At 33.7% G+C, this 57,671-nt stretch carries 52 protein-coding genes and 5 tRNA genes (1 of these 57 running past the window's edge); 48 read left to right on the top strand and 9 right to left on the bottom strand.

The annotated features are described in order from the left end of the window. Positions 1 to 1,945, top strand: partial view of an ATP-grasp domain-containing protein gene (locus HPY79_02855; protein ID NSW44751.1) — the 3' portion only. Its footprint begins 296 nt before the window's first position; the window shows 1,945 of its 2,241 coding nt (coding positions 297-2,241); its start codon lies off the left edge, out of view; its stop codon occupies positions 1,943 to 1,945. Here HPY79_02855 and lptB read toward each other — a convergent pair. From lptB to HPY79_02840, 3 genes are all read right to left on the bottom strand, one after another. Further along, on the bottom strand, positions 1,911 to 2,684 hold the full coding sequence (lptB, locus tag HPY79_02850) for an LPS export ABC transporter ATP-binding protein (protein ID NSW44750.1): 774 nt from the start codon (positions 2,682 to 2,684) through the stop codon (positions 1,911 to 1,913). The genes HPY79_02855 and lptB overlap by 35 nt on opposite strands. A 170-nt stretch (positions 2,685 to 2,854) precedes the next feature. After that, on the bottom strand, positions 2,855 to 3,622 hold the full coding sequence (locus tag HPY79_02845) for a hypothetical protein (GenBank protein NSW44749.1): 768 nt from the start codon (positions 3,620 to 3,622) through the stop codon (positions 2,855 to 2,857). Beyond that, positions 3,612 to 5,144: a GH3 auxin-responsive promoter family protein gene (locus HPY79_02840; GenBank protein ID NSW44748.1), complete on the bottom strand. Its 1,533-nt coding sequence runs from the start codon at positions 5,142 to 5,144 to the stop codon at positions 3,612 to 3,614. The genes HPY79_02845 and HPY79_02840 overlap by 11 nt, the downstream gene beginning before the upstream one ends. A 32-nt stretch (positions 5,145 to 5,176) precedes the next feature. Between HPY79_02840 and HPY79_02835 the strand changes: the two genes are divergently transcribed. The 6 genes from HPY79_02835 to HPY79_02810 all read left to right on the top strand — a co-directional run bounded on the left by HPY79_02835 (position 5,177) and on the right by HPY79_02810 (position 8,013). Beyond that, the gene (locus tag HPY79_02835; GenBank protein ID NSW44747.1) at positions 5,177 to 5,680 is read left to right on the top strand and encodes a CvpA family protein; all 504 of its coding nucleotides are present in this window, start codon (positions 5,177 to 5,179) and stop codon (positions 5,678 to 5,680) included. Between the two features lie 8 nt (positions 5,681 to 5,688). Continuing rightward, on the top strand, positions 5,689 to 6,126 hold the full coding sequence (locus HPY79_02830; GenBank protein ID NSW44746.1) for a DedA family protein: 438 nt from the start codon (positions 5,689 to 5,691) through the stop codon (positions 6,124 to 6,126). 100 nt (positions 6,127 to 6,226) lie between these two features. After that, on the top strand, positions 6,227 to 6,817 hold the full coding sequence (locus HPY79_02825; protein ID NSW44745.1) for an NTP transferase domain-containing protein: 591 nt from the start codon (positions 6,227 to 6,229) through the stop codon (positions 6,815 to 6,817). A 49-nt stretch (positions 6,818 to 6,866) separates the two neighbouring features. Next, on the top strand, positions 6,867 to 7,337 hold the full coding sequence (locus HPY79_02820) for a hypothetical protein (protein NSW44744.1): 471 nt from the start codon (positions 6,867 to 6,869) through the stop codon (positions 7,335 to 7,337). 14 nt (positions 7,338 to 7,351) lie between these two features. Further along, complete coding sequence (locus HPY79_02815; protein NSW44743.1) at positions 7,352 to 7,780, top strand: hypothetical protein; 429 nt, start codon at positions 7,352 to 7,354, stop codon at positions 7,778 to 7,780. Positions 7,781 to 7,797: 17 nt separating this feature from the next. Beyond that, complete coding sequence (locus HPY79_02810) at positions 7,798 to 8,013, top strand: 30S ribosomal protein THX (protein NSW44742.1); 216 nt, start codon at positions 7,798 to 7,800, stop codon at positions 8,011 to 8,013. A gap of 4 nt (positions 8,014 to 8,017) precedes the next feature. Here HPY79_02810 and HPY79_02805 read toward each other — a convergent pair whose 3' ends face one another. The 5 genes from HPY79_02805 to HPY79_02785 all read right to left on the bottom strand — a co-directional run bounded on the left by HPY79_02805 (position 8,018) and on the right by HPY79_02785 (position 14,483). Continuing rightward, positions 8,018 to 9,949, bottom strand: a complete 1,932-nt coding sequence (locus tag HPY79_02805; protein ID NSW44741.1) for an OmpA family protein — start codon at positions 9,947 to 9,949, stop codon at positions 8,018 to 8,020. Positions 9,950 to 9,953: 4 nt separating this feature from the next. Next, positions 9,954 to 10,568, bottom strand: coding sequence for a 7-carboxy-7-deazaguanine synthase QueE (locus tag HPY79_02800; protein ID NSW44740.1), 615 nt, complete (start codon positions 10,566 to 10,568; stop codon positions 9,954 to 9,956). Continuing rightward, a complete protein-coding gene (locus HPY79_02795; protein ID NSW44739.1) occupies positions 10,555 to 11,862 on the bottom strand; it encodes a UDP-N-acetylmuramoyl-tripeptide--D-alanyl-D-alanine ligase in 1,308 nt (435 codons plus the stop codon). The genes HPY79_02800 and HPY79_02795 overlap by 14 nt, the downstream gene beginning before the upstream one ends. A gap of 65 nt (positions 11,863 to 11,927) precedes the next feature. Continuing rightward, a complete protein-coding gene (locus tag HPY79_02790; GenBank protein ID NSW44738.1) occupies positions 11,928 to 13,469 on the bottom strand; it encodes an SUMF1/EgtB/PvdO family nonheme iron enzyme in 1,542 nt (513 codons plus the stop codon). Between the two features lie 27 nt (positions 13,470 to 13,496). Beyond that, complete coding sequence (locus tag HPY79_02785; GenBank protein ID NSW44737.1) at positions 13,497 to 14,483, bottom strand: PorP/SprF family type IX secretion system membrane protein; 987 nt, start codon at positions 14,481 to 14,483, stop codon at positions 13,497 to 13,499. A gap of 137 nt (positions 14,484 to 14,620) precedes the next feature. Between HPY79_02785 and porU the strand changes: the two genes are divergently transcribed. Further along, the gene (gene porU / locus HPY79_02780) at positions 14,621 to 18,406 is read left to right on the top strand and encodes a type IX secretion system sortase PorU (protein ID NSW44736.1); all 3,786 of its coding nucleotides are present in this window, start codon (positions 14,621 to 14,623) and stop codon (positions 18,404 to 18,406) included. Position 18,407: 1 nt separating this feature from the next. Here porU and HPY79_02775 read toward each other — a convergent pair whose 3' ends face one another. Continuing rightward, the gene (locus tag HPY79_02775) at positions 18,408 to 21,377 is read right to left on the bottom strand and encodes a serine hydrolase (GenBank protein NSW44735.1); all 2,970 of its coding nucleotides are present in this window, start codon (positions 21,375 to 21,377) and stop codon (positions 18,408 to 18,410) included. Between the two features lie 225 nt (positions 21,378 to 21,602). Here HPY79_02775 and HPY79_02770 point away from each other — a divergent pair, with 225 nt between their 5' ends. From HPY79_02770 to HPY79_02575, 40 genes are all read left to right on the top strand, one after another. Continuing rightward, positions 21,603 to 22,751 (top strand): T9SS type A sorting domain-containing protein, encoded by a 1,149-nt coding sequence (locus HPY79_02770; GenBank protein NSW44734.1) that lies wholly within the window; start codon positions 21,603 to 21,605, stop codon positions 22,749 to 22,751. Between the two features lie 60 nt (positions 22,752 to 22,811). Further along, positions 22,812 to 23,396, top strand: coding sequence for a TetR/AcrR family transcriptional regulator (locus tag HPY79_02765; GenBank protein NSW44733.1), 585 nt, complete (start codon positions 22,812 to 22,814; stop codon positions 23,394 to 23,396). 556 nt (positions 23,397 to 23,952) lie between these two features. After that, complete coding sequence (locus HPY79_02760; protein NSW44732.1) at positions 23,953 to 24,471, top strand: hypothetical protein; 519 nt, start codon at positions 23,953 to 23,955, stop codon at positions 24,469 to 24,471. Between the two features lie 3 nt (positions 24,472 to 24,474). Then, positions 24,475 to 25,236, top strand: a complete 762-nt coding sequence (locus HPY79_02755) for a glycosyltransferase family 2 protein (protein NSW44731.1) — start codon at positions 24,475 to 24,477, stop codon at positions 25,234 to 25,236. Continuing rightward, on the top strand, positions 25,236 to 26,195 hold the full coding sequence (locus HPY79_02750; GenBank protein NSW44730.1) for a class I SAM-dependent methyltransferase: 960 nt from the start codon (positions 25,236 to 25,238) through the stop codon (positions 26,193 to 26,195). The genes HPY79_02755 and HPY79_02750 overlap by 1 nt, the downstream gene beginning before the upstream one ends. Positions 26,196 to 26,198: 3 nt before the next feature. Beyond that, positions 26,199 to 27,422, top strand: a complete 1,224-nt coding sequence (gene hydF / locus HPY79_02745; protein ID NSW44729.1) for a [FeFe] hydrogenase H-cluster maturation GTPase HydF — start codon at positions 26,199 to 26,201, stop codon at positions 27,420 to 27,422. Positions 27,423 to 27,477: 55 nt separating this feature from the next. Continuing rightward, positions 27,478 to 28,455 carry a response regulator gene (locus HPY79_02740; protein ID NSW44728.1) on the top strand — a complete coding sequence of 326 codons (978 nt, stop codon included), beginning with the start codon at positions 27,478 to 27,480 and terminating at the stop codon, positions 28,453 to 28,455. Then, complete coding sequence (locus tag HPY79_02735) at positions 28,391 to 28,909, top strand: hypothetical protein (GenBank protein ID NSW44727.1); 519 nt, start codon at positions 28,391 to 28,393, stop codon at positions 28,907 to 28,909. The genes HPY79_02740 and HPY79_02735 overlap by 65 nt, the downstream gene beginning before the upstream one ends. Next, positions 28,906 to 29,967: a hypothetical protein gene (locus HPY79_02730; GenBank protein NSW44726.1), complete on the top strand. Its 1,062-nt coding sequence runs from the start codon at positions 28,906 to 28,908 to the stop codon at positions 29,965 to 29,967. The genes HPY79_02735 and HPY79_02730 overlap by 4 nt, the downstream gene beginning before the upstream one ends. A gap of 73 nt (positions 29,968 to 30,040) precedes the next feature. After that, the gene (locus tag HPY79_02725; GenBank protein ID NSW44725.1) at positions 30,041 to 30,865 is read left to right on the top strand and encodes a peptidylprolyl isomerase; all 825 of its coding nucleotides are present in this window, start codon (positions 30,041 to 30,043) and stop codon (positions 30,863 to 30,865) included. Between the two features lie 81 nt (positions 30,866 to 30,946). After that, complete coding sequence (pheS, locus tag HPY79_02720; GenBank protein NSW44724.1) at positions 30,947 to 31,966, top strand: phenylalanine--tRNA ligase subunit alpha; 1,020 nt, start codon at positions 30,947 to 30,949, stop codon at positions 31,964 to 31,966. 7 nt (positions 31,967 to 31,973) lie between these two features. Next, the gene (locus tag HPY79_02715; protein NSW44723.1) at positions 31,974 to 33,524 is read left to right on the top strand and encodes a glycine--tRNA ligase; all 1,551 of its coding nucleotides are present in this window, start codon (positions 31,974 to 31,976) and stop codon (positions 33,522 to 33,524) included. After that, positions 33,517 to 34,389 (top strand): hypothetical protein, encoded by an 873-nt coding sequence (locus tag HPY79_02710; protein NSW44722.1) that lies wholly within the window; start codon positions 33,517 to 33,519, stop codon positions 34,387 to 34,389. The genes HPY79_02715 and HPY79_02710 overlap by 8 nt, the downstream gene beginning before the upstream one ends. Continuing rightward, positions 34,386 to 35,417 (top strand): UDP-N-acetylglucosamine 4,6-dehydratase (inverting), encoded by a 1,032-nt coding sequence (pseB, locus tag HPY79_02705; GenBank protein NSW44721.1) that lies wholly within the window; start codon positions 34,386 to 34,388, stop codon positions 35,415 to 35,417. Before HPY79_02710 ends, pseB begins: the two co-directional genes overlap by 4 nt. Positions 35,418 to 35,504: 87 nt before the next feature. Then, positions 35,505 to 36,671: a UDP-4-amino-4,6-dideoxy-N-acetyl-beta-L-altrosamine transaminase gene (pseC, locus tag HPY79_02700; protein NSW44720.1), complete on the top strand. Its 1,167-nt coding sequence runs from the start codon at positions 35,505 to 35,507 to the stop codon at positions 36,669 to 36,671. A 72-nt stretch (positions 36,672 to 36,743) separates the two neighbouring features. Further along, positions 36,744 to 36,941 (top strand): 30S ribosomal protein S21, encoded by a 198-nt coding sequence (locus HPY79_02695; GenBank protein ID NSW44719.1) that lies wholly within the window; start codon positions 36,744 to 36,746, stop codon positions 36,939 to 36,941. 105 nt (positions 36,942 to 37,046) lie between these two features. Then, on the top strand, positions 37,047 to 37,916 hold the full coding sequence (locus HPY79_02690) for a tyrosine-type recombinase/integrase (protein NSW44718.1): 870 nt from the start codon (positions 37,047 to 37,049) through the stop codon (positions 37,914 to 37,916). Between the two features lie 37 nt (positions 37,917 to 37,953). Beyond that, positions 37,954 to 38,244 carry a ribosome-associated translation inhibitor RaiA gene (locus HPY79_02685; protein ID NSW44717.1) on the top strand — a complete coding sequence of 97 codons (291 nt, stop codon included), beginning with the start codon at positions 37,954 to 37,956 and terminating at the stop codon, positions 38,242 to 38,244. Between the two features lie 132 nt (positions 38,245 to 38,376). Next, positions 38,377 to 38,450 (top strand) — tRNA-Thr (locus tag HPY79_02680). A 12-nt stretch (positions 38,451 to 38,462) separates the two neighbouring features. Continuing rightward, a tRNA-Tyr gene (locus tag HPY79_02675) sits at positions 38,463 to 38,545 on the top strand. 15 nt (positions 38,546 to 38,560) lie between these two features. Continuing rightward, a tRNA-Gly gene (locus HPY79_02670) sits at positions 38,561 to 38,633 on the top strand. Between the two features lie 6 nt (positions 38,634 to 38,639). After that, positions 38,640 to 38,711: transfer RNA gene (locus HPY79_02665), tRNA-Thr, on the top strand. Positions 38,712 to 38,758: 47 nt separating this feature from the next. Then, a complete protein-coding gene (gene tuf / locus HPY79_02660; protein NSW44716.1) occupies positions 38,759 to 39,946 on the top strand; it encodes an elongation factor Tu in 1,188 nt (395 codons plus the stop codon). Positions 39,947 to 39,987: 41 nt separating this feature from the next. Continuing rightward, positions 39,988 to 40,063, top strand: a tRNA-Trp gene (locus tag HPY79_02655). Between the two features lie 14 nt (positions 40,064 to 40,077). Further along, positions 40,078 to 40,272, top strand: coding sequence for a preprotein translocase subunit SecE (gene secE, locus HPY79_02650; protein NSW44715.1), 195 nt, complete (start codon positions 40,078 to 40,080; stop codon positions 40,270 to 40,272). A 12-nt stretch (positions 40,273 to 40,284) separates the two neighbouring features. Continuing rightward, a complete protein-coding gene (gene nusG, locus HPY79_02645) occupies positions 40,285 to 40,833 on the top strand; it encodes a transcription termination/antitermination factor NusG (protein ID NSW44714.1) in 549 nt (182 codons plus the stop codon). A 6-nt stretch (positions 40,834 to 40,839) separates the two neighbouring features. Continuing rightward, positions 40,840 to 41,280: a 50S ribosomal protein L11 gene (gene rplK / locus HPY79_02640; GenBank protein NSW44713.1), complete on the top strand. Its 441-nt coding sequence runs from the start codon at positions 40,840 to 40,842 to the stop codon at positions 41,278 to 41,280. Positions 41,281 to 41,295: 15 nt separating this feature from the next. After that, a complete protein-coding gene (locus HPY79_02635) occupies positions 41,296 to 41,991 on the top strand; it encodes a 50S ribosomal protein L1 (GenBank protein NSW44712.1) in 696 nt (231 codons plus the stop codon). Positions 41,992 to 42,009: 18 nt separating this feature from the next. Beyond that, the gene (locus tag HPY79_02630; protein ID NSW44711.1) at positions 42,010 to 42,525 is read left to right on the top strand and encodes a 50S ribosomal protein L10; all 516 of its coding nucleotides are present in this window, start codon (positions 42,010 to 42,012) and stop codon (positions 42,523 to 42,525) included. Positions 42,526 to 42,558: 33 nt separating this feature from the next. Then, the gene (rplL, locus tag HPY79_02625) at positions 42,559 to 42,933 is read left to right on the top strand and encodes a 50S ribosomal protein L7/L12 (protein NSW44710.1); all 375 of its coding nucleotides are present in this window, start codon (positions 42,559 to 42,561) and stop codon (positions 42,931 to 42,933) included. Between the two features lie 100 nt (positions 42,934 to 43,033). After that, on the top strand, positions 43,034 to 46,843 hold the full coding sequence (gene rpoB / locus HPY79_02620) for a DNA-directed RNA polymerase subunit beta (GenBank protein NSW44709.1): 3,810 nt from the start codon (positions 43,034 to 43,036) through the stop codon (positions 46,841 to 46,843). Positions 46,844 to 46,875: 32 nt separating this feature from the next. After that, a complete protein-coding gene (gene rpoC, locus HPY79_02615) occupies positions 46,876 to 51,165 on the top strand; it encodes a DNA-directed RNA polymerase subunit beta' (protein NSW44708.1) in 4,290 nt (1,429 codons plus the stop codon). Between the two features lie 4 nt (positions 51,166 to 51,169). Next, positions 51,170 to 51,484: a DUF3467 domain-containing protein gene (locus tag HPY79_02610; protein ID NSW44707.1), complete on the top strand. Its 315-nt coding sequence runs from the start codon at positions 51,170 to 51,172 to the stop codon at positions 51,482 to 51,484. Positions 51,485 to 51,604: 120 nt separating this feature from the next. After that, a complete protein-coding gene (locus HPY79_02605) occupies positions 51,605 to 52,159 on the top strand; it encodes a hypothetical protein (GenBank protein ID NSW44706.1) in 555 nt (184 codons plus the stop codon). Between the two features lie 31 nt (positions 52,160 to 52,190). Next, positions 52,191 to 53,087 (top strand): hypothetical protein, encoded by an 897-nt coding sequence (locus tag HPY79_02600; GenBank protein NSW44705.1) that lies wholly within the window; start codon positions 52,191 to 52,193, stop codon positions 53,085 to 53,087. 41 nt (positions 53,088 to 53,128) lie between these two features. Then, the gene (gene coaD, locus HPY79_02595; protein ID NSW44704.1) at positions 53,129 to 53,596 is read left to right on the top strand and encodes a pantetheine-phosphate adenylyltransferase; all 468 of its coding nucleotides are present in this window, start codon (positions 53,129 to 53,131) and stop codon (positions 53,594 to 53,596) included. Beyond that, the gene (locus HPY79_02590) at positions 53,589 to 55,007 is read left to right on the top strand and encodes a hypothetical protein (GenBank protein ID NSW44703.1); all 1,419 of its coding nucleotides are present in this window, start codon (positions 53,589 to 53,591) and stop codon (positions 55,005 to 55,007) included. The genes coaD and HPY79_02590 overlap by 8 nt, the downstream gene beginning before the upstream one ends. Positions 55,008 to 55,041: 34 nt before the next feature. Next, the gene (locus HPY79_02585) at positions 55,042 to 55,818 is read left to right on the top strand and encodes an AMP nucleosidase (protein NSW44702.1); all 777 of its coding nucleotides are present in this window, start codon (positions 55,042 to 55,044) and stop codon (positions 55,816 to 55,818) included. Between the two features lie 3 nt (positions 55,819 to 55,821). Continuing rightward, positions 55,822 to 56,859 carry a DNA polymerase III subunit delta gene (gene holA, locus HPY79_02580; GenBank protein ID NSW44701.1) on the top strand — a complete coding sequence of 346 codons (1,038 nt, stop codon included), beginning with the start codon at positions 55,822 to 55,824 and terminating at the stop codon, positions 56,857 to 56,859. A 19-nt stretch (positions 56,860 to 56,878) separates the two neighbouring features. After that, on the top strand, positions 56,879 to 57,268 hold the full coding sequence (locus HPY79_02575; GenBank protein ID NSW44700.1) for a hypothetical protein: 390 nt from the start codon (positions 56,879 to 56,881) through the stop codon (positions 57,266 to 57,268). Positions 57,269 to 57,671 lie beyond the last annotated feature (403 nt).

Here is a 57,671-nt window from a genome sequence, read left to right as displayed (position 1 = left end):
GCACGTCATGGAGCATCTTGCAATTGAATTGCAAAATTTAGCTGGGATGAACGTGGGTTTTGGCAAAACACGTGAAACAAAAGAAAAAGGTGTTTATAATGTGGTTATTCGTTTTTTTGATGAATTTGCTGGTATATATGCAGGTAAAATGGCTATTCATATCATCAATAGCATACTTACAAAACAACCTATTTCGACGGATCCCATCATCGAAAATTTAATTTTTATTCGTGAAAAGCGAATGCTAGGATTTTCGACGCAACAAATCGTTAACGAAGCCGAACAACGAAGAATACCCACACAACGTTTAGATAAATTTAATTTTGTACAACTTGGAACAGGTTGCTATCGTAAAGTCATTAGAGCAACACTTACTCAACAAACAAGTTACCTCGCTGTTGAGAACACCGATGATAAATACCTAACTTATAAAATGCTAGAAGAGATGGGCATTCCTGTTCCTATTCGTATTCTTACTAGCACCGTTAACGAAGCCTTAGCCTTTTTTAAGAACATACAAAAGCCAGTTGTTATTAAACCATCTAAAGGTTATAGAGGCAAACGCGTAAATGTTCATCTCGACACCGAAGAAAAAATAATAAAAGCCTTTTTCTGGGCTCAAACATACGATGAAGAAGTTATTGTACAAGAATTTGTACCAGGAAACACTTATCGTTTATTAGTCATCAACGGAAAATTTGCAGCTGCTGTTCAACTTATAGCTCCTTATGTAATTGGCGATGGACAAAAAACAATAAAAGACCTCATCGATGAACTCAATGCTAATCCATTACGGGAATTTGGCGATAAAGGAAAATTATCGAAAGTAGAAATCGACGACGATACTCTTAAAATTCTTGATATTAAAGGCTATAACCTTAACACGATATTAGATAAAGGCAAGCGTTTGTTCTTAAAAAACACAGGGAATATGCGTTTAGGCGGAAGTTCTATCGACGTTACCGATAAAGTCCACCCCTATAATCGTTTTGTTTGCGAACGAATTAGTAAATTGCTAAATCTAGATGTTACAGGGGTTGATATTATCTCTGAAGATATTTCACTTTCGTTGCACGAAAATCAAGGTCGTGTTATTGAGATAAATGCTGCTCCCGACTTCAGAATGCATATCAATCCTACAGTTGGTAATCCTCAACCTGTTCAAAAGCTTTTTGTCGATATGCTTTTCCCCAATCAAGTACCGTCTAAAATACCTCATATTTCTATTACAGGTTCAAAGGGTAAAACATTTTTAGCTAAAATGCTCGAACATATTTATTTGTATCAAGGCGAAGTGGTTGGATGTATTAATAGCACAGGTATCTATATAAATGGCCAAAAACTCCGCCCTATTAATAGCATTGATAGCAATAATGCTGCTATTATTTTTAAAGATCCCACCGTTACTTTTGCCATTACCGAAACACCCGTAGAAAGTATTCTAGAATATGGATTAGGTTATCGCTATGCCTCCATTGGTATTTTTTTAAATATTGAGGAACAAGAAGAATATTATACCTACGACCATATACGTGATATTGAAGATGTAGCTTATGCAAAATCGGTTGTTTTAGAGGAAATAGAATTAGATGGTACCGCTATTCTCAATGCCGATGAACCTTTAATAATGGATGCTCAAGAACGTATCGATGTTAGTACAGCATATTTTTCACTACACCCCGAAAGCAAAAACGTTCGCGATTTACTTGATAAACGAAAAACAGTAGCCTTATACGACAGCGATAGAATTATTATTTATGCCGATCGAGAGCGTTTAGTGCCATTATACCTTGATGAATTAACCTATATACCACAAAACAATAAATACCAAAAAGAAGCATTGGTAGCTCTTTGTTTATGCCTATTCGTAAATGGTTTAAACGAATTAGATATTCGCAGGGCAATTTTGTCTATTCCTTCAGATTTTTTTCAGTCGGAGTTTTAACCGTTTTTCGTAATTCAAAATTTTTACCCAAATATAAACGGCGTACTTGTTCGTCTTCGCTAAGTTCTTCGGCTGTGCCCGATTTAAAAATGGTGCCTTCGATAAGTAGATAGGCTCTATTAGTAATGCTTAATGTTTCGTGAACATTATGATCTGTAATGATAATGCCAATATTTTTTTCGCGCAAACGGCTAACAATTTCTTGAATGTCTTCTACAGCAATGGGATCAACTCCGGCAAAAGGCTCATCGAGCAAAATAAATTTTGGATTGAGTGCCAATGCTCTTGCTATTTCAGTTCTACGTCGCTCCCCACCCGACAATTGAATGCCTAAGCTCTTGCGAATACGGTTTAAACCAAACTCTTCCAATAAGGTTTCTAAACGTTCTTTTTGATATTCTTTTGTAAAATTCGACATTTCTAATACCGAACGGATGTTGTCCTCTACGGTCATTTTTCTAAAAACAGAAGCTTCTTGAGCTAAATAACCTATACCTATTTGAGCCCTTTTATACACAGCATAATCGGTTATATCCTTATCATCGAAATAAATTCTACCGCTATTGGGTTTTATTAAACCAACTATCATATAAAAAGTAGTTGTTTTACCTGCACCGTTCGGCCCCAATAAACCCACTATCTCACCTTGATTAACTTCGACACTTACACCATTTACAACCGTACGCGCTTTGTATTTTTTGACTAATCCTTCTGTCTTTAATTTTGATGAATGATTCATGATGCAAAGTTAATGATAAAAATTAAAAATGAAAATTGGTGTCATTCTACCTATTTTATTAAAAGATTTTAGAAACAACTTTATGCTTCTTCTTTCTTTATAATATAAACTGATAAATATTTGTTAGAATATTAAAAATAAAAAATATATTTTTTTACATAACTAGATTATTATTGACGAATAGAATAAAACGATAAACTATCGTGGGTTGCAAAAATTATTTTATCGCTTAAAACCGTAAAACCATAAAAGTTTTGAATCTTTTTTTCTATCATTTGAGTTTGATAAGAATTTAAATCTAAACGATAAAAAATTTGATTAGCTAAGTAATAAGCATAATTTCCTTTTATTTGAATGTATTTTAACTCATCAATTGGAATAAAACGCAATAAATTACCTGTTTGTTCAAAAATATAAAGCCCATAACCAGCAAAAGCTAAATACAAACGTTTCCCTTCTTCGCACATAAGAAGAGGAATAGATGTTACACTATCGGGCAATGTTATTGTTGTTCCTTTATACTTTAATTCTAAAGTAGAGGAGAACAAAATAGGTTGCTCTTTTTGTGAATCGTATATCCAAAAACCATTTTGAAAAGAATTACAAACACCACCCACACTAGTATATCCTAATTCATCTAATAAAATGGGTGAAGCAATAGGACTCAGCTTATTATTTAAAAAATGTAATTGATTAAAATCTGCATAATACAATAAAATACGCATAGGATTTGAGACATCGACTTGAGTAATTTCTCCAATATTTTTGTTGGAATAGCTATGAACAACAACTCCATCATTACTAAACATATATAAATTTGAGCCATTTATTAAATAAAACTGTTCTAATACATTGCTTTCAATTCTTGTCGATTTAAAAGGGATTTGCTTAATAAGAATTAATGACGAAAAAAAAGCTATAACGGTTTTAATTAGCATAATAACAATTATTATAATGAATTTCTTTTAATTCTTCAACATATTCGCGATGATTAGCTAAGCGTGGGACTTTGTGCTGCCCTCCCAGTTTGTTTTTGCTTTTAAGCCATTGATAAAAAGTGCCACTTTTAACAACTACCCATTTTGGAAACGAAAGGGTAATATTTTTATATCGTTTAGCTTCATAATCGGAGTTAACAGTTTTTAATGCCCAGTCTAGTTCTTCCATAAATGTTTGCATATTGCTGGGTTCTTTTTCAAATTCAAATATCCACTCATGCGAGCCAGTGTTTCTCTCATTCATAAATATAGGCGCTGCAGTATATTCACAAACTACAGCACCCGTTTTTTCAGACGCCCACCTAACAGCATATTCGGCATTTTCTACCATAAGTTCTTCGCCAAAAGCATTGATAAAATGTTTGGTACGTCCGGTAATTTTAATTTTATGTGGATATAATGAAGTAAATTTAATGGTATCACCAATTTTATATCGCCACAAACCAGAATTAGTAGATATTACAAGTGCATATGGTTTATTTAATTCAACCTCTCCAATAGTAAGCGTTTTAGGCGATTCGCTATCCCAATATTCCATCGGAATAAATTCGTAATAAACACCTAAATCGAGCATAAGCAACATATCGGACTCAAACAAATTATCTTGAATGGCAAAAAAGCCTTCCGAAGCATTATAGGTTTCCATATATCGCATTGGCTTGTTATTAAAAAAGCTTCGATAATAATCGCGATAAGGTTCAAAGCTCACACCACCATGAATAAACAATTCTAATTGAGGCCAAACCTCATCTAAGTATGTTTTTCCTGTAATTTCTAAAATACGTTTTATTAACACCATCATCCAAGAGGGAACACCAGCTAAAACCGATACCCGATGTTTTATGGTTTCGTTGGCAATTTTTTCAATTTTACTTTCCCATTCGTCCATTAACGCTATATCAAGGGTTGGGGTTCTTAAAAATTCAGCCCAAAAAGGAAGATTTTGCATCAACACGGCCGATAGATCGCCATAATATAAATCGCTATTAAACTCCGAAATCTTATGGCTACCACCTAAGGCAAGTGTTTTACCAAGAAATATTTCGCTATCGGGATATTGTTTTAAATATAATGCCACCACATCGCGTCCTCCTTTATAATGGCATTCTTCTAGCGACTCACGACTAACAGGTATAAATTTGCTTTTATCGGAAGTCGTTCCCGACGATTTTGCAAACCATTTTATTTCTGTTGGCCAAATAATATTTTGTTGCCCTTGCATTATACGTTCTACATAGTGTTTAAACCCATCGTAATCTACAACAGGAACAGTTTCAGCAAATTGATGAGCCGATTCAATAATGTCAAATTTATATTTTTGTCCTATTTCAGTATTTTTGGCTTTTACAAGCAAATTTGCTAATACCTCATTTTGTACATCTTGCGGATATCTTTTGAATAAATCAATCTGATTAATTCGTTTTATATTTACCCAATGAATGAGTGAATTTATTAACGGCATTTTTTTCGTATTTTTACACAAAATTAAAAAATATGCAAATACTTGATATCATTTTATTCGTACCTTTTTTATGGTTTGGCTTTAAAGGCTTAACTAACGGGCTTTTAAAAGAAATATTTTCTACACTTGCATTATTAATTGGATTATATTTAGCCATTCATTTTTCGACTTATGTCGGTAACAAGCTCGCTCAATGGATAAATACCCAAACACCATATTTTAAACTTATATGTTTTGCTCTTACTTTCATATTAGCACTTTTAGCTATGAAATTAGGGATATGGTTTACCGACCGCTTTTTATCAAAAATTGGTATTGGATGGCTAAACAAAATTGGTGGATTAGCTTTGGGGCTTCTAAAAGGTGCCTTTATTGTTGGAATTATTATTTATTTATTGAATAGCTTCGATAAAAACAATGTTTTAATTGAAAAAGATACCAAAAACCAATCGTTGCTATATACACCACTCTCGAATTTTGTAACTACTGTATATCCGTCATTACATCAATTAATCGCATTAAATATTAAAAATTAAACCTAATAATGTCGTTTTGGTTTAGTCTTGGTTACGGGGGATTATTTCTTGTATCTTTTCTTTCGGCAACCATTATTCCTTTTAGTTCTGATATCATTGTCATTGGAATGATTGCTCTAAAATACGACGCCGCATGGGTATTTGTTATTGCAAGCATAGGCAATACATTGGGAGGAATGACCAACTATTATATTGGCAGAGCAGGTAAAACCGAATGGATTCATAAATACCTTCGAATTTCTGATAATAAAATCAAAAAAGCCGAACATTATGTACATAAATATACCACGCTTACCGCATTATTTACATGGATGCCAGCAATTGGAGATGCCATAGCATTAGTTTTGGGATTATTTAAAGCACCCCCCTTTAAAGTATGTTTGTTTATGTTTCTAGGAAAAGCCGCACGTTATTTTATACTAATTTTTTTTACACAACTTTTTTAAAAATACTGCCATAATTTTTAATAATAGAATAGATTCATCCATAAAGATGCCATGTAAATAAACATAGATTAAATATATAATTTTGTAAATATTTTAAATTATGTATCCTTTTATTATTCTTGCGGCTGGCAATTCATCTCGAATGGGACAACCAAAACCATTTGTTAAAATCAATAGTCAACTTACATTATTAGAATACTTAGTATCAGGATTAAAAAATTGCAACGTATCGCAAATTACGGTAGTATTAAATAACGAAGGCAAAAAAATAATTGATTCACTTTATTCTTATTTAAACTACGAAATAAATATAGTTATTAACCAACTTCCAGAAAAAGGTCGGCTTTACTCATTAAAAATGGGATTAAGCAAAATTGGCTCATCATCCGTTTTTATACAAAATGTTGATAATCCATTTATCAATAAAAAACTCATATTTGAAATGTCGCATCTTTTAAAACCGTCGGCATTTGTCGTACCCGTATATCAAAATCAAGGTGGACATCCTGTTTTACTTAGTGCAGAAATAACTAGCAGTCTTATAAGCAACCAAACCGAAACAAATAATTTCAGAGTATTTTTAAGTCAGTATCAAAAAATAAGATATGCTTGCGAATTTCAAGAAATTTTATTAAATTTGAATTGTCCTTCGGACATCGAAGCTTTCAAAAAAAAATTTAAAAAATTTTGATTTTTCAAAAAACAGTAATAAATTTGAACAAAATTAAAATTTACGCCATATGAAAACATTCGTATTAATTATGTTAGCAATCGTAGCATTTGGTATTACCAGTGCTCAAAAAAGTATTGATTTATCTATAAAAACCGACAATGGTAATTTATTTAAACAAGATGCTGATATTTACACCATGCCCACTATTAAAATACTTGGATTAAAAACCGATGCAGAATTTAAAAATTTAGAAAAAAGTATTTTAGCCGATCCATATGTAGCAAAATTTCAATACTTAGATAATGCAGAACCTGATGGTGCCCGCAAAGCACTTTTAAGTTTTAAAGGTAATGACGAAAAAACAATTGTAAACTTTTTTAAATCTATCAATGTTAATAATATTATTATTAACGATAAAACTTTTTCAGTAAATCAAATTGAAGAAATTAAAACTTACGTTCGTGAGCTTAAAGCTAAGAAAAAAGCTGAACGTGATGCTATTCCTTCCAAAAAAAGGGTTTCTGATCCTAACGAATAATCATCGTTAATCATATGAAATGTGCATTTAAATGCTCCCTAATTACGGGAGCATGGTTGTTGTTTTTTAGTATTAACTCATTATATTCACAAGAGAACAGCCGCTTTAATAACCTTCAAATATTTTTTTATACAAACGATGATAATAGCTTATTATTAGTAAATAATGATGGTACCAAAAACCTAACTTTTCAGGTAAAAGGATTAAAAGACAACAACGAAGCATCATTGTTTATATCTACATTAAAATTATATAAAGGAATTATCGATATTCAAATTTCAGATCCTTTACCAAACCAACTAAGGCAAGTTACTGCCAAATGTCATCCAGGTTACACCCTTAACAATGTTAATGTTGTTTTAGGCGAAGCTCTCAAAATTAAAGAAGTGTTTGTAGATAATCAGAAAATTGAAACCAACAAATTAGAACAAACATATAAATAAACCTAAAACTAATAACTATGGGAAAAGGAGATAAAAAATCGCGTCGTGGTAAAATTGTTCTTGGCACTTATGGCGTACGTCGTCCAAGAAAAAAAAGTAAGGTTTCCGCAACAGCTAAAGCAGAAGAAGAAAAAGTTAAAGATGCTTTTACAAATCATTTAGAAGTCGGAACCTCTACAACAGAAAATAAAGAAACAAAAAAGAAATCTACAAAAACAAAAAAAGAAGAATAAAAAACTAATTCGACAGCACTTTAAACTCTGTTCTTCGATTAAGTGCTCTCCCTTGTGAAGTATTATTGTCGGCTATGGGTTTACTATATCCATAGCCGGCGTATTTTAATCGTTCCGCTTTTATACCATGATTAACTAAATATTCATACACCGTTTTGGCTCTATTAGTTGAAAGAATTTTATTGTGCTCGAGTCCCCCAACATTATCAGTATGACCACTAATTTCGATATGCAAACGAGGATATTGATTTAATAATTTAATAAGTTTATTTAATTCAATCTCCGATTCTTTTTTCAACACATATTGGTCTGTTTCATAAAATATATTTTTAAGCACAACCTTAGAACCTATTTCAATAGGTTGCAAGGGAACATCGATTACATACGACTGATCTACTTTGATCGTTTTTTCTAATGTAAAATTTTCGCTATAAAATAAATAATTGGGTGCGTTTACATTCATCGCATAATTCTTTTTCAATGGAATACAAGCTGTATATGTTCCTTGTGGCATTATTGTTTTTGATGAAAAAATAATATTACCACTTTCTAAATCGATAATTTCAACATTGGCTAAAAGCGATTCTTTGGTTTTAATGTCATAAACTTTACCTTTAACATAAGTTACCGGATTAGGACGAGCCTCTTGATAAAGTTCAAACGTATATAAATCCCAATCTTGCGATCCTTTTCTATTCGATGAAAAAAAAGCATATTGACCGCTAGCGTTAACAATTAAGCCAAAATCGTCGTATGATGTATTAATAGGGTACCCTAAATTTTGTGGTGCAGTCCAGGTACTATCATCTTTCAGCCTTGAATAAAACAAATCTTGCCCTCCTAATCCTTGCCAACCATTCGATGAGAAATAAAGCGTTCGGCCATCGGGATGAATAAAAGGAGCAAATTCATCACCGGCACTGTTAATGCTATCGCCTAAATTTATGGGAGTTGTCCATGAACCATCATCTCGTTTATAGCTTACATAAATATCTTTACCTCCTTTAGAGTCTGGACGTACTCCTGACGAAAAAAACAACATACGCCCATCGGCAGAAGCAGCCGGAGTACTCTCCCAATATTCAGAATTTATGGGTTTACCAATATTTTTTGGGGGTGTCCATCCATCACCTTGCTTTTCAGAATAATAGATGTCGCAAGAACCAAAATCAACCTTACGATTGCAAGCCACATAAAACAAAAATTGTCCATTTGCCGAGATACTCTGAGAACCTTCGTTGTCGTCGGTGTTAATAGGTAAACCAATATTTTGGGAAACCTTCCATTTACCATCTGCACCTTTTTTACTTACAAATAAATCTTCCTGATAAATTTGCTCTCCATAGGGTGAACGTTGATTGGTAGGAAGTTGTACAGTATAGTATAATTCTTGTTCGTCGATTGTCAACGATGGCCAATAATCTTTGTACGGTGAATTGATATTTGTTGACAATGGTATCGGCTCAAAAGGAACAGGATGAGCCATTGCATACGATGCAAATTCAGCTTTCTTAAGCCACTTTTGAGCTTCAACTATATCTTGATGAACTTTTCCTATTTCAACAAAATGATTTAAATGTTCGACCGCATCTTCGTAATATCCCATTTTGTATTCTACTTGCCCCAACATGAAAAATATTTTTTCATTAAAATTTGGATTGATGCTTAAAACTTTTTTTAGTGTAATTATTTCATCGTTATATTTTTTTTGTTCATGATAAATATCGGCTTTGAGTAAGTAAGGTTCAACAAAATTCTTGTCGCGTTCGTGCACTTTTTCAACGACCGCTAATGCTGTTTGAAGTTGTCCTTGGTTATAATAAGCCAATGCTTTTTCGAATAATTCTATTGCCTTGCGGTCGTTAGTAGAATATTCTTGGGATTGCAATAAATTAAATGTTAAAGTAATAATTGATATGATAAGTATCCACTTCATGGTATTATGGTATTTTCATAAATTTATGACTTTGAATGGAAATTCTCCAATGAGGATTTTCTTTTATGTATTCAACGATAAAAGGTAGTATTTTATTAAATACGGACCACTCTGGTTGCAAAAATAAATGGCATTGGGGGTTGGTTTTTAATGCACAAGCTTCTGCCCACTTAAAATCGTCGGGATTTTGAATGATAACTTTCAGTTCATGCGCTTTCTCATAAAATTCTTTTATAGGAGGCTGCCAAGGTTTGGGCGATAAACAAATCCAATCCCATTCACCTGAATAAACAGAAGTACCACTGGTTTCGACGTGAGTTATTACACCCGATTTTTTAATTAGGCTTGACAATAGCGTTAAATCGTGCAAAAAAGGTTCGCCACCTGTTAGCACCAAATGTTTGGAAGGATTATAAATAATTCGTTGAGCTAATTCGGTTGTAGCTATCCATTGATGAGGAAAGGTCTCCCACGATGGTTTTGAATCGCACCAATGACATCCCACATCGCATCCAGCTAATCGCACAAAATAAGCTGCTGTACCGGCATAATAACCCTCGCCTTGAAGTGAATAAAATTCTTCTACAACTGGTAAAGCATTAGTTTTATACTTGTTCATTAAAAAAATTCATTAGTTTTTCTAAATGTATACCATGCGAACCTTTAATTAATATAGTAGAATTAGCAAGTTTGTTTTCTTTTAGATATTCCATGAGATGTTCTACGGAATTGAAGGTTAAAAATTCTTTGTTTTTATTTAATTTTGTAAATACAGGTCCTACCAAAAATACTTGCTTATATGAATGTTGCTCCAAAAGGTTAAGTATTGTTTGGTGTTCATTTTCTTCGTAAGCTCCCAATTCTCTCATATCACCGAGAATTAAGCATTTGTTTTCGAATGGAAGTGCAACAAAATTATTCAATGCAAGTTGCATGCTTGTTGGATTAGCATTGTATGCATCCATTAAAATATGATTGGTGCCAATAGTTAACCATTGCGAGCGATGATTAGTAGGAATATAATTTTCTATTCCTTGAATTATTGCTTTTGGGTCTAATCCAAAATAAGAACCAATAGCAATCGATGCTAATACATTTTCCCAATTATACTTACCAATAAGATGAGTATTTACAGTATAAACAATAGAACTATTTTGCATTTTCCAATTTAATAACAATGTAGGTTTAGCTTCGAAATGAGTGGCAACAATATTAGCCAAATTATTGGTTCCGTATGAAAAGTTAGGCAAATGCATAGCGTGCTCCAACAAAATCTTGTTGTCGTAATTAACAAAAACAAGTCCATTTTTTGTTTTAATGTATCGATATAGTTCTGTTTTTGTTTTTACTACACCCTCAAAACTTCCAAAACCTTCTAAATGAGCCTTACCCACGTTAGTAATAATACCATAGTCTGGTTCGGCAATAGAGCAAAGAAAATCTATTTCACCGGGATGATTGGCTCCCATTTCAACAATGGCAATTTCGGTTTCAGGTCTTATGGTAAGCAAGGTAAGTGGCACACCGATATGATTGTTAAAATTGCCTTGGGTATATATAATATTGTATTTTTCTTTTAAAACGGCAGCTATCAATTCCTTAGTAGTTGTTTTTCCATTGGTTCCTGTAATACCAAGAATTTTGGCTTTCATTTGTTTTCGATGATAGTGCGCCAGTTCTTGTAGTGTTTTTAGTACATTATCAACAACAACAACTTGTTCATTTTGTCCTTGATATTCATCAGCAATGGCATATCGGCAACCTTGTCTGATGGCTTCTTCTACAAATTGATTGGCATTAAAAAGCTCTCCTTTTAAAGCGATAAACAAGGAGTCTTTTATTATTTTACGTGTATCGGTGCATACTGTAAAGTTGCACTGTTCAAAAATACTGTAAATATTCTCTATATTCATAGCACAAAGGTAAAAAAAAGCTGCCTTTTTGGGGCAGCTTTTTCATATTTATTCAATCTATTTTTTTATTCTATTCCACCTCTTGCAGACCCAACTCTGTGCATAGCACAACGGAAGCCTAAGTCGTCGCGAGATTGTTCTTCATCAAGGAAACGACGAGTGCCAGGCGACATCCAATATGCGCGGTCTCTCCAACCACCACCTTTAAATACGCGTTGACGGTTATCAATCATTGAAGTCATTTTGTCGCCACCACGCATAGTGGGTTTTCCATTTTCGCCAATCATAGGTTTACCGGTATTGTACATACGTTTGGAGTTGGTATTATCTTTATTGGCTTCTTCGTTATCGTAATCAATACTCGATTCATAATCACCATCTAAATAATTGATATTATCGGCCGTATTGTAATTTCTACGGTTAAATGCTTCATCGTCGGTAACATTTCTGTATCGAATACGTCCTAAGCTATCTTTTTCAGCAATATTTCCTTCTTCGTCGCGTACTTGTGTTTGATATACGTTACCACGGAATGGGCGGAAATCTTCGGCGTCTTCATAGGTTAATGGACGATAAACATCCATCACCCATTCGTTAACGTTGCCAGACATACAGTATAGTCCGTAATCGTTAGGCCAATAGGAAGTAACGGGTCCTGGAATATCGTTATGGTCATTGAGTGCTCCTGCCATACCCATATAATCGCCTCTACCTCTCATAGTATTGGCACGTATTTGACCTACATCGGTTGTCTTAAATCCTGAACGGTCGTCGATTCTGATATAGTGACCGTTCCATGGATAAATTCTTTCGTTAAAAATTCGTTCTTGAGCCAACATGTTACCAATTAAACCTAATGCAGCAAATTCCCATTCAGCTTCGGTTGGAAGGCGATACTTGGGGAGCAATATACCATCTTCCATACGAACTTTTCTAAAATCGTTATTGGGATCTAAATCAGGTAATTGATCACGAACGGCGCCTTCGTATTGTCCTGCAAGATATGCTTCAGTATTAAAGTTATTTTCACCGGTTTGTCCTGTTGGGTCCATATTGAGCAATCCTTCGCGTACCATTATGAGTTCGTTAACGCGATCGGTACGCCATGCACAATAATCGTTTGCTTGTCGCCAGTTTACTCCTACAACAGGATATTCTTGATATGCTGGATGGCGGAAATAAAGTTCTACATAAGGTTCGTTGTAAGCTAATTTTTTACGCCATACTAATGTATCGGGCAAAGCCATTTTATATACTTCGGGATAGTCAACAAATACCCTGCGAAGCCAATAAAGATATTCGCGATAATCAACATTACGAACTTCTGTTTCGTCCATATAAAATGATGAAACCGTAACTCTTCTTGGAAAAGCATGCCATTCGTATAAAACATCTTGTTCTACACGTCCCATCGAAAAAGTACCACCTTCGATAAGAACGAGTCCTGGTCCGGTTTCTTGTTCTTCGTAAAATACGTATTCAAAACCGCCATTTTTTTCGTCGTTATAGTTCCAACCTGTAGTGGCAGAACGTTTACGATCACAAGACGAAAATATTAGTACAAAAGCTAATAGCGTTAATACTAATTTAAAAAGTTTTGTATTCATAAGGCACCTTAATTTACATGTATATAACTAAAATGATGGACAACTTATTGTTCTAAACTTTTGTTTTTTCTGCTTACATGGGAAAATCATTGAAAATGAGACTTCATGAGCACCGAGTGTTTGATTTTTAAGTTCAGAAATGGTAAGATCGTAGCTGTAAGCAAATTTGTATTTTTCTTTTAAGTATCCGAGTAACATAATAAAGGAATCGTAGTGAAAAGTTAAATTTTGTCTAAACCAAATACCTCCCACAATACCTTTACGACTAAGATATAATCCCCAATTCATTTGTTGAAAATCGCGTTGTTGTTGAAATAATAGATTGGGCGATAATAACAATTCCCCTTTTTTAATTCCTCTACCACTTAGTGGGATATTAAAACCAGCATGAACAGTATATTTTCGTGGCAATACGGCGTCGTCATTGCTGCGGAATGATTCCGTAGGTTGAGTAAGGTGATGTACAGCAACACCACCAAAGAAACTTTGACGTGAGTAAACAATACCCGTTGAAAAATCAAAATGTCCTTTTGATTCAACAGTAGGTACATTGGTTTCGGCGGTAGGATAAATAGGTCCATATAAAGGATGAATCATATCAGGAAAAATATAATTCCAATTAAGCTTTTTTTGTATATATGTAGCTTGAAAAGCAATATTTAAATTTGAACGGCGATCAAGGCTAAATGTATAATCGTAAATACCGCTTATATTTGTACTTGTAATTGCACCATCTCCTTGAATATCTTGATAAATATAACCTCCAAGCGATCCTTCGAGTGCTTTTACTCCTTGATCATAAGAAGCTATATAGGTTACATAGGTTGAACCTAAGGCGGGCCACTGATTTCTATAATTTAATGTCACACGGGGACACTTTATAGATCCTGTAAGGGCTGGGTTTAAGTAAAGCGGACTCGCATAAAATTGAGAAAATTGCGGGTCCTGTGCTTTGCTTACTTGCCATCCTATAGTTAACAGGAATAACCAAACAAATAGTTTCCTTTTATTCATTGTAAAGGTATATTTCTTCAATCTGCAATTATACAAATAATTTTTTAAAAAACATTAACGTTTGCAAAAATTTTAATTTTTTGACGATACAATATTAAACATAATTTTTCGTTTTTTAAGTTTTAAAAAATTTTTTTATGAGATTTTTTTTGATTTTCGTTGTTTTTGGCTTTATCGGGTTAATATCTCATGCCCAAACTTTTACCTTTACTTTAAACTGGACACCCAATAAGATTGAAAAGCTAGGAAACAATAAAATAACATATTTATATTTTGAGGGTGCAAACTATTCATTCCCAGGCAATCCCATTCCTTGTTTTGTTCATGAATTTAAAATTAATTCTTCAAATTTTTCTGTTGAATTAAAAAATGTTATTACCGAAGTTATTGCTCAAACTGATTTAAATAATATTGATTTAAGTAATATAAAAACCGATTTTGAATTAAAAAGCAATGTTTATTTTCAACGAAAAGTACCTTTTCTAAACATGGAACTTATCCCTGTAAGAAAAAATACCTATACAGGAAATTATGAACGAATTCGCTCATTTGAAGTTGTTTTAGTGAACAAAAAAAACGCAAATGAAGTAAAAGCTTATACACCCCAATATGCTTCAAATTCAGTATTTAGCAATGGACGATGGAAAAAAATAAAAATTACTCAATCGGGAATTTATAAATTAACTTATGCTCAAATAGTATCATTGGGCTTTACAAATCCACAGAATATAAAAATATATGGAAATGGTGGAGCTCAATTACCTTATTATAATAATGTTCCTATAGTGGACGACGTTCAACAAATACCTATTTATATATATAAAGGTAATGACAATATTTTTAATGATGGCGATTATATTCTTTTTTATGCCAAAGCTCCTGTTTACTGGACTTATAATGCAAGTGAGCAAACATTTGTTCATGCTATTCATCATTATACTGATGAATCGTATTATTTTTTAACAGACGATGGAGTACCTGCCACAACCATGTCGGTTATCGACGAGAATGGCTTAACTTATACTCAAACGGTCAACACATTTAACGATTATGTTTATCACGAATTAGAGTCGGTTAATTTTATTAAATCTGGAAGAACATGGGTGGGAGAATCATTTTCGAATAATTTAACACAAAGTTTTACTTTTACTATGCCCAACATTGTATCGGGTAGCAATGCTACAATAAAAGCAGTAGTTTATGGCCGATCAAATGTTACCAATTCATTTAATTTTAGCTTAAACGGACAAGCATTAGGTAGTCAATTCATATCAGCACTAAATTATAGCGGAACAGGGAACTATGCCAACGGAGAAACTTTTAAAAAAACAATTACACTCAATGCCTCAAATAGCTTAAATTTTTCTATTACATATAATAAACCTGCACAAGGCGGAGAAGGCTGGTTAGATTATTTTGAAATAAATGTACGAAGAAATTTAATTTTTAGCGGCGGGCAAATGTTTTTTAGAGATGCTTTATCGGTTGGCACTGGGAATGTTGCTCAATTTCAATTAACTACCAACAATCCCCAGACTATAATATGGGATGTTACAAATCCATTAAACCCAGCCATCGTGCAGTCTAACATAAATGGCAATACATTAACATTTAATGCATCAACGAGTAATTTAAGAGAGTTTATTGCTTTTGATGGGACCAATTTTTATACACCCACTGTTGTTGGAGATGTTGCTAACCAAAATTTACATGGCTTAGGACACGTTGATATGATTATTGTAAGCCACCCCGATTTTTTATCTGCTGCAAATGAGTTAGCAGACTTACATAGGCAAATGGATAATTTAATAGTTGAAGTTGTAACCCCCGAAATGATTTACAATGAATTTTCTTCGGGTATGCCTGACGTTTCGGCCATTAAATATTTAATGAAAATGTTATACGATAGAGCTGGCAACGATTCTGCCTCCATGCCAAAATATCTTTTGTTAATGGGAGATGGCTCTTACGATAATCGTCATTACTTCAGTGGTAATACAAATTATATATTAACCTACCAATCTGTCTATTCAAATGCCCCTGTAAGTTCTTTTACTACCGACGATTATTTTGGAATGCTTGATAGTAACGAATATGAATATATTGGAAAATTAGATATTAGCGTAGGACGCTTACCCGTAAAATCTATCTCCGAAGCAAATACCGTAGTAAAAAAAATAAAAAATTATGTAAGTTCCAATTCATTAGGCGATTGGCGAAATACATTAACCTTTGTTGCTGATGATGAAGATTCGAACGAACACATAGGTCAAAGCAATGCTTTAGCTACGATGGTTGATACACTTTATCCACAATACAATCTCGACAAAATCTATCTTGATGCCTTTCAACAAGAATCGACACCTACGGGCGATCGTTACCCCGATGCTCACGATGCAATAGAAAAACGAATGAAAAAAGGGACACTCGTTTTTAATTATACCGGACACGGCAACGAATATGCCCTTACCCATGAACATGTTATAATTAATACTGATATTACTCAATGGACAAATTTTAATACTTTGCCCTTATTTATAACAGCAACATGTGAGTTTAGCCATTGGGACGATTATAATCGCACATCGGCGGGTGAACTTGTACTTTTAAATCCTCAGGGTGGCTCAATTGCAATGTTTTCGACTACTCGATTAGTTTATAGCACATCTAATTTTGCATTAAACAAAAGTTTTTTCGATTACTTATATAAGCGGACTTCGAGTGGTGAATATATGTGTATTGGCGATATATATCGTTTGGCAAAAAACCAAACAGGTGGTTTAGGTGATATAAATAAGCGTAATTTCTCACTACTTGGCGATCCAGCTCTCCGTTTGGCTTACCCAAAACATATAATTATTACCGATAGCATTAATGGTAAACCATTGTCTAATTTTACTGATACAATTAAACCCTTACAACGTATAAAAATAAAAGGTCATGTTGAAAACATCCATCATCAACTGCTAAGCAATTATTCTGGAACCATTTTAGTAACCGTATTTGATAAGCCCATAAGCTTAAATACGCTAGCCAACGATGGTGGCACTCCGTTTCCATTTACTATTCAAAATAATGTTTTGTTTAAAGGACAAGCTACAGTGAATAACGGTTATTTTTCATTAGAATTTATTATGCCTAAAGATATTCAATATACATCAGGTTTCGGAAAAATAAGCTACTATGCTATGCCTAATTCAGGAATTGAAGATGCCACAGGTTTTTTTAATGAACTCTCTATTGGAGGTGAAGCCGATAGTTTATCAGACAATCAAGGACCAATCATTTCACTGTATATGAACAATGAAAACTTTGTTAATGGAGGTACTACTAATGAATCGCCCAATTTAATTGTTCACTTATATGATGAAAATGGTATCAATTCTGTAAGCAGTAGTATTGGTCACGACATATGTGCCTATATAGATGGAAATTATTCAAAAAAAATAGTTTTAAGCGATAATTATATTAGCGAAAAAGATAATTATAAAAAGGGTAAAATTATTTATGGGCTCTCCAATCTCACACCTGGAGAACATAAAATCACCGTAAAAGCATGGGATGTGGCCAATAATTCATCCGAATCGAGTTTAAATTTCACGGTCGTTTCGTCAGAAAAACTCAGCCTCGACAAAGTATTAAATTATCCAAATCCTTTTAGCACAAAAACTTCATTTTATTTTGAACATAATCAGGCTGATGGGCATATTCAAGTTATAATTCAAGTTTATACTATTACCGGCAAAGTTGTTAAAACTATTTCAAATTCGTTTTATTCAAATGGTTTTAGAAGTGACCCCATTGAATGGGATGGACGCGACGATTTTGGCGATAAACTTAGTCGTGGTGTATATTTCTACAAATTAATGGTAAAAAGCTCAACTGGCACTGCTGAAAAATATGAAAAACTGGTTATTTTATAACCTATTGTTTTAACGCTTCATAAAAGACATCAAAAACTTTATTTCTAATACCTAACGTGTTTATTTTTTTGTTTTCGGCATTAGGATAAACTCGGTTTGATAAAAAGATATATATAAGTTGTTCTTTCGGATCAATCCAAATACATGTGCCTGTAAATCCTTGATGTCCGTATGTAAGTAAAGATGCGTTTCGTGTAACAGGAGAATCTTTTTCAGGATCGGGCTCTGGCTTATCAAATCCTAAGCCTCTGCGATTTTGCGGACAATTATAACACGAAGTAAATAATTTTATGGTTGATGCCTTAATATATGTTTCATTACCATATTTACCATTCCATAAAAGCATTTGTGCAATTTTAGCCAAATCGTTTGCATTCGAAAATACTCCTGCATGCCCTTGTATTCCGCCCATTAATGAAGCACCTGGATCATGAACATAGCCCCAAATAAGCTGTTTTCTGAATTCAGTGTCGTATTCAGTAGGAGCAATTTGCTTTTTTTTAAACTTAATTAGAGGTGTAAACATAGTTGTTACACATCCTAGAGGCTGATAAAACTTTTGTTGACAAAAATCGGAAATATTTTGCTGGCTTTGATTTTCGACAATCTCTTTCATAATAAAAAAACCAAGATCACTATAAACGTATTTTTTTGCTGCCAATAATTTAGAATTGAAAATACGTTGATATATCGTATCTTTCATCCCTTTTTGTGCATAAAGGTCTTCGGCTACTTTATAAGGATACTCACTCGAATATTGATTCGAGAAGTAATTTTTCTTTTTTATAGAATCAGTAATCATTGTTTTATAAAAAGGTATCCATGCTGTAAGTCTTGCCTGATGCGATAAAATATCACCTATCGATAAATGTTCTTTATCTGAATTTTGTGCTATTTCGAGATAATCGCCAACTTCCTTATGAATGTCTATTTTGTCTTGGTCATAAAGTGCCATCGTTGCTAAGGTGGTAGCAGCTATTTTTGTTATCGAAGCAATATCGTATAAGGTGCTAATTGAATTTGGTAAACTATCGTAAAAGAGCTTGCCAAAAGCCTTATGATAGAAAACTTTTCCATCTTTAGCAACTAGAACCTGACACCCCGGGAATGCCTCTAAGGCAATAGCCCTTTTTATAATAGAATCAGCTTTAATCAGTTTTCTTGTATCAATTCCAACCTCTTCTGGAATAGTATATTTAAGTCGTATAGGTTTAATAATATCATATCCTGTATAAATAGGATAATAAGGAAATACAGAAACAGGAAGTTTGCCAAAAGCACCTATTCCTCCAAAAATTAGCTGAGCTGTAAGCTCTTGAGTAATAGGATTAGATTCATAACTCATTATAATGGATTGAAAAGATTTTATTTCGGGAATAATGCGAAGGCTATATGGACTCGCAAACAAGGCAAGTATTACCTTTTTATTAAGTTTATCGAGTTCTTTTAAAAATTGTAAACTTTCATTGCTAATATTAAAAGTTCTAAACGAATAACGATTGGTTTGATGAAGAGAAGTAATAATAAGATTGTAATTTTTTAACGTGTCAAGTAATCGGTTTATTTGTTGAATTGTAGGTTTATCGGGGAAATGAATGGTATCGATGGGTGCATATAACGCCAAATAATCATAAAAAACTTTAGCATTCTTTGGCTGAAAATTTAAAAAAGCCATTTTAAGGGTATCTAATCTTTGAAGTGGTAAGATTTTATTATTGTTTTTAATTATAGTTAATGATTGTTCTGTAAGTTTGCGAATTAGCAGTAAATCTTTAGGATGGTTTAAGTCAAAATATAAATTATTAGTATCCACATATTGGCAATGATTTAAACCTACCCAATATTTTAATTTAAGCACTTTTCTCACGTGTTCATCAAGTTCTTCAGGACAAATAATGCTATCGTATATAGCTTCTTTAATAAATTGAATCGCCCATGGAATTTCTTCGGGATAAAGCAAAATATCGTTACCTGCGAGCAATGCTTTAAGTGCTGCTTCACCAGGCTTAAAATATTTGGTTGCTCCTCTCATATTTAGAGCATCGGTAAAAATTATACCTTCAAAACCTATTTCATCTCTAAGAAGTTCTGTAACTACTTCGTGCGACAATGTTGCAGGACGTTTATTAACAGGATCTAGCGCAGGAACATCAAGATGGGCAATCATAATACCGCCTATTCCTTTCTTTATAAGTTCTCTAAATGGATAAAGCTCAAGACTATCGAGTCTTTTACGACTAAAACCTAAATATGGTAAATCATGATGCGAGTCGGTCTGCGTATCACCATGTCCAGGGAAATGTTTACCCACAGCTAATATATGCTCGTCTTGAAGCCCTTGCATATAAAATGTAGCTTTCTCTACAACTACTTTTTTGTCATCACTAAAAGAACGAATATTAATAACAGGATTTAAGGGATTATTATTTACATCGAGAACAGGCGCAAAATTGATATGAATTCCAATCCGTTTTAAATGACGAGCAATAGTTCTTCCCATTTCGTAAATTAATTGATTATCTTTTATCGCACCTAAAGCCATTTGAACCGGAAACGAAAGTACGCTATCCATTCGCATAGCTAACCCCCACTCCCCATCTATGCTCATTATAAGAGGAATACGTGCCTTTGCTTGTAAATAATTGTTCATCAATGCTAATTGCATCGGACCTGATTTAAAAAAAATAACACCTCCTACTTTATATTTACTTACGTATTCGCCCACTTGCTCCCAATGCTTTCTATCCTTTTGCGGATGAGCATCAACCATAATAAGCTGACCTATTTTTTCTTCTAAACTTAACGTTTTAAGTACCGAATCTGCCCAAAGTTCAGCTTTGTAATTTTTTAGGATGCATGCATTTTCTTTTTTAGCTGATGTAAGAAGCTCTTCGTTTTTAGTGTCTATAATATAAGAGCTATTAACCAAAGCAAAAATCAATATTAGTATAGTCAGTCCATATCTTGTCATATCTTCAAAAATACAATAATTAAAATGGCTTTGTTTATTTAGTCAACTGTATTTTTTTAACAATATTACGTTGAAAAGTTAATTACATTTTTAATTTAAGCTTCATTATATAAGATAAAATTCAAGTTTTAAAAAATAATTTTTTTATTCAAAAAATGAAATATTCATTTGTTTAATTAAAAAAAATGTTTTATATTTGAACGCAATAATCAAATATTAAAATTTATGAAAAAATTTATATTCATTAGTTTAGTAATATTGCCGTTTTTATTTTTTGGACAAACTTATTTAGTTGGACATAAACAAGTTACTTATACAGATCCTGCAAGAAATAATCGGAGTATTCAAACTGAAATATATTACCCAGCCAATACAGCTGGCGATAACGTAGCTATTGCTAACGGACAATTTCCAGTTTTAATATTCGGTCATGGTTTTGTAATGGGTTGGGACGCATACCAATGGTTGTGGGATAGCATTGTGCCAATGGGTTATATAATGGCCTTCCCCAGAACCGAAGGAAGTATAACACCAAGCCATAGCAATTTTGGTTTAGACTTACGATTCTTAAACGAAAAATTTAAAACAGAAAATACAACCGCTTCATCTTTCTTTTACCAACACATTGCCAATACAAGTGCCATAATGGGACATTCGATGGGTGGCGGTTCAAGCTTCCTAGCTGCCGAAAACTACACAAATTTTACCACACTTATAAATTTTGCTGCTGCTACCACCAATCCTTCAAGCATTACAGCAGCTTCTAGCGTAACTGTACCCTTGTTAATGTTTATAGGAGAAAACGATGGAGTTGCCCCTCCAGCTACACACCAAATACCCATGTACGATTCATGTGCAAGCTCATGCAAAACAAGAATTACCATAAAAGGAGGTGGTCATTGCTATTTTGGCAACTACAATTTTAATTGCAGTTTTGGCGAAAGTACCACAAGTCCACAACCTACCATTACTCGAGAAGAACAACAATCAAGAGTTCTCTATTTGCTTAAACCATATCTTAACTATATGCTTAAAGGTAACGCTTCGGATGGTGCTTTATTTATGAGCCGTTTAACTAACAACTCTAACATTACTTACCAAAGAACATGCAATACAAATTTTAACGATACAGAACTAATGAAAACACTTGTTTACCCAAATCCAACATCAGATGAGATTAATATTCTTATTCCCAACAATAAAGAAATTATTGAACTAACATTGACCGATATTACCGGTAGAATAATTTTAAATAAAAAAATAAATCATGAACATACCACAATTAAATTTCCAGAAAACATACACAATGGCATGTATTTTCTAAATTTGAGAAACCTAACAGGAGATATAAATTTTAAAATTGTAAAAAAATAATTTTGAATTTAAAAAAAAACAACTTAATTTTATACCCAAAATATTAATTATTCAATTTTTATGATAGAAGATAAAGATTTAGTGCGAGAACAAATCATCAATGCAGCAGCAGTTGTTTTTGGTCGTTTTGGGTATAAAAAAACAACTATGGACGAAATAGGAATGGCTGCCGGTAAAGGCAAGACCGCCATATACTATTATTTTAAAAACAAGGAAGATGTTTTTAAAGCAGTTGTAGAATGTGAAGCAACTGAATTAGAAAAAGCACTTTTTAACGCTATTTCTGATAAAAACACTCCCGAAGAAAAATTAAAATCATACTTTTATGCTCGTATGCGTACAATGCTCAATTTATCAAACTTTTACGATGCAATGAAAAATGAAGTTTTAGACCATTTACCGTTTATAAATAAAATTCGCACTGAAGTAGATGCTAAAGAAATAGCCCTTGTAAAAGATATTTTAGATGAAGGCATTAGAAAAGGATATTTTGAAGTTAAAGATATTGAAATGGCCACTATTACATTAGTGACGGCTCTTAAAGGGCTTGAAATACCACTATTTGTTGAAAACAAAGTAAATAATATGTCTATGTACATCGACCATTTAATACATATAATCTGTTATGGTCTAATTAAACGATAAAGCTATTTACCCCAAAAGTAGTAGCTGTTTTTTCATGGTTTTTCGATTTGGTTTGGTTAAGGTGGCAATATGCCACCTTAATCTATTTTTTTATAAACATAAGTTACAAACTAATTGAATAATTAGATAATTTGAGCCCTTTGCAAAACTAAAAAACGTACTCGTTTATTGTGATAAAAATTTCAAACTTATTTTAATTATTTGTATTGCTTTTTATCTATTACATTAGAACAATCTAAATGAAAAAAAAGCAATATATAACTCTCACATCATGGCAAGCGAACGCATCCCCTTACCGTCATTGCAATTCTTCTCTTAAAAAAGAGAAGAAGAAGCAATCTCCACCCCACACACAACACATTTTTAACGAGCATCGGGAAGATTGCTTCTCCCGATTTCTCGGGACCAAAACACCATGCCAACCCTTCATTCGCAATGACCAAAAAGAGTTTTGCAAAGGTCTCATACATAAATAAACATCATTATTGTAGAAGCAAGTAAAAATGAATTTAATAATACAAAAACTTAATATATATTTGCAAAAAAAATAGAAAATATGAACAAATTTATTTTTTTAACCTTAGCAGGAATTCTATTCTGGTTTTATTCTTGTAATTCCGATTCAAATTCGAACGAAAAAAATGCATATATTGCAGATGCTATTGACTTATTGCCTTGGATTAACAAAGATTTTACGAAAGAAGCAAAAATGGATAAGCATCCTTATGTGTTCTTTGTTGATACAACCCACGAATTTAGTTATGGTTTTAAAGCATTATATAAAGATATTAAAGTGAAAAATGCTAAAAAAATGACGGTTTCGTGCGAGGGTTATTTGTATCAAATTCCTTCTAAAGTACAATTAGTTATTGATATAAAAAATAATGGACAAAATGTTTTTTGGCAATCGCAAGCTTTTGACCAACAGATAAAAGAAACATCTATTTGGAGTAATGTTAGTTTTAGTGTAGATTTACCTAAAGAAGTAAATCCGTCATCGGAAATTCTTGTTTATGTTTGGTCGCCTTCGCATGAAGTAGCATTATTCGATCATCTTATGGTAAAATTCGAATAATTTATGCTTGCTGGCAAAAAGGTAGTTGTTGTTATGCCGGCATATAATGCCGAAAAAACATTGCGAGCTACCTATGCCGAAATTCCTTTTGATATTGTTGACGACGTGATTGTTGTTGACGATGCCAGTAGCGATAATACTATACATGTAGCACAAAGCCTTGGTATTAAACATATTATTCGGCATCAAAAAAATCTTGGATACGGCGGAAATCAAAAAACTTGTTATCAAAAAGCATTGGAGCTTGAGGCAGATATAATTGTTATGCTTCACCCCGATTATCAATATACTCCAAAGCTAATACCATCTATGGCATATATATTAGCTCAGGGTTTATACGATGTTGTTTTAGGGTCTAGAATTTTGGGTAAAGGAGCTTTAAAAGGAGGAATGCCAAAATATAAGTACTTTTTTAATAGATTGTTAACATTATTTCAGAACTTTGTTATTGCACAAAAGCTTTCTGAATATCATACAGGTTATAGAGCTTTTAATCGAAAAGTTTTACAAACCATTAACTATAATGCCAACTCAAACGATTTTGTGTTCGATAATCAAATGTTGGCTCAGATTTTTTATGCTGGTTTTTCTATTGCAGAGATTTCTTGCCCAACCAAATATTTCGAAGATGCATCGTCTATAAATTTTTCTCGTAGTGTAAAATATGGACTGGGAGTTATTAAAACCTCACTGCAATATCGAATGCAAAAATGGGGTTGGAGGCATTATGCCATTTTTGAAAAAATTGAAAAACAAAATTCATAATGGTAACTTGTCCCTTTTGTCATTCTTCTAAAAATCAATATCAATGGCATACAATAGATATTTATCAAAATAAATGGGATTTGTATCGTTGCCAATCGTGTCGTTTTTATTTTTTACATCCTTTTCCTACCGATGAGCAACTGGCAAGAGCATATGCTACCGATTATTATGGCGCCGGCAAAAACAAATTTAATTTCCCCTTTGTTGAAAAAGTTCTCGATTATTTTCGAAGCAGTAGAGCTCGAATGTTAAAAAAAATACTAAACCATAAAAAACAGAGTAAAATATTAGACATCGGTTGTGGAAATGGTCGTTTTTTAAATTATTTGCATGGTTTAGGATTTAAGCAATTATATGGTATTGAACTCCCTGGTAATAGTGCCGATAGAGCTAAAAAATACGAACATCTTCATATTCATATTGGTAAAATTGAAGATGCAATGTATGATCATGACAGTTTTGATGCTATTACAATGTTTCATGTTTTAGAGCATACTAAAAACCCTATACAAATTATAGAAAAGGTTCAGAGTTGGCTTAGGAGCCAAGGTGTTTTTATCGTATCATTTCCTAATATCGCATCGCATCAAGCTCAAAAATATAAAGGTTATTGGTTACATTTAGATCCACCACGTCATTTGAATTTTATTCAACCTGACGATTTTGTAGCATTTATGCAGCAATATGGCTTCGAATTATACAATATTTGTTATTTTTCGCCAGAACAAAATCCTTTTGGTTATGTTCAAAGTCAAATGAATAAAAAAGCACCTAAGCGCGAAATATTGTTCGAATCGTTTAAGGGCAATAAAGATTATTTGAGTGATGTATCAAAAAAGATATTATGGTATCAGCGTTTTTATTTTTTTATTGCTATGCCATATTATTTTCTGGTAGATATGTTTGAAGCATGGCAAAAAAAATCAGGAACCGTTTTATTTGTTTTTAAAAAAAAATAAAATATGCAAAAAGGTAAAGAACAAAAACCGCATATTGGTATATATGGCAGGAGAAACTACGGAAAAAGTAGTTTTATTAATAGTATAACAGGACAAGACATTGCTATTGTTTCTGATGTTGCAGGAACAACGACCGACCCTGTTAAAAAATCGTATGAAATTACAGGCTTCGGACCTGTTGTTTTAATAGATACTGCTGGATTAGATGACGAAGGAGAAATTGGTCAAAAGCGAATAAAAAAAACACTCGAAACACTTTCTATTATCGATTTGGCTATTCTTATTATTACTCAAAATACATTCGACGATTTTGAGAAAAATTTAATTCACGAATTTCAAAAGTACGATATACCTTACCTTGTTATATACAGTAAAATTGATATTTATCCTCCATCAAAAGATTTTATTAACGAAGTTGAAGCATATATTAAACAATCGATTATTTTATTTAGTGTTCATGAACCTCAACGACTTAATTACATTATACCGGCTATTAAACAAGCTATTCCTGAGTCGGCATATTCTACGCCTACTTTAGTGGGCGATTTAATAAAACAAGGCGATATTGTATTGCTAATTACTCCTATCGACGTAGAAGCACCGGAAGGCCGCCTTATTTTGCCACAAGTACAAGTAATTCGCGATGTGCTCGATAACGATGCCATTTGTATTATTCTTAAAGAACGAGAAGTCGATGCTTTTTTGCGAAATACTCAGATTCAACCAGCATTAGCAATTACTGATAGTCAATTGTTTTTAAAGGCTGCAGCTATGATTCCCGAAAATATTCCTTTAACAGGTTTTAGTGTTTTATTGGCTCATTATAAAGGTCATTTTCAGGAATATTTAAAAGGCACTCCTAAAATTAGTGAGCTAAAAGACGGAGATCGTATTTTGTTATTAGAATCATGCACGCATCATGTATCGTGCGACGATATCGGGCGAGTAAAAATTCCTCGTTGGATTAGCCAGTTTACAGGAAAAAATTTGCACTTCGATGTCGTTGCCGGTTTAAGCTCACTCCAACGTCCTATTACCGATTATGCATTGGTAATACAATGTGGCGGTTGCATGATTACACGAAAGCAACTTTTTAATAGGTTAAAACCTGCTATCGATGCGGGCATACCAGTAACTAACTATGGAATGACCATTGCATACGTGCAAGGCGTTTATAATAGAGCTATTGCACCTTTTGTTAAAGGACAGCAAGCCGATTACTTATAAAAAATGTCGAAACCATTTGTTGTTTTTTGCGTAAATATGCACAGTTTTTTTAGAAATGAATAAAACAGATGACTTTTATATTAAAACCGTTCTCTTAATTGAAGACGACCATGCTTTAGGTACGCTTTTAAAATATCGTCTCGAGTTATTAGGTATATCGCTGATACATGCCCTTTCGGGTAGCGAAGCTATTGAATATTTTGAAACCCACAATACACCATTGCTCATGATTGTCGATTATGAGCTAAACGACATTACAGGCGATGTTTTAATTGAGAAACTTAGAACATTAGGTGTTCAACATCCATTTATTGCCATAACTGGAGCCGGTAACGAAGAAATTGCCAGCGAATTTCTTCGTTTAGGAGCGGAAGATTATGTTATTAAAGATTTGGGTTTTATAAATAAAATTGAAAGTTCAATTGTCCGAACACTTAAAACGATTACTTATAAATACAAATTACAAGAACAACAAAAAGTTATTGCGAATAACGAAAAACGTTACCGCATGATTTTTGAAAACATACAAGATGTTTATTTTGTACTCGATAATCGCTTTCATATAAAAGAAATTAGCCCTTCTATCGAAAACGTTTTAGATATTCCTTCCGAAATGCTTATCAATCAGCCGGTATATTATATTTTAAATAACCGAAAACAATGGAAGGAAGGAGTAAAAAAGCTTATAGAAGAAAAAGTTTTATTAAATCATGAAATAACACTTATCAATCGCCCCAAAAATAAACAGGCAATTTGTCAGGTAAATGCCAAATTAGTAGAAATAGATGGAATAAAATGTGCTGTCATTAGTTTAAGAGATATTACCGAACTAAGGCAATTACAAAAACAGTTGTTAAATATAGTTGCTGAAACTGAAGAAAAAGAACGACGACAAATTTCAGAAAATATTCATGACAATATAGCACCTGTTTTTGCTACATCAAAGATGTATTTTACTCGTGCTTTCGATGAATCAAAAAAAAGTAGAAGAACGGAAAAATCTTTACAACGAAGCCATGCAAATGCTCGATGATGGAATTCAGATGTTGCGCCATGTGTCATCTGAACTTATGAGTCAGGTGTTAAGTAATTTTGGACTCGAAAAAGCCATTATGCTTTATTTGCAAAAGCTTTCAAAAATAGAAGAAATAAAATTAAATTTTTCTTTTCAAACTCAACAGCCACGATTTGAGTCGGTTATAGAAGATATTATTTATAGAACTGTTACCGAATTGATACATAATGGATACAAGCATAGCCAAGCCCAAAACATTGAATTAAAAATTTTTCAAGTCGAAAAAGCAATTTTTATTACATATCAAGACGATGGCATAGGCTTCGATTACTATAACCATATTTTATCGAATAATTCTAAAGGTCAAGGATTACATTTGATTTACAACCGCATAAAAATGCTGGGTGGAATCATTGACTTTCAACATTTAGAAAAAGGATGTATGTTTAAAATTGAAATACCCATACAATGATAAAATGCTGGTTAGTTGCAACATTAATATTTGTATTTATTCAGCTACAAGCCCAGCTAACCGATAAAAAATATGTTAATGCTAAAATTGGTCAGGGTGTTTTGTGGGGTGGTAGGGGTATCGCTTTAGAATATCGCATTAAGCATTTAGGCTTTTCGTTAAATGCAGGCTATCAGAGCGAACAATATATTTACGAACATACTATACAGCCTTCTTTCAATTATGGCATATATAGTCGTTATTATTATTATCGCAAAAGCGGTAATTGGCAAGCATACACCGGAATTTATTTTGGTTGGTTAAATAACTATTATTTACCAAGTATAGGCGAGTCAAAATATAACCCTATTGTTTATGGCTTTTGTGGTATGATTGGGGTTGAAATTCGTGAAGAAATATTAAACGTAGATATTGGTTTAACGCTCGATCCGGGTATCTTTATTTTGGACAAAAAACATCATCCCGAATATGAAACACAATGGAACATATCACCCAATATGGGGCTTGGAATAAATCTATATGCATTGCATTCGGCTATTAAATTTCGAAAAAAAATGAAGCGTAAATCTTATAAATACACAGAAACCAGTATAAAAAATGATACGTTAATAAAACAACCTCAAAAAAGCATTCACGAATTGCTTATCGAGCAAAAAGCATTGTCTTTAATAGAACAATGCAATCAACAAGTATTTGTAACAAATGAAAAAGTATTCTTTCAAAACGATACCCTTTATCTTTTAAAACAGGTTGGAATAAAACAATATGTATATATAAAACATTATTTGGCAGACTCTAAAAAAGAACAATTTTATGCAACCAATTTGGCTTCTAAAAGCGATGTGTATTTAATCAATCATAAAATAAATATTGAATCGCTCGACGAAATAGTAACCCTTTTAGACGATTGCGATCAAGTATTCCCAGCTTTAAATGGTTTATTAAGTATTTATATTGTAGATCATACCTGCTTCGCTCGACTTGAACAATTGACTTTTAAAGATAAGCAAGGCACCATTTTATTCGACAGTATATCTTTTTGTAAGCTTACATTTTAGTTTATTTAAAGAGATAATCAAATATACCATTTTTAAAGTTGAAAATAAACGTGTAATTTTGCCAAAAAAAAATATGTATAAAAATATTCTTTTTTTATTAGCAATATGGGTTTCAATGGGTTTTACCAGTATTCCTAAGGAGCCTATTGTAATAATTAAGACTTCGTATGGAAATATTAAAATTAAATTATATAACGAAACGCCTAAGCATCGCGATAATTTTTTAAAATTAATAAAAGAGCATTACTACGATAGTCTTCTTTTTCATCGCGTAATAAACCAATTTATGATTCAAGGCGGAGACCCCGATTCAAAAAATGCACAACCAGGACAGATACTGGGTAATGGTGGACCTTCATATACTATTCCTGCAGAGTTTGTTTCTACTTTATATCATAAACGTGGTGCATTAGCTGCTGCACGCGAGAGCGATCAGGTTAACCCTACCAAAGCCTCATCGGGTTCGCAGTTTTATATTGTTCAAGGTAAGGTATTTTCTAACGATGAGCTTAATATGTTAGAGCAACGTATCAATCAAAACAAAAAAAATCAACTACTTGGACAAATGATGAATACCCCCGAATACGCTTGGTTAAAAACAAAACTCGATTCAATGGTAAAATCGGGAAACAAAAATGCGGTTCAAGATTTTTTAAAAGAAACCAATGCACTAGCCGAAAAAGAATTGGATAAAGTAGGACGATTTAAATTCTCTCCCGAACAACGAAAAATATATACTACTATTGGAGGGGCTCCTCATTTAGATGGATCTTATACTGTATTCGGCGAAGTTATCGAAGGTATGAATGTAGTCGATAGTATCGCTTCTGTAAGTCGAGATAAAAACGATCGTCCTTTGAAAGATATTCGCATGTTTATTTATTTAGAAGAAAAATAAAGTTATTTATTAGCTATGAGAACAAATGTATCTCGCCATATTGTCGAAACCTTGATTGTAAAAATTAAAAAATAATTACACATGAAACATTTTATTGAAGACTTATTAACCAAGGTACGCAACTTGAATATACAATCGGCCGAAGAATTAGAACAATTTCGTTCAGAATTTTTGTCTAAAAAAGGACACTTAAATGTATTGTTCGATCGTTTTAAAGAACTACCCAAAGAAGAAAAAAAAGAAGTTGGACAAATATTAAACATACTCAAGCAAGAAGTGAATCAAAAATTCGAAAGCCTAAAAGCTCAATTTATTTCAACAACCGACAATCCATATCAAATTGATTTAACCTGTCCACCTGACCCCATACATTTGGGTAGTCGTCATCCCATTAGCATAGTTCGCAACGAAATTATAAACATTTTCGAACGAATGGGGTTTATTGTCTCCGAAGGTCCTGAAATAGAAGATGACTGGCATGTATTTACAGCATTGAATTTTCCACACGAACATCCTGCTCGCGATATGCAAGATACTTTTTTTATTCGCAAAAATCCCGATATATTATTGCGCACTCATACGTCGTCGGTGCAAATTCGAGTCATGGAAAAGCAACAACCACCTATACGTATTATTATGCCAGGAAGGGTGTATCGCAATGAGGCAATCTCTGCACGTGCTCATTGCTTTTTTCATCAGGTCGAAGGGTTATATATTGATAAAAAAGTGTCGTTTGCCGATTTAAAACAAACTCTCTTATATTTTGCACGCGAAATGTTTGGAGCTGAAACAAAAATACGTTTACGTCCGTCTTACTTCCCATTTACAGAACCTTCGGCCGAGATGGACATTTCTTGCAATTTGTGCGGAGGAAAAGGATGTGCTTTTTGTAAATATACAGGCTGGGTCGAAATATTAGGCTGTGGTATGGTCGATCCCAATGTACTCGAAAATTGTGGCATTTCAAGTAAAGAATACAGTGGCTTTGCATTTGGAATGGGAATTGAACGTATCACCAATCTTAAATATAGAGTTAAAGATTTACGCATGTTTTCTGAAAACGATATGCGTTTTTTGAATCAATTTACGTCAGCAATTTAAAACCATTATGAATCAGGAAGAATTATTTAAAAATCTTATTAGTCACGCTAAAGAATACGGGTTTATTTTTCCGTCAAGTGAAATTTACGACGGATTAGCCGCTGTTTACGATTATGGACAATTAGGAGCATTACTAAAAAACAATATTCGCGATTATTGGTGGCGCAGTATGGTACAGCTACACGAAAATATTGTGGGTATCGATTCTGCTATTTTTATGCATCCTACCGTATGGAAGGCTTCCGGACACGTCGACGCATTTAACGATCCACTTATTGATAATAAAGATTCAAAAAAACGATACCGTGCCGACCAACTTATCGAAGATTATTTACAAAAAATTCAAGATAAAATTGATAAAGAGGTTGAAAAAGCAGCTAAACGTTTTGGCGAAAGTTTTAATAAGGATTTATTTATACAAACCAATCCACGCGTAATTGAATATAAAAATAAATACGATACCATTTATCAACGTTTCAATAAGGCATTAAATGACAGCAATTTAGCCGACATAAAAGCGATCATTGAAGAAGAAAAAATAGTATGCCCAATTTCGGGTACATGCAATTGGACCGAAGTGCGTCAGTTCAATCTGATGTTTTCAACACAAATGGGATCGGTTAGTACTGATGCTGATGTTATTTATTTGCGTCCCGAGACGGCTCAAGGTATTTTTGTTAATTTTTTAAATGTATACAAAACGGGTCGCATGAAAATACCTTTTGGTATTGCTCAAACAGGTAAGGCATTTAGGAATGAAATTGTTGCAAGGCAATTTATTTTCCGCATGCGTGAGTTCGAGCAAATGGAAATGCAATTTTTTGTTAAGCCCGGTGAGGAACTCGAATGGTTTAAATATTGGAAAAAACAACGCTTAAATTGGCATTTGGCTCTTGGTATTGAAGAAGATAATTATCGTTATCACGATCACGAGAAATTAGCTCACTATGCCAATGCCGCTACCGATATTGAATTTAAATTTCCTTTTGGTTTTAAAGAACTTGAAGGTATTCATTCACGTACCGATTTCGATTTAGGCGCTCACCAAAAATATAGCGGTAAAAAATTGCAATATTTCGACCCTGAAACAAACGAAAGTTATGTTCCTTATGTAATTGAAACATCAATTGGTTTAGACCGCATGTTTTTAGCTATTTTGAGCTATGCATACAAACCCGAAAAACTCGAAGATGGCACCGAACGTTTAGTTTTACGAATACCTTATATACTTGCTCCTATTAAGATTGCTGTTTTGCCATTAGTAAAGCGTGATGGAATGCCCGAAAAAGCACGCGAAATATTGCGTATGCTTCAACCCCATTTTTATTGTCAATACGACGAAAAAGATACCATCGGACGTCGCTATCGTCGCCAAGATGCTATTGGTACTCCACTTTGTGTTACCATCGATCAAAATACTGTTAGCAATAATGTTGTAACAGTACGACATCGCGATAGTATGAAACAAGATGAAGTATCGATCGATAAACTTTTAACATATTTACAAGATTACATTACTATACAACCCGTATTGAATAAGTTGATTCAAAATGCTTGAAAAAATAAGCTATCATATTGAAAAAATAATACAAACATTTATTTCAATTATTCGTTTGCTTTTTTTGACCCATTATCGTGTTAAAATACAAAAACAAAACGATCATCAAGATTGTCTTATTTTAGCCAATGGGCCTTCTTTAAATTTTTTAATAGAAAAATACCCATCATTTATAAAAAATAAAGCATTGGTATGTGTCAATTTTTTTCCTAATACAAATTATTATCAAACATTCAAACCTTCGTATCATGTTATATCTGCACCCGAACTTTGGAGGAGCGATGCCATGCCCAATTATTTAAAGTTGAGCAAAGAGCTTTTCAAGAACATTGCACAAAAAACCGATTGGCAATTAACCTTATTTATTCCTTTTGAAGCTCGAAAATATAAACAATGGCAAGAACCATTAAAAAATAATCAAAACATTCAAATTACTTATTACAATCCTACACCCATTGATGGTTATTTTTGGTTTTGCAAAAAAGTTTTCGATTGGCAATGGGGTATGCCTCGACCTCATAATGTACTTATACCATCGCTTATGTTAGCCATTAAAAAGGGATATAAAAATATTTATATCTGGGGTGCCGACCATTCATGGTTAAAAGAAATATCGGTTGATGATCAAAATCAGGTTTTAGTTAATCAAAAACATTTTTATGATGAAGATACTTCCAAACCTTTACCAATGAACAAATTTAGAGGTACGCGCAAATTACACGAAGTTTTAATTAAATTTGTCCATGCTTTTAAAGGATATTTTGATATTGAAAAATATGCTCAATCAAAAAATGTATCTATATATAATGCAACACCAAACTCATATATAGATGCTTTTAAACGTTATAAAATAGAATCATTATGATACAACCAACTTCGCTCGATTTAAACGGTAAAACCATATTAGTAACTGGAGGAACCGGATCTTTTGGTAAAAAATTTGTCCAAACAGTTTTAGAACGTTGGCCAGACATTAAACGATTAGTGGTTTTTTCACGCGATGAACTTAAGCAATTTGAAATGTCGCAACAATTTCCAAAATCAAAATACAATGGTATCAGGTATTTTATAGGCGATATTCGTGATCCTGAACGATTTAAACGAGCTTGCGAAGGTATCGAAATTATTGTACACGCTGCAGCATTAAAACAAGTACCAGCCGCAGAATATAACCCTATGGAATTTATTAAAACCAACATCATGGGGGCAGAGAATGTTGTTAATGCAGCACTCGATAGCGGTGTTAAACATATAGTAGCACTTTCAACCGATAAAGCAGCGTCGCCAATCAATTTATATGGAGCAACTAAATTATGTAGCGATAAACTATTTATTTCTGCTAATAATATAAAAGGCAAACGCGATATTCGTTTTTCAGTAGTTCGCTATGGAAATGTTATGGGTAGTAGAGGATCGGTAATACCATTTTTTATCGACTTTAAGAAAAACGGATATTTGCCCATAACCCATCCCGAAATGACTCGTTTTAACATAACACTCGAAGAAGGGGTTAATCTGGTTTTAATAGCATTAGAAAGAGCTATTGGAGGCGAAATATTTGTACCCAAAATTCCTTCTTATCGTATTTTAGATGTTGCTGAAGCGATAGCACCTGGTATCGAAAAACGTATAGTAGGTATTCGTCCCGGAGAAAAAATTCACGAAGAAATGATTACTGAACACGACAGTTATAGTACCATTGATGCAGGTCAATATTATATTATACTTCCGGTTCTACCAGAGCACGAATTACAAATATATTTAGAAAAACATAAAGCGGTAAGAGTGCCTAAAGGATTCAAATATAATAGTGGCACTAATAAAGATTGGCTTTCGGTAGAACAAATTAGACAATTAATAAAACAACATGTAGATCCTAATTTTTCATTTTAAATGTGAAATCTCCAAGTTTATCAACAAAAAATAAATTAAAAAACTTTTTAAATATCATCATCCCCTTGAAATAATGAATTTATTATGATAAAACAAGAGCCTATACCTTATGGACGGCAACATATAACCGACGAAGACATTGCAGCTGTTGTAAAGGTTTTAAAAAGCGATTATTTAACCCAGGGACCATTGATAGAAGAGTTCGAAAAAGCATTTGCTAATTATATAGGAAGTAAATATGCCGTTGCTGTTGCAAATGGAACAGCAGCATTGCATTTAGCTGTTTTAGCTTTAGGTGTTAACAACGGCGATAAGGTAATTACTTCTCCTATTACATTTGCAGCTAGCGCTAATTGCATATTATATGCCGGAGCTGAAGTTGAGTTTTGCGACATAGACGAAAAAACATATACCATTGATATTAATAAAGTAGAAAAACTATTAGCTTCAAAACCTATTGGAACCTATCGAGGCATTATTCCTGTAGATTTAGCTGGTTATGCTGTAGATATAGAACGATTAAGAAAATTAGCCGATCAATATGGACTATGGATTTTAGAAGATGCTTGCCATGCACCCGGAGGCGGTTTTATTGATAGTCAACAAAAACTCCAATTATGTGGAAATACAAATTATGCAGATGCGGCCATTTTTTCATTTCATCCAGTTAAACATATTGCTACTGGCGAAGGCGGAATGATTACAACCAATCGTAAAGATATTTACGAAAAACTGCTACTATTGCGTACTCATGGAATTACAAAACAAAGCAATTTGATGCACGAAAATCATGGTGGATGGTATTACGAAATGCTAGAATTAGGTTATAACTATCGATTAACCGATATTCAGGCTGCTTTGGGTATAAGTCAATTATCTAGAGCTTCGCAAGGCTTAAATAAACGTAGAGAAATAGCAAATATTTATAATAAGCAACTTTGCAAAGTTGGTGATATAGTATTGCCATATGTTGCTGAAAATGTTCAACATGCTTACCATTTATTTATTATAAAAACCCAAAGAAGAAAAGAACTTTACGAGTTTTTAAAATCTAAAAATATTTTTACTCAGGTACATTATATCCCGATACATACTTTCCCTTATTATAATCGCAAAGGATGGAAAAAAGGCGATTTCCCTGTAGCCGAAAATTATTACGAACAATGTTTAAGTTTACCCATGTTTCCAACATTAACCAACGAACAACAAGATTATGTGATATACTCTATAAAAGAGTTTTTTAAAACAGAATAAAAAAATTTTAAAAGAATTTGAAAATTAATAAATAAGTTGTACTTTTGCATCCCAATTAAAATATAGTTATATATGATTATTGTACCCGTAAAAGAAGGCGAAAGCGTTGATAAAGCGTTGAAAAAATACAAACGCAAATTTGAAAAAACTGGCGTAATGAAAGAATTACGCGAACGTAAAGCATATAAAAAACCATCTGTACGTCGACGCGAGCAAATAATTAGAGCCATTTATATTCAAAAATTACAACAAGGGTTAATAACCAAGTAATTGAAATTTTGTTCGTTAAGGTTATATCAAAAAAAATCTTAACGTTGAAACAAAACAAAAATTCTTGCGTTTAAGAATACAGATAAGACCCTTGTTCAGATGAATATTTTTGATGCTTTTGCTAGTTATTTAAAGTTCGAAAAAAATTATTCAAGTCATACAATAAAAGCATACATTAGCGATCTTCAACAATGTAATGCTTTTATCGTTTTGCAAAACAAAGACTTATTTTCTGCCGAAACATCCGATTTGAGAGCATGGGTTATAAATCTACTTGAAGATCATGTTTCAGCTTCGTCCATTCATAGAAAAATATCTTCACTCAAAACTTTTTATCATTTTTTGCAACGCGAAAAATTAGTTTCAAAAAATCCAACCCGAAAATTAATACTTCCCAAAACCAAAAAACGTTTGCCTGTTTTTATCGAAGAAAAAAATATGCTCGAACTTTTTTCTCACTTAACCTTCGATGACAATTTTTCTGGTAAACGCGATAAATTAGTACTCTCGTTGCTTTATGCAACCGGTATTCGATTAAGTGAACTGATTAGCCTTAAGATTAACGATATCGATTTTTCTCAAAAAACAATAAAAGTACTAGGAAAAAGAAGAAAAGAAAGAATAATTCCTTTTGGAGCCATTTTAGAGCATGATTTAAAAACTTATTTATATTTACGTAATGAAAAAGAATTAAATTCGCCCTATTTAATAATAACTGAAAAAAATGAACCGGCATATGCAAAGTTAATTTATCGAATAGTACACTCATATTTAACTATAGCCTCTAATGTTGATAAAAAAAGTCCTCATGTACTTCGTCATACATTCGCTACACACCTATTAAATAATGGAGCCGATTTAAATGCTATAAAAGAGTTGTTAGGGCATGCCAACTTAGCAGCCACTCAGGTATATACTCATAATTCGTTCGAACAATTAAAAAAGATATACAATAAAGCTCATCCAAGAGCTTAAAATAATTTACAAACTTTAAATAATGGAGGAATATATTATGAAAGTAAAAATTCAAACAGTCCATTTTGACGCCGATAGTCGCTTAGAAGAATTTATTCATGAACGCGTTGACAAACTTATGAATAGATATAAAAAGGTAATTCATGCCGATGTGGTTTTGCGTCTTGATAAATCGGAGTCTCAGGAAAATAAAATCGCTGAAATAAAACTCGAAGTTCCGGGCAATCATTTATTTGTTAAAAAACAATCCAGAACCTTTGAAGAAGCAGCCGATTCAGCCGTTGAAGTTTTACATCGTCAACTTGAAAAGTTAAAAGATAAACACTAATATTGTTTTAATGAATTGATAATTAAAGGGTTGTAAAAAATAGTACAACCCTTTAATTTTTTTTTAAATATATTTTGAAATATCATTTATTTGGTATATCTTTGCGGTCTAAAATTTTAAGGTTCTTTGATTGCCGATGTAGCTCAGTTGGCCAGAGCAGCTGATTTGTAATCAGCGGGTCGGGGGTTCGAATCCCTCCATCGGCTCAAAATTAAGTTGGGGAGATACCAAAGCGGCCAACTGGGGCAGACTGTAAATCTGCTGGCGTATGCCTTCGTAGGTTCGAATCCTGCTCTCCCCACTTACCAATATAGTTGCGGGAATAGCTCAGTTGGTAGAGCATCAGCCTTCCACGCTGAGGGTCGCGGGTCCGAGTCCCGTTTCCCGCTCTTTTTGCCGATGTAGCTCAGTGGTAGAGCACTTCCTTGGTAAGGAAGGGGTCATGGGTTCAACTCCCATCATTGGCTCTAACTTTATTTTAAAAACGAGTATTAATTTTATAAAATTCTAAATTATGGCAAAAGAAAAATTTGAAAGAACGAAACCTCACGTTAATATTGGTACCATTGGACACATAGACCATGGTAAGACCACTTTAACGGCTGCAATTACTAAAGTTTTGGCAGAAAAAGGATTATCAGAATTCCGTTCATTTGATTCTATTGATAATGCACCGGAAGAAAAAGAACGTGGTATTACAATTAACACTGCTCATGTTGAATATCAAACTGAAAAAAGACATTATGCTCATATCGACTGCCCCGGACATGCCGACTATATTAAAAACATGGTTACCGGTGCTGCACAAATGGATGGTGCTATTTTAGTGGTTGCTGCTACCGATGGTCCTATGCCACAAACCCGCGAACATATTCTTTTAGCTCGTCAGGTAAATGTTCCTAAAATTGTTGTTTTCATCAACAAAGTGGACATGGTAGAAGACGAAGAAATGCTCGACCTCGTAGAAATGGAAGTTCGCGAATTATTAAGCTTCTATCAATTCGATGGCGATAATGCTCCTGTTATCCGCGGTTCTGCATTAGGCGGTTTAAATGGCGATCCCAAATGGGTAGCAAAAATTATGGAACTCATGAACGCAGTTGATGAGTATATTCCTCTGCCTACTCGCGATATCGATAAGCCATTCTTAATGCCTGTTGAAGACGTATTCTCTATTACAGGTCGTGGTACTGTTGCTACCGGTAGAATCGAAACCGGAGTTGTAAATACCGGCGACGAAATGGAAATTGTTGGTTTAGGACATGAAAAGAAAAAAACGGTTATCACAGGTGTTGAAATGTTCCGCAAAATATTAGACCGTGGTGAAGCTGGTGATAACGTAGGTTTATTACTTCGTGGTATTGATAAAAAAGAAATTCAAAGAGGTATGGTTATTGCAAAACCTGGAACCATAACCCCTCATACCCATTTTAAAGCCGAAGTTTATATCTTAAAGAAAGAAGAAGGTGGACGTCATACTGCATTCAGAAATCACTATCGTCCACAATTCTACTTACGTACCTTAGATATTACTGGTGAAGTTATTCTTCCCGAAGGTGTAGAAATGGTTATGCCAGGCGATAACTTATCTATCGAAGTAAAATTGATTTATCCTGTTGCTATCAATAAGGGTTTACGCTTTGCTATTCGCGAAGGTGGTAGAACCGTTGGAGCAGGTCAGGTAACCGAAATTATTGAATAAAAAAAAATAAAGTAAAACAGCATTAGCTGTTTTACTTTTATACGGGTGTAGCTCAATTGGTAGAGTAGTGGTCTCCAAAACCATTGGCTGGGAGTTCGAGTCTCTCCACCCGTGCCAGACAAAAAGTAATTATGAAAAAAATTAGAACATACTTGCACGAAGCTTATGTAGAGCTTAAAGAGAAAGTTACTTGGCCTACATGGAAAGAGCTTCAGTCAAGTGCTATCGTTGTAATGGTTGCTTCCTTTATTATAGCACTCATCGTTTCATTGATGGACTTAGCTTTCAGCAATGTAATGCATGGGATTTACAGGTTGTTTTACTAATCTTCTTTAGGTATGGACGATAACTCGAAACAGTGGTATGTAGTAAAAGCCATTAGTGGCAAAGAAAAGAAGATAAAAGAGTATATTGAGGCCGAAATTAATCGTCTCAATTTACAAGATTATGTTTCGCAGGTATTAGTTCCTACCGAAAAAGTTTATCAATTACGAAAAGGTAAAAAGATTAGTAAAGAACGTAATTATTTCCCCGGTTACATCTTAATATATGGCACATTAGTGGGCGAGATAGCCCATATAATACGTCATGTAAATGGTGTACTCGGATTTTTAACAACTCCCGAAGGCGAACCTATTCCACTAAAACCAAACGAAATTAATCGTATATTAGGAAAAGTGGACGAGTTAGCTGAAAGTGGTGAAGAAAACGTTACACCATTCTTCGTTAATGAATCGGTTAAAGTTATTGACGGGCCTTTCAATGGCTTTACTGGTATCATCGAAGAAGTGAACGAAGAAAAAAAGAAACTCAAGGTGATGGTAAAAATTTTTGGACGTAAAACCCCCCTTGAGTTAAGTTTTATGCAAGTAGAAAAAGAAAATTAAAAGCCTATGGCAAAGCAAATTGAAACTTACATTAAGTTACAAATTAAAGGCGGTGCTGCAAATCCATCACCACCCGTAGGACCTGCATTAGGTTCAAAAGGTGTTAATATCATGGAATTTTGCAAACAATTTAATGCCCGAACACAAGACAAGGCAGGTAAGATTTTACCCGTTGTAATTACCGTTTACAACGATAAATCGTTTGATTTTGTTGTAAAAACTCCTCCTGCTGCAGTTCAATTGCTCGAAGCTGCAAAATTGCAAAAAGGTTCATCTGAACCCAACCGTAACAAAGTAGGGCAAGTTACCTGGGATCAGGTTAAAGCTATTGCTCAAGATAAAATGGTTGATTTAAACTGTTTTACGCTTGAGTCGGCAATGAAAATGATTGCTGGTACAGCCAGAAGCATGGGAATAACAGTTGTTGGTACACCTCCTTTTAACTAGTAATAATAATTTACAATGAATAAGTTAACAAAAAATAGAAAATCAGTGCTTGCAAAGCTCAATAAGCAACAAGCTTATACTTTGCAAGAAGCAGCCAAGCTAGTAAAAGAAATTACTTTTACAAAGTTTGATGCTTCTGTTGATTTAGATGTACGTTTAGGTATTGACCCACGTAAATCGAATCAAATGGTTCGTGGTGTAGTTACACTACCTCACGGAACAGGTAAACAAACTCGCGTGTTGGTATTGTGTACACCCGATAAAGAAACAGAAGCTAAAGAAGCTGGTGCCGATTATGTTGGTTTAGATGAGTATATCGAAAAGATAAAGGGTGGTTGGACAGATGTAGATGTTATTATTACTATGCCCTCGGTAATGGGTAAAATAGGTGCATTGGGTAAAGTTTTAGGACCCCGTGGTTTAATGCCAAATCCTAAAAGTGGTACCGTTACCATGGAAATTGGTAAAGCCGTAAAAGAAGTAAAGATGGGAAAAATAGATTTTAAAGTTGATAAAAACGGCATTGTACACTCTTCTATTGGTAAAGTTTCATTTAACGAAACCCAAATTTACGAAAATGCACTTGAATTTATTCGCACTATTATTAAACTTAAACCAACTTCAGCAAAAGGAACTTATATCCAGAGCTTATACATGTCAAGTACTATGAGCCCGGGTATTAAAGTTGATCCTAAGTCTGTTGAAGCTTAATGAGGGAGAAGTAATACTATGACAAGAGAAGAAAAAAATCAAATAATCGACCAACTTACCGAACAAATTAAGCAATACAGTCACTTTTATGTAACTGATATTGCTGATATGAATGCTTCGGATACTAGCTTGTTGCGTCGTAAATGTTACGAGAAAAACATTAAACTGATAACAGTAAAAAATACATTATTTAGAAAAGCACTCGAAAAATTCGAAGATAAGTACACACCTATTTTCGATACTTTAAAAGGTGGCTCTTCTATAATGTTTTCTAACTCCAGTAGCGAACCTGCAAAATTAATTAAGGAGTTACGTAAAAAACAACCAAAACCCTTAATTAAAGCAGCTTATGTTGAAGAATCCGTTTATGTTGGTGATAATCAATTAGAAACACTTGCCTCAATCAAGAGCAAAGAAGAACTCATTGGAGACATCATTCTATTGTTACAATCACCAATGCGTAACGTTATTTCTTCACTCGAATCCGGTAAACATATTATTGCCGGTGTGGTGAAAACCCTTTCAGAAAAATAAATTAATGTAGTATAAATTTAAAACTTTACAACAATGGCAGATTTAAAAGTTTTAGCTGAACAGTTAGTAAATCTAACCGTAAAAGAAGTTAACGAATTAGCACAAATACTTAAAGATGAGTATGGTATCGAACCCGCTGCAGCTCCTGTAGCTGTTGCAGCAGCTCCTGCTGGTGGCGAATCTGGTCCTGCTGAAAAAACACAATTCGATGTTATTTTAAAATCGGCAGGTGGTGCTAAATTACAAGTAGTAAAACTCGTTAAAGAATTAACAAATTTAGGTTTAAAAGAAGCTAAAGATTTAGTTGATGCAGCTCCTAAAGCAATAAAAGAAGGTGTTAGCAAAGAAGAAGCTGAATCATTAAAAGCAAAATTAGAAGAAGCAGGCGCAGAAGTTGAACTTAAATAAAAAAGCAAACGTCTTTTTATTAAAGGTTTAAGACCTATTTTATAGGTCTTAAGCCTTTTTGTTGTTTTACTTAATTTAAGGTTCATTAAAATAATTTGCAATGTCTGCTAATAAAAATAAAAGAATTAGTTTTAGTACTCAAAAAATTGAATATCCGTATCCGGATTTTTTAGAAGTACAATTAAAATCTTTCGAGGAGTTTTTTCAATTTAATTCTACTCCTGAAAAAAGAAAAAACGAAGGATTATTTAAAGTTTTTCAAGAAAACTTTCCTATTTCCGATACTAGAAATAATTTTGTATTGGAGTTCATAGATTATTATGTCGATCCTCCAAAATATACCGTTGATGAATGTATAGAAAGAGGTTTAACATATAGTGTATCGCTAAAAGCAAAATTAAAATTATATTGTACCGACCCCGAACACGAAGATTTTGATACTAAAGTAGAAGATGTTTTTTTGGGTACTGTTCCGTATATGACACCCAAAGGAACATTTGTTATTAATGGGGCAGAACGTATTATTGTTTCTCAATTGCATCGTTCGCCAGGTGTCTTCTTTGGTCAAAGCATGCATGCTAATGGTACAAAACTCTACTCTGCTCGCATTATCCCTTTTAAAGGGTCATGGATAGAGTTTGCTACCGACATTAATAACGTTATGTATGCATACATCGATCGTAAAAAGAAATTACCGGTTACAACCTTATTAAGAGCAATTGGATTCCAAACCGATAAAGATATTCTCGAAATATTTAATCTTGCCGAAGAAGTCAAAGTATCTAAAACTGGTTTAAAAAAATATATAGGTCGTCGTTTAGCTGCTCGCGTTTTAAAAACATGGATCGAAGATTTTGTTGATGAAGATACCGGCGAAGTGTCGTCGATAGAACGTAACGAAGTAATAATTGAACGCGAAACGATAATCGAAAAAGACCATATCGATATGATTGTCGATTCAGGAGCAAAAACTATTATCCTGCATCGCGAAGATCAAAATTTAAATGATTACGCAATAATTTATAATACTTTACAAAAAGACGCTACCAATTCAGAAAAAGAAGCTATTTATTATATATACCGTCAATTAAGGAGTGCAGAACCACCCGATGAAGAAACCGCACGCTCAACTATCGAAAATTTATTTTTCTCTATTAAACGTTACGATTTAGGTGAAGTAGGTCGATACAGAATAAATAAAAAATTAAATCTCGAAACCCCTATAGACGTTAGAACCCTTACAAAAGAAGATATAATTTCTATAATTCAATATTTAATTCAATTAATAAACTCAAAAGCCGATGTTGACGATATTGACCATTTGAGCAATCGTAGGGTTAGAACAGTTGGTGAGCAGCTTATGGGTCAATTTGGAGTAGGGTTAGCACGTATGGCACGTACCATTCGTGAAAAAATGAACGTGCGAGATAATGAGGTATTTACTCCTGCAGATTTAGTTAACTCTAAAAGCTTATCATCGGTACTAAATACATTTTTTGGGACTAATCCGTTATCGCAGTTTATGGATCAAACCAATCCATTAGCTGAAATGACCCATAAACGTCGTATCTCTGCTTTAGGACCAGGTGGTTTAACTCGCGAAAGAGCAGGGTTTGAAGTACGCGACGTTCACTACACACATTATGGACGTTTATGCCCAATTGAAACTCCCGAAGGTCCTAATATTGGTCTTATTTCATCACTCACCATATATGCTAAAATTAATAACCTCGGATTTATTGAAACTCCTTACAGAAAAGTTGAAAACGGAAAGGTAAAACTAGATAATAACGAAGTTGTTTATTTATCGGCCGAAGAAGAAGAAGAAAATATTATTGGACAAGCAACAGCGCTAATTAATGATGACGGAACCTTTATTGTTCCTAAAGTAAAAGCTCGTTATAAAGGCGACTTCCCAGTACTTGAGCCAGAACAAATTCAATTGATTGACGTGGCTCCAAACCAAATTGCCTCAGTCGCTGCTAGCTTAATTCCGTTCCTCGAACACGACGACGCTAACCGTGCGCTTATGGGGTCGAATATGATGCGTCAAGCAGTTCCATTGCTAAAACCTGAAGCACCCATTGTTGGAACAGGTTTAGAAGCAAAAGTGGCTATCGACTCAAGAGCCGTTATTGTCGCCGAAAATGACGGTGTTGTTGAGTATGTAGATGCTAATGAAATCGTAATTCGATATAACAGAACAAACGAAGAACGATTTTTAAGTTTCGAAGACGATAAAGTCGTTTATAAATTACCCAAATTTAAACGTACTAACCAAAGTACTACCATTACTTTACGTCCTTTAGTTAAAAAAGGCCAAAAGGTAAAAAAAGGTGAACCTCTTACCGAAGGTTATTCAACCCAAAATGGTGAATTAGCTCTTGGAAGAAATTTAAAAGTTGCCTTTATGCCATGGAAAGGCTATAATTTTGAGGACGCTATTGTATTGAACGAAAAATTAGTTCGTGAAGATTACTTCACATCGGTTCATGTTGATGAGTTTGTACTTGAAGTTCGTGATACTAAACGAGGTGTAGAAGAACTTACATCCGATATTCCTAATGTAAGCGAAGAAGCTACCAAAAATCTCGACGAAAATGGTTTAATAAGAATAGGTGCATATGTTAAACCCGGCGATATTTTAATTGGTAAAATTACTCCCAAAGGTGAATCTGATCCAACGCCCGAAGAAAAACTTCTTCGTGCTATTTTTGGCGACAAAGCCGGTGATGTAAAAGATGCTTCTTTAAAAGTTCCACCTTCTATGTATGGTGTGGTAATTGATAAAAAATTATTCTCTCGACAGATAAAAGAACGTAAGGTTAAAACTGCCGAAAAGAACTTGATGGATAAAATTGACGAAGAAGCAAATAAAAAATATGCTGAACTTAAACAAAAGTTAATAGATAAATTATTCGAAATTGTTACAGGAAAGACTTCGCAAGGAGTAAAAGATTTTGCCAATAAAGAACAAATTGCCAAAGGAAGTAAATTTACTCTAAAACAATTACAATCAATAGATTATCTAAATATTAATCCTAATAAGTGGACCACCGATAAAGCTAAAAATGAAATTATTTCACAACTCATTCATAATTATATATTAAAATACAAAGAAATTGAATCAGAAGTAAAACGTAAAAAATTTAGCTTATCGGTAGGAGATGAATTGCCTCAAGGTATTGTAAAACTTGCAAAAGTTTATGTTGCACAAAAACGTCCTATTAAAGTGGGCGATAAAATGGCAGGGCGTCACGGTAACAAAGGTATTGTTTCAAAAATTGTGCGTCAAGAAGATATGCCATTTATGGACGATGGTACCCCTGTTGATATTGTATTAAATCCATTGGGCGTTCCTTCGCGTATGAACTTAGGGCAAATATATGAAACAGTATTGGGTTGGGCTGGCGAAAAATTAGGTGTTAAGTTTTCTACACCCGTATTCGACGGTGCTACATTAGACCAAATAAATGAATATACTGATAAAGCTGGAGTTCCACGTTATGGTAGAACCTATTTGTACGACGGTGGAACAGGCGAACGTTTCGACCAACCAGCAACTGTTGGCTATATTTATATGCTTAAACTTAGCCATATGGTTGACGATAAAATGCACGCACGCTCTATCGGTCCTTATTCTTTGATTACTCAACAACCTCTTGGTGGTAAAGCACAATTTGGTGGTCAACGTTTTGGAGAAATGGAAGTTTGGGCCCTCGAAGCTTTTGGCGCATCCAACATTTTACAAGAAATATTAACCATCAAATCAGACGATGTTGTGGGTAGAGCAAAAGCATACGAAGCTATTGTTAAAGGTGAACCCTTACCACAACCCGGAACTCCGGAATCGTTTAATGTACTTATTCACGAATTGCGTGGTTTAGGATTAAGTATTAATATGGATTAATTCATTATTCCGCAACCTAAAAAAATTAAATTATGGCTTTTAGAAAAGAAAATAAAATAAAACCCAATTTTAGCAAAGTAACTATTGGTTTAGCTTCACCTGAAGAAATTCTCGACCATTCGTGGGGTGAAGTATTAAAACCCGAAACCATCAACTACAGAACCTATAAACCTGAACGTGATGGTTTATTTTGCGAACGTATTTTCGGACCTGTTAAAGATTACGAATGCCATTGCGGTAAATATAAACGTATTCGTTACAAAGGCATTGTTTGCGACCGTTGCGGAGTGGAAGTAACCGAAAAAAAAGTACGTCGCGAACGTATGGGACATATCCAACTTGTTGTTCCGGTTGCGCATATTTGGTATATTCGTTCACAACCCAATAAAATCGGTGCCTTATTAGGCTTAAATTCCAAAAAAATTGAATCTATTATTTATTACGAACGTTATATCGTAATTAACCCTGGTATCCTTGAATCGGAAGAAATTCAAAAATATACTTTACTCACCGACGATGAATATACCGAAATAATTAAAAATTTACCAAAAGAAAATCAACTCCTACACGACGACGACCCTCAAAAATTTATTGCTAAAATGGGAGCTGAAGCAATTTATGAATTGCTTCAAAAAATCAATTTAGATGATTTATCATACGAATTACGCGATATTGCTTCAAAAGAATCTTCTCAACAACGTAAACTCGAAGCCCTTAAACGATTACAAGTAGTTGAAGCATTCCGTGAATCGAAGAATATTAATCGTCCCGAATGGATGATACTAAAGATTTTACCCGTTATTCCACCCGAATTACGTCCTTTAGTGCCACTCGATGGTGGTCGTTTTGCTACCAGCGATTTAAACGATTTATATCGTCGAGTTATTATTCGTAATAATCGTTTAAAAAGATTAATGGACATAAAAGCTCCCGAAGTTATTTTACGTAATGAAAAACGTATGCTTCAGGAAGCTGTTGATAGCTTACTCGACAATTCCAGAAAATCGCAAGCGGTAAAAACCGAAGGTAATCGTCCATTAAAATCACTAAGCGATAGCTTAAAAGGTAAGCAAGGTCGTTTCCGTCAAAACTTATTAGGTAAACGTGTCGATTATTCCGCTCGTTCGGTTATCGTTGTAGGACCCGAATTGCAAATACATGAGTGCGGACTCCCAAAAGATATGGCGGCCGAACTTTATAAACCATTTATCATACGCAAGCTTATTGAACGTGGAATTGTTAAAACGGTAAAATCTGCTAAGAAAATTGTTGATCGTCGCGACCCTGTTGTTTGGGACATTCTCGAAAATGTTTTGAAAAATCATCCTGTATTACTAAACCGTGCTCCTACACTTCACCGACTTGGTATTCAGGCATTCCAACCTAAACTCATCGAAGGTAAAGCTATACAGTTACACCCATTGGTTTGTACAGCATTCAATGCTGACTTCGACGGTGACCAAATGGCCGTGCATCTACCTCTAGGTAATGCAGCTATATTAGAAGCACAACTTTTAATGTTAGCTTCGCATAACATTCTAAACCCAAGTAATGGTGCACCTATTACAGTTCCATCGCAAGACATGGTATTGGGACTTTATTATATTACCAAACCTGCAAAATCAACTCCTACTTTTAAAGTTAAAGGCGAAGGTGCTATCTTTTATTCTCCCGAAGAAGTTATCATTGCATACAACGAAGGGAAAGTAGATATGCATGCACAAATAAAGGTTAGAGTTGACGATGTAGTTGATGGCAAACAAGTTAAACATATTGTAGATACTACAGTTGGAAGAGTTTTATTCAACGAACTTGTCCCCAAAGAAGTAGGCTTTATAAATGAATTATTAACGAAAAAATCGCTTCGCGATATTATTTCTAAAGTATTAAAAGTTGTAGGTATTGCAAGAACAGCTAAGTTCCTCGACGATATAAAGAATATGGGTTACCACATGGCATTTAAAGGTGGATTGTCATTCAATCTTGAAGATGTTATTGTGCCACCCGAAAAAGAAAAATTAATCGAAGAAGGATATGCACAGGTAGAAGAGGTAATGCAAAACTACAACATGGGTTTCATTACTAATAATGAGCGCTATAACCAAATAATTGATATTTGGACACATACCAATGCTAAATTGACCAATTTAGTGCTTAAACAAATTTCAGAACATCGCGATGGTTTTAACCCTGTATATATGATGCTCGACTCGGGTGCTCGTGGTTCAAAAGAACAGATTCGTCAGTTATGCGGTATGCGTGGTCTTATGGCAAAACCTCAAAAATCGGGCTCTACAGGTAATGAAATTATTGAAAACCCCATTTTGGCAAACTTTAAAGAAGGTTTGTCGGTTCTTGAATATTTTATTTCTACACACGGTGCTCGTAAAGGTTTGGCCGATACTGCTTTAAAAACAGCTGATGCAGGTTATTTAACACGTCGTTTAGTCGATGTAACGCAAGATGTTATTATAAATCAAGAAGATTGTGGCACATTGCGTGGTTTAGTGGCAAGTGCTGTTAAAAAAGGCGAAGAAGTAGTCGAATCACTTTACGATCGTATTTTGGGACGTGTATCTGTTCACGATGTATATCATCCACAAACAGGAGAATTAATTGTTTCTGCCGGCGAAGAAATTACTGAAGAAATTGCAGAAACAATCGAAAATTCGCCTATCGAATCGGTTGAAATACGTTCGGTGCTAACTTGCGAATCGAAAAAAGGTGTATGTGCAAAATGCTATGGACGTAATTTAGCAACCGGTAGAATGGTTAAAATTGGTGAAGCTGTTGGAGTTATTGCAGCACAGTCTATTGGTGAGCCTGGTACACAGCTTACACTACGAACATTCCACGTTGGGGGTACTGCATCAAATATAACAACTGAATCTAACGTTACTGCCAAATACGACGGTATTATCGAACTCGAAGAACTAAGAACCGTGCCGTATGAGGAAGAACCCAAATCGAAAACACGTATAGTAGTAAGTCGTTTAACAGAATTACGTTTAATTGATAAGAACACCGGTATTATATTAATGACCCATAATATACCCTATGGTTCAAAATTATATGTAGAACATGGTGCTGAAGTTAAAAAAGGCGATTTATTATGCGAATGGGATCCATATAATGCCGTAATTATTTCAGAAGCAACAGGTACTGTTGATTTTGAATACATGATTGAAAATGTTACTTATCGTGAAGAATCCGACGAACAAACAGGCTTCAAAGAAAAGGTAATTATTGAAACACGCGATAAGACAAAAAATCCTGTTATTAAGATTGTAGGTAAAGATGGTTTAGAAATAAAATCTTACAATATCCCTGTAGGAGCTCACGTTTCTCTTAATGTTGGCGATAAGATAAAAACGGGTTCTATTTTAGTTAAAATTCCACGTGCCGTTGGTAAATCGGGCGATATTACAGGAGGTTTACCTCGTGTTACTGAGTTATTCGAAGCTCGTAATCCATCGAACCCTGCTGTGGTAGCCGAAATAGATGGTGAAGTATTTTATGGCAAAATAAAACGTGGTAACCGCGAAATAATTATACGCTCCAAAACAGGTGAAGAAAAGAAATATATGATACCATTATCGAAACAGATGTTGGTTCAAGAAAGCGATTATGTAAGAGCAGGTACGCCCTTATCCGATGGAGCAATTACACCCAACGATATACTTGCTATTAAAGGACCTACTGTTGTTCAAGAATATATCGTTAACGAAATTCAGGAAGTATATCGTTTACAAGGTGTGAAAATTAACGACAAACATTTTGAAATTGTTGTACGCCAAATGATGCGTAAAGTTCAAATAGAAGACCCAGGCGATACCCGATTCCTCGAAAAAATGTTAGTCGATAAAATAGAATTCTTGGAAGAAAACGATAATATTTACGGTAAAAAAGTTGTTATCGATGCCGGCGATAGCGAAAACTTTAAACCTGGTATGATTGTCTCGGTGCGTCAGTTACGCGACGAAAATTCTATGCTCAAACGTAACGACAAGAAACTCGTAAGTGCACGCGATGCTGTTCCTGCTACTGCAAGTCAAGTATTGCAAGGTATTACTCGAGCAGCATTACAAACTCATAGCTTTATTTCGGCTGCATCCTTCCAGGAAACAACAAAAGTTTTGAACGAAGCTGCTGTTCGTGGAAAAGTCGATACACTCGAAGGATTAAAAGAAAATGTTATAGTAGGACATTTAATTCCTGCGGGTACTGGATTAAGAGAGTATCAACGTATGATAGTCGGCTCAAAACAAGATTTAGAAAACCTTTCTAACATTCGTAAAAAGAATGTAGAAGTAAATGAATAATACTATGAACGAAAAAGAAATGCCCAAAGGTGAAATTAATATCGAATTAGACGAACAAGTTGGCCAAGGAATATATTCCAATCTGGCTATTATCTCACATTCGAACTCTGAATTTGTAGTAGATTTTGTGAGGTTAATGCCTGGAATGCCTAAAGCTAAAGTTCAATCGCGAATTATACTTACACCCGAACATGCTAAACGACTTTTATTAGCTTTAAAAGATAATATTCAAAAATTTGAATCACAATTTGGACCGATAAAAGCGGTTGATGCACCACCTTTGCCACTAAACTTTGGTGGACCAAAGGGCGAAGCATAAAAAATATAAAAAGGCTGACAGAAATGTTAGCCTTTTTATATTTTTGTTAATAAAATATCAAAATGCATATTTTTATTTACAAATAAAAAAAGTAGGTTTGTAGCAAATAAACCATATATAATGAAGTTTTACATTAGAATTATACTCAAATTATTGTTAGTTACTACAATTTTAAATCAATTTGATAAAATACAAGCACAAACATGGGGTATAGGTGCATCAGCTATTTATAACCTACAGACTGAGAGCTTTGGAGGTGGTTTAAGAGTAGAATTTCCAATGGGTAACTTTAGCATTGCCCCTCAAGTAGCATATTATCCAGCATTTAATAAAATAAACGAATATTATCTTGGACTTTCTTTACATCAAAATCTTTTTCATATTCGCTCATGGACATTTTATTTGTTATTACATGGAGGTTATAATGGCTGGATAAATTATACCATTTCGCACATGGAGAATGCAAAATACTCCAATTGGGATTTTGAAGGTGGTTTAGGAGTTAAAACCAATCGTTGTTTTCGTCCATTTTTAGAATATCGATACAACTTAAAATGGAAAGAAACTAATTTGCAATTAGGATTTATGTATTTTTTTAATTGCAAAAACAATAAACGCCATTTTGGAGGCGGAGGCAGAAGAACCCGATCGGGTTCATGCAACGCATACGATTAAATTGTAGTCTTATATAAAAAACATGTTGTTTATGAAAACAAAAATTCAGATTTTATTAACTCTTTCTTTAAGTTCTTTGTTTTTTTTACAATGCTCAAAAGAACGTATTGAAGAAAAACAACAAATAAATGATTATGAACCTATAAACAACTATTTTGATGACAAAAAACAACAAGAACAAGAGTTTGTAATTGATACTAACGGACAAGGACCTATTATTGGAAATCAAGGAACTAAGATTTGGGCTATTAAATCGAATTTAATGTATCCCAATGGCGATAGTGTTTATTTCCCTTTCACAGTTAAGTTAGTGGAACTATATACGCCCAAAGATATGATTTATTATCAGATGCCAACCGTTGCAAGTGGCATTTTACTTACTACAGGAGGAGAAATTCGAATTAGAGCGTTTAAAAACGGACAGGAGCTAATGTTGCGTCCAAATAAAACTTGGGCAGTTGAAATGCCTAGTACAACACCGTTAAACGGAATGAAAATTCATTATGGTGTCGAAAGTTCGGGCATTGTTAATTGGGTACAAAACCCCAACGAAGATTTTACAGTTACTTCGTACGGTTATTTAGGTTTAATATCTCGACTAGGATGGATTGGCTGTGGAAAACAGGCAGTAACAACAGGAACAAATTTTACTAATTATACATTTAGTTCTGCTACCGATAACCTACAAAATGTAGCAACTTTTATGTATTTTCCAAACTTAAAAAGTTTAATGCAGGTTTACAATCAAACATCGGGCATTGCCCCAGTTGATGATACAGTTAAAATTGTAATGATGGGCATTAATAATCAACAGCAGCTCTATTATTATTATCTAAAAACAACTGTAAGTACAGTTAATAACCATTTAAATATATCGTTATCACCTATTAGCGATGCTGCTATGACAGCTTTGTTAGATTCGTTGTAATAAAATTTGTAAATTTTAGTTATTGTTTTAAAATAATAAAAATGGAAAAAATTGCTGTATTTCCAGGTTCATTTGACCCGATTACAAAAGGACACGAATCGGTTATTCGAAGAGCTTTACCTTTATTCGATAAGTTATATATTGCCATAGGGATTAATGCCGATAAAAAAGAATCGTTTTTCCCGATTGAAAAAAGATTAAAATGGATAAAGCAAGTTTTTGCAAACAATTCTAAAATAGAAGTTGTTACTTATCAAGGATTAACGGTCGATTTTTGTAAAAGCATCGGAGCTTCATTTATTTTGCGTGGTTTGCGAACAAGTGCCGATTTTGAATACGAACGAGCTATTGCTCAAACCAATCGGTTTTTGAATAATGGTATCGAAACTGTTTTTATGCTTACAGTTCCGGAATATACCCCTATTAATAGTACAATTGTGCGCGAGGTTTTAAAATATGGAGGCGATGCGAGTCGATTTGTACCCGAAGGAATTAATTTATATGAATAAACATTGGAGTTATTTTCTGTTATTGCTTTTTATTTTTACCTCTGCTATTTCGCAAAATACAACTATTTCGTTTATAAATAAAAGTTATAGCAACGATACTTTGTATGTTTTAAAAGAAAAAGATTTTATAACTAAAATATGGGATACAATAGCTTGGGCAAAAGTAAATAATAATGGAGAGTGGATAGTAAAACTAAACATTCATAGTACTCAAATAGTTCATATTCCTCTTTATAAAAACGAAATAGTAGTTTGCGTAGAACCCAATAATTTATATAAAATAAAGGTTCCCTTAAAACAACCTTTAACTATAGAAGATTCATTAAATACATATTTCGAACCCTTCATATTTTATACCACCATTTTAAATATGGATTCCACTTGTACTCACGAATCCATCAGTAGGCTCGAATATTCTATCGATACGCTAGTTCAAAAATATTTTAAGGTTTTACACTTTAAAATAAAGCGACGTACGGTCGATTCTTTATTAAACCTGTTATCAGTAAAATATGATCATGTTTCATCGAAATATTTTAAACAATATTTATTTTATAAGATTATTTTAATGAAATATTTGTCGTACGAACGCGATCAAAATTTTATCATTAAATATTATTTTAACGATAAACCTGTGTTATTAAATAATGCGGCATATACTGAATTATTTAATCAAATATTTAACGATTATTTGTCCTATTATGCAACAACACACTGGGGCGAAGATGTAAGCGATGCTATTACAAAATTGCGAAGTCCCATCGCATTAAGAAAAGCTATTAAACGCAATCCTGCATTTACTAACGATACGTTGGTCGATTTGGTAATATTAAAAGGGTTGCACGATGCTTATTACAGCAACGATTTGCCCAATAAAGTGCGTTTTTCGCCTATAGGTATTAAAACCATACTCGATTCGATGATTTTTGTTGCCAAAACAAATTCACTAAAACAAATGGCCACTAATATTCGACAAAAAATTAAAAACGACGAAATTATTTATGCCTTTGAAGAATTCCCCTTTATCGACATAGATGGAAACGAATTATATTTAAGAAATTTTAAAGGGAAGTATGTATACTTGATGATTGCCGATTTTAGATCGTATGAATTTTTGCCCTTTTTAAAACAAGAAAAGGCAAGCTTAACAAGATTTTTAGATAAAATGCACGTGATTAATATTGTTTTATATCCGCAAAAAGAAAAGCTAAAACACATGATAAAATCTCATGATTTAATTGGTGAATATTTATTTTGTAAAAACGATGAAAAGCAATTTAAAAAATATTTTAAAATTAAAGCACTTCCTCAGTTTATGATTTGGAGTTCAGACGGGAAAGTCGTAAATAATAATGCTCCATCGCCCGACGATCGAATAATTCCTTATTTAATGCAGATAATAAAAGATTAATTTTTTTCTCGTACATTTGCAAAAATTGGACAATATGAAGACGAAACAAGAAATAGTAGAAAACTGGCTTCCACGATATACCGGAAGACCATTAAATGAATTTACTCCCTATATACTCTTAACTAACTTTAACCATTATGTTGAATTGTTTGCAGAGTGGTATCAAGTTCCTATTTTAGGGCAAAATAGAAATATGCCCAATGCGAGTGCCAATGGAATAACCATTATAAATTTTGGTATGGGTAGTCCCAATGCTGCAACGATTATGGATTTGTTAAGCGCTATTAGTCCAAAAGCCGTTTTATTTTTAGGCAAATGTGGTGGACTAAAAGCTAAAAATCGTTTGGGCGATTTAATTCTTCCTATTGCTGCCATTCGTAGCGAAGGTACATCGAACGATTATTTACCTCCTGAAATTCCAGCTTTACCTGCATTCTCATTACAACGAGCAGTTTCATCTACTATACGCGACCACGGCAAAGATTACTGGACCGGTGTCGTTTTTACAACCAATAAACGAGTTTGGGAATACGACGACCGCTTTAAACTTTACCTCGAAAAAACTCGTGCCATGGCTATCGATATGGAAACAGCCACTATTTTTGTAGTAGGCTTTGCAAACGGTATTCCAAGTGGTGCCTTATTGCTTGTATCTGACCAACCAATGATTTCGACCGGAATAAAAACGGAAGCTTCTGATAAATATGTTACCGAACAATTTGTTCAAGATCATTTGCGAATAGGAATAGATGCATTAATTGAATTAAAAGATGAAGGAAAATCTGTAAAACATCTGCGTTTTGACGATTAAAATATGGCTGCATTAACTTACGAACAGATAACAGACGAATTAAAAAAACAAATATATAAGCCTATATATTTTTTAATGGGCGAAGAGCCTTATTTTATTGATGCTATCTCCGATTATATCGAGGAAAATGTTTTAAATGAGGCTGAAAAGTCGTTTAATTTAACAGTCGCTTATGGTAAGGATATTGATCTGGCATCGGTAGTTTCATTAGCCAAACGATATCCAATGATGGCAAATTATCAAGTTGTTATTATTAAAGAAGCTCAAAACATTAAAAACCTCGATGCCAGCGAAATTGGCAAAAAAATTAATCCCTTGCTTAGTTATTTGCAAGAACCATTACCATCTACCATTCTCGTTATTTGCTATAAAGGCAAAAAACTCGAAAAAAACAGAAAAATTTATAAAGCCATCGAAAAAACAGGTATAATTTTCGATTCAAAAAAAATATACGAAACCAAGCTTCCAGCATGGATTACCAGTCAGTTTAAACTAAGAGGGAAACAAATTGAACCCAAAGCTGCTCATTTAATGACCGATTTTATAGGCAATAATCTTTCGTCTATTATCAACGAAATAAATAAAATGCTTCTTTTCCTCGAAAACGAAAATGAAATAAAAGTATCTCATGTCGAAAAACTTATAGGAGTTAGCAAAGATTTTAATAATACTGAACTTTTAAAGGCTATTGGTACAAAAAATATTACACAAGCTAATCGTATTTTATTGTATTTTCAATCTGATCCACGTCAGCACCCGGTTCAACAAACCATTGTATGGCTGTTTGAATATTTTTCAAAAGTAATTTTACTAAAAGATTTTCAAGGCTTATCAGATAATGAAATAGCCTCAAAGTTAGGAATACCACCTTACTTTCTCGATGAATATAAACTTACTGCAAAAAATTATACCCGCAATCAATTAATTCAAAATATACATCTTATTCGCGAATACGATATGAAGTCAAAAGGAGTTGATTCGCTTGCCGATGGACACGAATTGCTCAAAGAAATGGTCTATAAAATTATGTACGGAATTTAAAAATACTTATATTTGCAATATGATGAAAAATATTCTCGTTAGCTTTTTGGTGGTTGCATTAATGTTTTCGTGTACTAAATACGAAGATGGCCCAATTTTTACGTTTCGATCAAAAAACAAACGTATTGCACACTCGTGGGAATATGCGGCCATTATTTACACCGAAACCGGTATTAGTGTTACTACCAATTTACCATCTGTTGTAATGACTTTTAGCAAAGATGGAACTTATAGCGAAAATACAGGATATACAGGCACATGGAAATTTAAGGGTGATATAGAATTAGAAATTACAAAATCTAGACAAGGCGACTCTATTCAAACTACAATATGGGAAATTACACGCTTGTCGAATAAAGAATTATGGCTTAGAAAAGACAAAGTTGACCATCATTTTAAAGCTAAATAGTCGCTCTCTATTAACGGCTTAAACAATAGAATGTTAATAACATAACGAGTTTTTGGGGTAAAATATATGCAAGATTTTGTACTTTAGATTCAAAAAAACTTCCAATTTTAAAAATGATGCCAAAGGTTGAAAATCAAAATCAGGGAAATAAGACCTTTGCAAAACTCCTTTTTCGTCATAGCGATCCCGATTTCTCGGCATCACAACACAATACCAACTCTTCATTCTCAATGACATGAAGGATTTGTTGACATAAAGGCGTTTTGCAAAGATCTTATATCGTATGCGAGTGTTAGGAAAGGCTGTCTCACCACAAGTTATACGTCAATCGTTGTTAAGTGTACAACTAAGTATTTTACGTGATAAAAAAACGAATAAGCTCTATGGTATTCCGTCAAATATA

This window comes from Bacteroidales bacterium, from assembly GCA_013314715.1.
In the GTDB taxonomy this organism is placed as follows: domain Bacteria; phylum Bacteroidota; class Bacteroidia; order Bacteroidales; family GWA2-32-17; genus Ch61.
This window is presented reverse-complemented; position numbering and strand designations above follow the sequence as displayed.

Bases quoted from the DNA above. Each gene is read 5' to 3' on its own strand.
- lptB (NSW44750.1), bottom strand. From the start codon at position 2,684: ATGAATCATTCATCAAAATTAAAGACAGAAGGATTAGTCAAAAAATAC.
- HPY79_02845 (NSW44749.1), bottom strand. From the start codon at position 3,622: ATGCTAATTAAAACCGTTATAGCTTTTTTTTCGTCATTAATTCTTATT.
- HPY79_02840 (NSW44748.1), bottom strand. From the start codon at position 5,144: ATGCCGTTAATAAATTCACTCATTCATTGGGTAAATATAAAACGAATT.
- HPY79_02835 (NSW44747.1), top strand. From the start codon at position 5,177: ATGCAAATACTTGATATCATTTTATTCGTACCTTTTTTATGGTTTGGC.
- HPY79_02830 (NSW44746.1), top strand. From the start codon at position 5,689: ATGTCGTTTTGGTTTAGTCTTGGTTACGGGGGATTATTTCTTGTATCT.
- HPY79_02825 (NSW44745.1), top strand. From the start codon at position 6,227: ATGTATCCTTTTATTATTCTTGCGGCTGGCAATTCATCTCGAATGGGA.
- HPY79_02820 (NSW44744.1), top strand. From the start codon at position 6,867: ATGAAAACATTCGTATTAATTATGTTAGCAATCGTAGCATTTGGTATT.
- HPY79_02815 (NSW44743.1), top strand. From the start codon at position 7,352: ATGAAATGTGCATTTAAATGCTCCCTAATTACGGGAGCATGGTTGTTG.
- HPY79_02810 (NSW44742.1), top strand. From the start codon at position 7,798: ATGGGAAAAGGAGATAAAAAATCGCGTCGTGGTAAAATTGTTCTTGGC.
- HPY79_02805 (NSW44741.1), bottom strand. From the start codon at position 9,949: ATGAAGTGGATACTTATCATATCAATTATTACTTTAACATTTAATTTA.
- HPY79_02800 (NSW44740.1), bottom strand. From the start codon at position 10,568: ATGAACAAGTATAAAACTAATGCTTTACCAGTTGTAGAAGAATTTTAT.
- HPY79_02795 (NSW44739.1), bottom strand. From the start codon at position 11,862: ATGAATATAGAGAATATTTACAGTATTTTTGAACAGTGCAACTTTACA.
- HPY79_02790 (NSW44738.1), bottom strand. From the start codon at position 13,469: ATGAATACAAAACTTTTTAAATTAGTATTAACGCTATTAGCTTTTGTA.
- HPY79_02785 (NSW44737.1), bottom strand. From the start codon at position 14,483: ATGAATAAAAGGAAACTATTTGTTTGGTTATTCCTGTTAACTATAGGA.
- porU (NSW44736.1), top strand. From the start codon at position 14,621: ATGAGATTTTTTTTGATTTTCGTTGTTTTTGGCTTTATCGGGTTAATA.
- HPY79_02775 (NSW44735.1), bottom strand. From the start codon at position 21,377: ATGACAAGATATGGACTGACTATACTAATATTGATTTTTGCTTTGGTT.
- HPY79_02770 (NSW44734.1), top strand. From the start codon at position 21,603: ATGAAAAAATTTATATTCATTAGTTTAGTAATATTGCCGTTTTTATTT.
- HPY79_02765 (NSW44733.1), top strand. From the start codon at position 22,812: ATGATAGAAGATAAAGATTTAGTGCGAGAACAAATCATCAATGCAGCA.
- HPY79_02760 (NSW44732.1), top strand. From the start codon at position 23,953: ATGAACAAATTTATTTTTTTAACCTTAGCAGGAATTCTATTCTGGTTT.
- HPY79_02755 (NSW44731.1), top strand. From the start codon at position 24,475: ATGCTTGCTGGCAAAAAGGTAGTTGTTGTTATGCCGGCATATAATGCC.
- HPY79_02750 (NSW44730.1), top strand. From the start codon at position 25,236: ATGGTAACTTGTCCCTTTTGTCATTCTTCTAAAAATCAATATCAATGG.
- hydF (NSW44729.1), top strand. From the start codon at position 26,199: ATGCAAAAAGGTAAAGAACAAAAACCGCATATTGGTATATATGGCAGG.
- HPY79_02740 (NSW44728.1), top strand. From the start codon at position 27,478: ATGAATAAAACAGATGACTTTTATATTAAAACCGTTCTCTTAATTGAA.
- HPY79_02735 (NSW44727.1), top strand. From the start codon at position 28,391: ATGAATCAAAAAAAAGTAGAAGAACGGAAAAATCTTTACAACGAAGCC.
- HPY79_02730 (NSW44726.1), top strand. From the start codon at position 28,906: ATGATAAAATGCTGGTTAGTTGCAACATTAATATTTGTATTTATTCAG.
- HPY79_02725 (NSW44725.1), top strand. From the start codon at position 30,041: ATGTATAAAAATATTCTTTTTTTATTAGCAATATGGGTTTCAATGGGT.
- pheS (NSW44724.1), top strand. From the start codon at position 30,947: ATGAAACATTTTATTGAAGACTTATTAACCAAGGTACGCAACTTGAAT.
- HPY79_02715 (NSW44723.1), top strand. From the start codon at position 31,974: ATGAATCAGGAAGAATTATTTAAAAATCTTATTAGTCACGCTAAAGAA.
- HPY79_02710 (NSW44722.1), top strand. From the start codon at position 33,517: ATGCTTGAAAAAATAAGCTATCATATTGAAAAAATAATACAAACATTT.
- pseB (NSW44721.1), top strand. From the start codon at position 34,386: ATGATACAACCAACTTCGCTCGATTTAAACGGTAAAACCATATTAGTA.
- HPY79_02695 (NSW44719.1), top strand. From the start codon at position 36,744: ATGATTATTGTACCCGTAAAAGAAGGCGAAAGCGTTGATAAAGCGTTG.
- HPY79_02685 (NSW44717.1), top strand. From the start codon at position 37,954: ATGAAAGTAAAAATTCAAACAGTCCATTTTGACGCCGATAGTCGCTTA.
- tuf (NSW44716.1), top strand. From the start codon at position 38,759: ATGGCAAAAGAAAAATTTGAAAGAACGAAACCTCACGTTAATATTGGT.
- secE (NSW44715.1), top strand. From the start codon at position 40,078: ATGAAAAAAATTAGAACATACTTGCACGAAGCTTATGTAGAGCTTAAA.
- nusG (NSW44714.1), top strand. From the start codon at position 40,285: ATGGACGATAACTCGAAACAGTGGTATGTAGTAAAAGCCATTAGTGGC.
- rplK (NSW44713.1), top strand. From the start codon at position 40,840: ATGGCAAAGCAAATTGAAACTTACATTAAGTTACAAATTAAAGGCGGT.
- HPY79_02635 (NSW44712.1), top strand. From the start codon at position 41,296: ATGAATAAGTTAACAAAAAATAGAAAATCAGTGCTTGCAAAGCTCAAT.
- HPY79_02630 (NSW44711.1), top strand. From the start codon at position 42,010: ATGACAAGAGAAGAAAAAAATCAAATAATCGACCAACTTACCGAACAA.
- rplL (NSW44710.1), top strand. From the start codon at position 42,559: ATGGCAGATTTAAAAGTTTTAGCTGAACAGTTAGTAAATCTAACCGTA.
- rpoB (NSW44709.1), top strand. From the start codon at position 43,034: ATGTCTGCTAATAAAAATAAAAGAATTAGTTTTAGTACTCAAAAAATT.
- rpoC (NSW44708.1), top strand. From the start codon at position 46,876: ATGGCTTTTAGAAAAGAAAATAAAATAAAACCCAATTTTAGCAAAGTA.
- HPY79_02610 (NSW44707.1), top strand. From the start codon at position 51,170: ATGAACGAAAAAGAAATGCCCAAAGGTGAAATTAATATCGAATTAGAC.
- HPY79_02605 (NSW44706.1), top strand. From the start codon at position 51,605: ATGAAGTTTTACATTAGAATTATACTCAAATTATTGTTAGTTACTACA.
- HPY79_02600 (NSW44705.1), top strand. From the start codon at position 52,191: ATGAAAACAAAAATTCAGATTTTATTAACTCTTTCTTTAAGTTCTTTG.
- coaD (NSW44704.1), top strand. From the start codon at position 53,129: ATGGAAAAAATTGCTGTATTTCCAGGTTCATTTGACCCGATTACAAAA.
- HPY79_02590 (NSW44703.1), top strand. From the start codon at position 53,589: ATGAATAAACATTGGAGTTATTTTCTGTTATTGCTTTTTATTTTTACC.
- HPY79_02585 (NSW44702.1), top strand. From the start codon at position 55,042: ATGAAGACGAAACAAGAAATAGTAGAAAACTGGCTTCCACGATATACC.
- holA (NSW44701.1), top strand. From the start codon at position 55,822: ATGGCTGCATTAACTTACGAACAGATAACAGACGAATTAAAAAAACAA.
- HPY79_02575 (NSW44700.1), top strand. From the start codon at position 56,879: ATGATGAAAAATATTCTCGTTAGCTTTTTGGTGGTTGCATTAATGTTT.